50 protein-coding genes (2 of these 50 cut by a window edge) are annotated in these 57,399 nt (G+C 71.9%); 19 read left to right on the plus strand and 31 right to left on the minus strand.

Annotated features, from left to right (window positions below):
* Positions 1-613, plus strand: partial view of a protein kinase gene (locus tag ACFWY5_RS19490; protein WP_379633406.1) — the final stretch only. It extends 1,121 nt beyond the left edge of the window; 613 of the gene's 1,734 nt are visible here — the last part of the coding sequence; the start codon falls outside the window, past its left edge; its stop codon occupies positions 611-613.
* On the opposite strand, the gene ACFWY5_RS19495 is transcribed toward ACFWY5_RS19490, so the two are convergent.
* From ACFWY5_RS19495 to ACFWY5_RS19515, 5 genes are all read right to left on the minus strand, one after another.
* Entirely contained in the window at positions 600-821 is a 222-nt protein-coding gene (locus ACFWY5_RS19495; RefSeq protein WP_379613426.1) for a helix-turn-helix domain-containing protein, read from the minus strand. The two genes, ACFWY5_RS19490 and ACFWY5_RS19495, sit on opposite strands and share 14 nt — an antisense overlap.
* A 128-nt stretch (positions 822-949) precedes the next feature.
* Complete coding sequence (locus ACFWY5_RS19500; protein WP_379613428.1) at positions 950-1,672, minus strand: GntR family transcriptional regulator; 723 nt, start codon at positions 1,670-1,672, stop codon at positions 950-952.
* 63 nt (positions 1,673-1,735) lie between these two features.
* Positions 1,736-2,710 carry an LLM class flavin-dependent oxidoreductase gene (locus ACFWY5_RS19505; protein WP_379613430.1) on the minus strand — a complete coding sequence of 325 codons (975 nt, stop codon included), beginning with the start codon at positions 2,708-2,710 and terminating at the stop codon, positions 1,736-1,738.
* A gap of 497 nt (positions 2,711-3,207) precedes the next feature.
* Entirely contained in the window at positions 3,208-4,557 is a 1,350-nt protein-coding gene (locus tag ACFWY5_RS19510) for a dihydroorotase family protein (RefSeq protein ID WP_379613432.1), read from the minus strand.
* Positions 4,554-5,486, minus strand: coding sequence for an alpha/beta hydrolase (locus ACFWY5_RS19515; protein WP_379633408.1), 933 nt, complete (start codon positions 5,484-5,486; stop codon positions 4,554-4,556). The genes ACFWY5_RS19510 and ACFWY5_RS19515 overlap by 4 nt, the downstream gene beginning before the upstream one ends.
* Positions 5,487-5,617: 131 nt before the next feature.
* Between ACFWY5_RS19515 and ACFWY5_RS19520 the strand changes: the two genes are divergently transcribed.
* Genes ACFWY5_RS19520 through ACFWY5_RS19560 form a run of 9 tightly spaced genes read left to right on the plus strand, consistent with a single transcriptional unit; the run spans position 5,618 to position 12,999 of the window.
* Positions 5,618-6,385, plus strand: coding sequence for an ABC transporter ATP-binding protein (locus tag ACFWY5_RS19520; RefSeq protein WP_184962610.1), 768 nt, complete (start codon positions 5,618-5,620; stop codon positions 6,383-6,385).
* Positions 6,382-7,206: an ABC transporter permease gene (locus ACFWY5_RS19525; protein ID WP_379613439.1), complete on the plus strand. Its 825-nt coding sequence runs from the start codon at positions 6,382-6,384 to the stop codon at positions 7,204-7,206. Before ACFWY5_RS19520 ends, ACFWY5_RS19525 begins: the two co-directional genes overlap by 4 nt.
* Positions 7,199-7,963: an ABC transporter permease gene (locus ACFWY5_RS19530; protein WP_379633410.1), complete on the plus strand. Its 765-nt coding sequence runs from the start codon at positions 7,199-7,201 to the stop codon at positions 7,961-7,963. Before ACFWY5_RS19525 ends, ACFWY5_RS19530 begins: the two co-directional genes overlap by 8 nt.
* A complete protein-coding gene (locus ACFWY5_RS19535; RefSeq protein WP_379633412.1) occupies positions 7,960-8,958 on the plus strand; it encodes an ABC transporter substrate-binding protein in 999 nt (332 codons plus the stop codon). The genes ACFWY5_RS19530 and ACFWY5_RS19535 overlap by 4 nt, the downstream gene beginning before the upstream one ends.
* The gene (locus ACFWY5_RS19540; protein ID WP_379633414.1) at positions 8,955-9,989 is read left to right on the plus strand and encodes a zinc-binding dehydrogenase; all 1,035 of its coding nucleotides are present in this window, start codon (positions 8,955-8,957) and stop codon (positions 9,987-9,989) included. Before ACFWY5_RS19535 ends, ACFWY5_RS19540 begins: the two co-directional genes overlap by 4 nt.
* A complete protein-coding gene (locus ACFWY5_RS19545) occupies positions 9,980-11,062 on the plus strand; it encodes a CaiB/BaiF CoA transferase family protein (RefSeq protein ID WP_379613447.1) in 1,083 nt (360 codons plus the stop codon). Before ACFWY5_RS19540 ends, ACFWY5_RS19545 begins: the two co-directional genes overlap by 10 nt.
* Positions 11,059-11,886 carry an amidohydrolase family protein gene (locus ACFWY5_RS19550; protein WP_379613449.1) on the plus strand — a complete coding sequence of 276 codons (828 nt, stop codon included), beginning with the start codon at positions 11,059-11,061 and terminating at the stop codon, positions 11,884-11,886. Before ACFWY5_RS19545 ends, ACFWY5_RS19550 begins: the two co-directional genes overlap by 4 nt.
* The gene (locus ACFWY5_RS19555) at positions 11,879-12,700 is read left to right on the plus strand and encodes an extradiol ring-cleavage dioxygenase (RefSeq protein WP_379613451.1); all 822 of its coding nucleotides are present in this window, start codon (positions 11,879-11,881) and stop codon (positions 12,698-12,700) included. The genes ACFWY5_RS19550 and ACFWY5_RS19555 overlap by 8 nt, the downstream gene beginning before the upstream one ends.
* On the plus strand, positions 12,697-12,999 hold the full coding sequence (locus ACFWY5_RS19560) for a hypothetical protein (RefSeq protein WP_379613453.1): 303 nt from the start codon (positions 12,697-12,699) through the stop codon (positions 12,997-12,999). Before ACFWY5_RS19555 ends, ACFWY5_RS19560 begins: the two co-directional genes overlap by 4 nt.
* Here the strand turns inward: ACFWY5_RS19560 and ACFWY5_RS19565 are convergent.
* The 20 genes from ACFWY5_RS19565 to ACFWY5_RS19660 form a co-directional block, all read right to left on the minus strand.
* Entirely contained in the window at positions 12,996-13,934 is a 939-nt protein-coding gene (locus tag ACFWY5_RS19565) for a winged helix DNA-binding domain-containing protein (RefSeq protein WP_379633416.1), read from the minus strand. The two genes, ACFWY5_RS19560 and ACFWY5_RS19565, sit on opposite strands and share 4 nt — an antisense overlap.
* 253 nt (positions 13,935-14,187) lie before the next feature.
* Positions 14,188-16,302, minus strand: coding sequence for a DUF3488 and transglutaminase-like domain-containing protein (locus ACFWY5_RS19570; protein WP_379633418.1), 2,115 nt, complete (start codon positions 16,300-16,302; stop codon positions 14,188-14,190).
* A gap of 452 nt (positions 16,303-16,754) precedes the next feature.
* A complete protein-coding gene (locus tag ACFWY5_RS19575; RefSeq protein ID WP_379633420.1) occupies positions 16,755-17,834 on the minus strand; it encodes a DUF58 domain-containing protein in 1,080 nt (359 codons plus the stop codon).
* Between the two features lies 1 nt (position 17,835).
* A complete protein-coding gene (locus ACFWY5_RS19580; protein WP_379633422.1) occupies positions 17,836-18,831 on the minus strand; it encodes an AAA family ATPase in 996 nt (331 codons plus the stop codon).
* 16 nt (positions 18,832-18,847) lie between these two features.
* Positions 18,848-21,019 (minus strand): fibronectin type III domain-containing protein, encoded by a 2,172-nt coding sequence (locus ACFWY5_RS19585; protein WP_379613463.1) that lies wholly within the window; start codon positions 21,017-21,019, stop codon positions 18,848-18,850.
* A 95-nt stretch (positions 21,020-21,114) separates the two neighbouring features.
* Complete coding sequence (locus tag ACFWY5_RS19590; RefSeq protein WP_379633424.1) at positions 21,115-21,642, minus strand: hypothetical protein; 528 nt, start codon at positions 21,640-21,642, stop codon at positions 21,115-21,117.
* Entirely contained in the window at positions 21,639-22,145 is a 507-nt protein-coding gene (locus tag ACFWY5_RS19595; RefSeq protein WP_379613467.1) for a hypothetical protein, read from the minus strand. The genes ACFWY5_RS19590 and ACFWY5_RS19595 overlap by 4 nt, the downstream gene beginning before the upstream one ends.
* Positions 22,142-22,729 carry a hypothetical protein gene (locus ACFWY5_RS19600; protein ID WP_379633426.1) on the minus strand — a complete coding sequence of 196 codons (588 nt, stop codon included), beginning with the start codon at positions 22,727-22,729 and terminating at the stop codon, positions 22,142-22,144. Before ACFWY5_RS19600 ends, ACFWY5_RS19595 begins: the two co-directional genes overlap by 4 nt.
* Positions 22,726-23,319, minus strand: coding sequence for a hypothetical protein (locus ACFWY5_RS19605; protein WP_379633428.1), 594 nt, complete (start codon positions 23,317-23,319; stop codon positions 22,726-22,728). Before ACFWY5_RS19605 ends, ACFWY5_RS19600 begins: the two co-directional genes overlap by 4 nt.
* Positions 23,320-23,332: 13 nt before the next feature.
* Positions 23,333-23,911, minus strand: a complete 579-nt coding sequence (locus tag ACFWY5_RS19610) for a hypothetical protein (RefSeq protein ID WP_379633430.1) — start codon at positions 23,909-23,911, stop codon at positions 23,333-23,335.
* On the minus strand, positions 23,890-25,128 hold the full coding sequence (locus tag ACFWY5_RS19615) for an MlaD family protein (RefSeq protein ID WP_379633432.1): 1,239 nt from the start codon (positions 25,126-25,128) through the stop codon (positions 23,890-23,892). Before ACFWY5_RS19615 ends, ACFWY5_RS19610 begins: the two co-directional genes overlap by 22 nt.
* On the minus strand, positions 25,129-26,403 hold the full coding sequence (locus tag ACFWY5_RS19620) for an MCE family protein (RefSeq protein ID WP_379633434.1): 1,275 nt from the start codon (positions 26,401-26,403) through the stop codon (positions 25,129-25,131).
* Positions 26,403-27,575, minus strand: a complete 1,173-nt coding sequence (locus ACFWY5_RS19625; protein ID WP_379633436.1) for an MCE family protein — start codon at positions 27,573-27,575, stop codon at positions 26,403-26,405. The genes ACFWY5_RS19620 and ACFWY5_RS19625 overlap by 1 nt, the downstream gene beginning before the upstream one ends.
* Positions 27,572-28,633, minus strand: a complete 1,062-nt coding sequence (locus tag ACFWY5_RS19630) for an MCE family protein (protein ID WP_379633438.1) — start codon at positions 28,631-28,633, stop codon at positions 27,572-27,574. The genes ACFWY5_RS19625 and ACFWY5_RS19630 overlap by 4 nt, the downstream gene beginning before the upstream one ends.
* Entirely contained in the window at positions 28,630-29,655 is a 1,026-nt protein-coding gene (locus tag ACFWY5_RS19635) for an MCE family protein (RefSeq protein WP_379613483.1), read from the minus strand. Before ACFWY5_RS19635 ends, ACFWY5_RS19630 begins: the two co-directional genes overlap by 4 nt.
* Complete coding sequence (locus ACFWY5_RS19640; RefSeq protein WP_379633440.1) at positions 29,652-30,968, minus strand: MCE family protein; 1,317 nt, start codon at positions 30,966-30,968, stop codon at positions 29,652-29,654. Before ACFWY5_RS19640 ends, ACFWY5_RS19635 begins: the two co-directional genes overlap by 4 nt.
* A 10-nt stretch (positions 30,969-30,978) precedes the next feature.
* Positions 30,979-31,788, minus strand: a complete 810-nt coding sequence (locus ACFWY5_RS19645) for an MlaE family ABC transporter permease (protein WP_379613487.1) — start codon at positions 31,786-31,788, stop codon at positions 30,979-30,981.
* Positions 31,788-32,558 carry an MlaE family ABC transporter permease gene (locus ACFWY5_RS19650; RefSeq protein ID WP_379613490.1) on the minus strand — a complete coding sequence of 257 codons (771 nt, stop codon included), beginning with the start codon at positions 32,556-32,558 and terminating at the stop codon, positions 31,788-31,790. The genes ACFWY5_RS19645 and ACFWY5_RS19650 overlap by 1 nt, the downstream gene beginning before the upstream one ends.
* 3 nt (positions 32,559-32,561) lie before the next feature.
* Positions 32,562-33,527, minus strand: coding sequence for an ABC transporter ATP-binding protein (locus ACFWY5_RS19655; protein WP_379613492.1), 966 nt, complete (start codon positions 33,525-33,527; stop codon positions 32,562-32,564).
* A 260-nt stretch (positions 33,528-33,787) separates the two neighbouring features.
* Positions 33,788-35,182 (minus strand): hypothetical protein, encoded by a 1,395-nt coding sequence (locus ACFWY5_RS19660; RefSeq protein ID WP_379633442.1) that lies wholly within the window; start codon positions 35,180-35,182, stop codon positions 33,788-33,790.
* 259 nt (positions 35,183-35,441) lie between these two features.
* On the opposite strand from ACFWY5_RS19660, the gene ACFWY5_RS19665 reads away from it, so the two are divergent.
* The 7 genes from ACFWY5_RS19665 to ACFWY5_RS19695 all read left to right on the plus strand — a co-directional run bounded on the left by ACFWY5_RS19665 (position 35,442) and on the right by ACFWY5_RS19695 (position 45,512).
* Positions 35,442-36,197: a hypothetical protein gene (locus ACFWY5_RS19665; RefSeq protein ID WP_379613496.1), complete on the plus strand. Its 756-nt coding sequence runs from the start codon at positions 35,442-35,444 to the stop codon at positions 36,195-36,197.
* Between the two features lie 8 nt (positions 36,198-36,205).
* The gene (locus ACFWY5_RS19670) at positions 36,206-36,964 is read left to right on the plus strand and encodes a hypothetical protein (protein WP_379633444.1); all 759 of its coding nucleotides are present in this window, start codon (positions 36,206-36,208) and stop codon (positions 36,962-36,964) included.
* Between the two features lie 104 nt (positions 36,965-37,068).
* Positions 37,069-38,253 carry a helix-turn-helix domain-containing protein gene (locus ACFWY5_RS19675; RefSeq protein ID WP_379613500.1) on the plus strand — a complete coding sequence of 395 codons (1,185 nt, stop codon included), beginning with the start codon at positions 37,069-37,071 and terminating at the stop codon, positions 38,251-38,253.
* A 95-nt stretch (positions 38,254-38,348) separates the two neighbouring features.
* Positions 38,349-39,548, plus strand: a complete 1,200-nt coding sequence (locus ACFWY5_RS19680) for a hypothetical protein (protein WP_379613503.1) — start codon at positions 38,349-38,351, stop codon at positions 39,546-39,548.
* 167 nt (positions 39,549-39,715) lie between these two features.
* Positions 39,716-40,897: a hypothetical protein gene (locus ACFWY5_RS19685; RefSeq protein WP_379633446.1), complete on the plus strand. Its 1,182-nt coding sequence runs from the start codon at positions 39,716-39,718 to the stop codon at positions 40,895-40,897.
* Positions 40,898-41,114: 217 nt separating this feature from the next.
* A complete protein-coding gene (locus tag ACFWY5_RS19690; protein WP_379633448.1) occupies positions 41,115-44,150 on the plus strand; it encodes a chromosome partitioning protein ParA in 3,036 nt (1,011 codons plus the stop codon).
* A gap of 66 nt (positions 44,151-44,216) precedes the next feature.
* Entirely contained in the window at positions 44,217-45,512 is a 1,296-nt protein-coding gene (locus ACFWY5_RS19695) for a threonine/serine exporter ThrE family protein (protein ID WP_379633450.1), read from the plus strand.
* Between the two features lie 440 nt (positions 45,513-45,952).
* On the opposite strand, the gene ACFWY5_RS19700 is transcribed toward ACFWY5_RS19695, so the two are convergent.
* On the minus strand, positions 45,953-47,320 hold the full coding sequence (locus ACFWY5_RS19700; protein WP_379633452.1) for a citrate synthase: 1,368 nt from the start codon (positions 47,318-47,320) through the stop codon (positions 45,953-45,955).
* Positions 47,321-47,391: 71 nt separating this feature from the next.
* Here ACFWY5_RS19700 and ACFWY5_RS19705 point away from each other — a divergent pair, with 71 nt between their 5' ends.
* Positions 47,392-48,612, plus strand: coding sequence for a LeuA family protein (locus ACFWY5_RS19705; RefSeq protein ID WP_379633454.1), 1,221 nt, complete (start codon positions 47,392-47,394; stop codon positions 48,610-48,612).
* Positions 48,613-48,615: 3 nt separating this feature from the next.
* Here the strand turns inward: ACFWY5_RS19705 and ACFWY5_RS19710 are convergent, their stop codons facing one another.
* The 3 genes from ACFWY5_RS19710 to ACFWY5_RS19720 all read right to left on the minus strand — a co-directional run bounded on the left by ACFWY5_RS19710 (position 48,616) and on the right by ACFWY5_RS19720 (position 52,332).
* Positions 48,616-49,935: an NAD(P)/FAD-dependent oxidoreductase gene (locus tag ACFWY5_RS19710; RefSeq protein ID WP_379613514.1), complete on the minus strand. Its 1,320-nt coding sequence runs from the start codon at positions 49,933-49,935 to the stop codon at positions 48,616-48,618.
* Positions 49,936-50,024: 89 nt separating this feature from the next.
* Positions 50,025-50,897: a 5'/3'-nucleotidase SurE gene (gene surE, locus ACFWY5_RS19715; RefSeq protein WP_379613516.1), complete on the minus strand. Its 873-nt coding sequence runs from the start codon at positions 50,895-50,897 to the stop codon at positions 50,025-50,027.
* Positions 50,898-51,060: 163 nt separating this feature from the next.
* Positions 51,061-52,332 carry an MFS transporter gene (locus tag ACFWY5_RS19720; protein ID WP_379613518.1) on the minus strand — a complete coding sequence of 424 codons (1,272 nt, stop codon included), beginning with the start codon at positions 52,330-52,332 and terminating at the stop codon, positions 51,061-51,063.
* 33 nt (positions 52,333-52,365) lie between these two features.
* Here ACFWY5_RS19720 and ACFWY5_RS19725 point away from each other — a divergent pair, with 33 nt between their 5' ends.
* Positions 52,366-52,488, plus strand: a complete 123-nt coding sequence (locus ACFWY5_RS19725; protein ID WP_379633456.1) for a hypothetical protein — start codon at positions 52,366-52,368, stop codon at positions 52,486-52,488.
* Here ACFWY5_RS19725 and ACFWY5_RS19730 read toward each other — a convergent pair.
* Both ACFWY5_RS19730 and ACFWY5_RS19735 read right to left on the minus strand, forming a co-directional pair.
* Entirely contained in the window at positions 52,478-56,689 is a 4,212-nt protein-coding gene (locus ACFWY5_RS19730) for an AAA family ATPase (RefSeq protein ID WP_379633458.1), read from the minus strand. The genes ACFWY5_RS19725 and ACFWY5_RS19730 overlap by 11 nt on opposite strands.
* Positions 56,690-57,399 carry the 3' portion of an exonuclease SbcCD subunit D gene (locus ACFWY5_RS19735; RefSeq protein ID WP_379633460.1) on the minus strand. 400 nt of this gene lie beyond the right edge of the window, so the window shows 710 of its 1,110 coding nt (coding positions 401-1,110); the start codon falls outside the window, past its right edge; the stop codon is at positions 56,690-56,692. It abuts the gene before it with no gap.

Below are 57,399 nucleotides of genomic sequence, written 5' to 3' on the forward strand. Positions count from 1 at the left end.
TGAGAGCAGTGTGCCCCTTGCCCCGCAGGTTCCCTTGGCGCAGCCGCCTGGGGGAGGGGGTCCGGCGGCGCCCGGCGGGCGACGCAGGAAGGACGGCGGCTCCCCGGGGCGCGGCAAGATCGTGATCGGGGTGGCCGTGGTGGCGGTGGCCCTGGCCGGTACCGGGGTGGCCGTCTACCTGTCGCAGCGCCCGTCCGGCACGGTGCCCACGGCCGGCCGTACGCAGCTGAAACAGCCGAGCACTCCCACCGTCGACCGCGAGTCCATCGACGCGCTCCGGCCGCGCGGGCTCAAGGTGAGCCGGGATCTGGGCGTGTCGGTCACGCTGACCTGGCGCCTGCCCGGCGGCGCGCGCGAGTACCCGATCGTGGTCCAGCGCGAACCCTCCGACGACGAGCCCCTCATCCCGCTGCCCGCCGGCACGACCTCCACCCGCGTGACCGGCCTCACCAAGGGCGTCGGCTACTGCTTCCTGGTCGGCGTACCCCTGCAGATCTCGCAGAAGACCAGCGTCGCCTGGTCCAAGCCGACGTGCATCCGAGGCGCCCTGCCGGGCGGCCCCCAGCCCAACGACGCCGCCGCCCCCAACGCCGCCGCGTCTACCTCGCAGTGAGCCGCCGTCCCAGCGTTCCCAGCCGGTAACCCTCTCCCGGCTCGGCCTCCACCAGGCCTTCGTGGCACATCGTGGTGCACAGCGCGTGCACCGTGCTGCGCGGGATTCCGGTACGGCCGGCGAGTTCGCGCACCGACAACGGGCGCTGGGTGCCGGCCAGCGTGCGCAGGACACACGCGGCCTTCGAGACCGACTGAACGTGGGACATGGCCCACCCTGCCCACCACCGCCCGCCCCGATCAACCCCGGGTCCCGCGACACGGAACCTGAGGCGTCGCCCCCGGATCGCTCCAGGGCATGGGCAGCGGAGCCCCACGGCCTTTTGCCGCACTGGTCTCATTTGGCCTGGCGGCGGCGGGGTTTGGTGGGGGCCGCGGTCTCCGCCTCCTCCGACAGCACCTCGATGATGCGGCGGGAGACGATCTCCAGGTGCTCGTGCAGGTGGGCGACGGCGGCGTCGACGTCGCCGCGGGCGGCCAGGGTGGCGAGGTGGCGGTGACCGCCCTGGTCGTGGCCGACGCGCAGGCCGAGGAGGTAGCGGCCGACGGAGTTGCGCAGGTCCTCGATGATGCCGACGGCGACGGGGTTCTCGCCCGCGTCGTACAGCTCCCGGTAGAAGGCGGCCCGTTCCTCGGCCAGCGAGCTGCTGACGTGGGGCTCGTCGAGGGCGGTGCCGAGCTCGCGCAGCCGGGCCGCCCTGGCGGAGGTCATCCTGGCGATGGACTTGCGCAGGGCGTGCGACTCCAGCAGGACGCGCAGCTCGTAGATCTCGCGGACCTGCTCGACGGTGAGCGTACGCACCACGGCGCCGCGGTGCGGGTGGAAGGAGACCAGCCCCTCGGACTCCAGTTGCATGAGCGCGGTGCGCACCGGGATGCGCGAGACGCCGAGGCGCTCGGCGAGCTCCTCCTGGCGCAGATGCTCGCCGGGTGCCAGCACGCCGGTGATGATGCACTCGCGGATGACGTCGTAGGCCATCTGTCCGACCGTTTTGTATCCAGCGGACATACGGCCGACGACATCGTCGAACGAGGGCTTGGTCGCGGTCTCCACGCTCACGCCTCTCCCGGGGATCCGGTTATCGGATCCAATCCAAGCACAGGTGTCCCGCCATGCGGGACACTACCGGAGTCTGGGCAGTACCTCGGCCCCGAGCAGGTCGATCACCTCGAACCAGCGCGGGAAGGAGAAGCGGAAGTCGAAGACGAGGTGCTCCACCCCGGCCGCCTCGAACTTCTTCACCTCGTCCACGATCTCCCCCGGATCGCCGACGATGAGCTGGCCTTCGAGGTCCTCGACCGTCTCGAACCGGCCCGATGGCGGCCTGACCGCGAACTTGGCCTTGTTCGCCCAGGCCAGCAGGCCCGGGACGTTGACGTCGCGCAGCGCCTCCTCCCTGGTCGCGGCGACGGAGGTGGGCGGGATGACGGCCACGGTCGGGAGCTTCCTGCCGTTCTCCTCGCAGATCTCACGCATGCTCTCGACGCGGCGGCGGATCGTGGCCAGCGAGATGCGGCCGGGCATCCAGCCGTCGGCCCACTCGGCGGCCAGGCGGGCGCTGCGGGGGGTGGCGCCGCAGTACCAGAAGGGGACGGGGCCGCCGACGGGCTTGGGTTCGATGCTGACGCCGGTGAAGGTGAAGTTGTCGTCGGAGTAGCTGACATCGTTCTCGACGGCGACCTTGCGCAGGATCTCGGCGTTGGAGCGGACCAGCGAGACGCGGTCCCTGTCGCCCCAGCCGATCGCGTCGAACTCGTGCTGGAAGGTGCCCGCCCCGAACCCCAGGATGAGCCGGTCGCCGACGAGCTGCGTCATGGTGCCGAGCTGCAGCGCGGTGGTCAGCGGGTGGCGGAAGGGGATCAGCGAGCCGGTGCCGAGCTGGATGCGCGAGGTCACCGCCCCGATGGCGGTCAACGTGGTGAGCGCGTCGTAGAACTCCCGGTTGGGCGACTCCATCTCACCGTGCGGCTCGAAGACCAGGTGGTCACGCACCCAGACGGAGTCGAACCCCAGTTCCTCGGCCCGCTGCGAGCCACGGAGCAACCGGTCGCGGGAGGCGAACTCACCAAAGTGGGGAAGCAAGAGGCCGAATTTCACGACAAATCTCCTTAAATCCATGAGGTACGGCTACCGCCCCACCCGCCCTCCCCAACCCCTCAAACCCCTGAACCCTGCGGGACCTCGGCCCCTCAAGCCCTTCGGCCCTCAAGCCCTTCGGCCCTCAGGCCCTCGGCGTCACAAGGCCCTGGGCCCTCAACCCCCTGGGCCCTGAGACTCGGGGTTCTCAGGTCTCCGGGTGCCCCGAGCCTTCCGGCCGGAAAGCCGGAGCCACGATCTCGGCTTCTCGGTCCCGGTCCCGGTCCCGGTCCCGGGCTTCCGGAATGAGAGGAGGAGGTCGAGGGCGTGGCGGTGGAGGCAGGGCGGGTGGTGAAGGTGAGACGGGAGGCGGAGGTTGGGAGGCGGAGGCGGGGTGGAGTCGGGTTGGAGGTGGAGTCGGGTCGGAGGTGGAGTCGGGTTGGAGGTTGGCGAGTGGAGGTTGGGGGGGTGGAGGTTGGGGTTGGGAGGCGGGGTGAGGGGTGGAGGCTGGGGGTGGGTCAGGCTTGTTGGCCGTGGCCTGGGTGGCCGACGACTTGGCCGTCGCCGTACACCTCGACTCCGCGGACGAACGTGCGGTCGATGCGGACCCCGCACGTCACCCCCGCATAGGGTGTCCAGCCGACCCTGGACAGGACGTCCGCGTCGGTGATGGTCCACGGCGCGTCAGGGTCGGCGATCACGATGTCGGCGTCGCGGCCGGGGAGCAGGGCGCCCTTCGTGGGGAGGCCGAACTTGCGGGCGGGGGTCTCGGCGGCCATTTCGACGACGCGTTCCAAGGTGATCTGACCCGAGAGGGCGGCGTTCAGGAGGAGGGGGTAGAAGTACTGGATGCCGGGGGTTCCGGTGTGGGAGCTCCACATGCGGGTCCAGCCGATCTCCTTCTCCTCGCGCGTGTGCGGCGCGTGGTCGGAGGCGGCGATGTCGATGGTGCCGTCGCGCATGCCGTCCCAGACCGCCTCGCGGGCGTCGTCGGGCACCCAGTACGAGAGCGCATAAGGCCCTAGCCGCTCGACGTGCTCCCACCGGGCCAGGAACGGCATCCAGTGGTTGACCTCGCACGTCACGTCCACGCCCCGGGCCTTGGCCCGGCGGACGGCGTCGACGGAGCGCCGGGTCTGCATGTGGGCCAGGTGGACGGGGCAGCCGCTGGCCTCGGCCAGGCGGAGGACGACGTCGATGGCGGTGTCCCAGATGACGCCTTCGCGTTCGGCATAGGCCTGGGCGTAGGCCTGCGGGGTGTTCTCGCCGCGCTCCAGGTAACGGCCCTCGATGTAGTCCATGAGCGCCTGGTCGTGCGGGTGGACGATGAAGCGTTTGCCGGTGGCGGCGATGGTGTCCATCATGCGCAGCAGGTCGCCGTGGTCGTGCATGCCGGTTCCGGCGGGGTGCGGGTAGGTGCGGCCGGTGTCGACGACCATGTACACCTTGTAGGCCCTGATGCCCATCTCGGCCATCTTGGGGACCTGGTCGGTCAGGGTGGCGGCGGGGTTGTGGTTGTAGTCCACGATCGAGGTCGCCGCGTATCGGGACAGGACGTCCCGCAGGGTCTCGGCGGTGGTGGTGGGCGGGTCGAGGTTGGGCATCCCGAAGATCGTCGTCACACCTCCGGCCGCGGCCTGGCGGGTGGTGGTGAGGATGTCCTCCTTGTGGGTGAAGCCGGGTTCGCGGGTGTGGACGTGCACGTCGACCATCCCGGGCAGGACGAGCTTGCCGGTGGCGTCGACCACCTGGTCTCCGGTCTCCACCTCCCGGGAGACCAGTCCGGCGATCTTGCCGCCGGACACGAGCACGTCGGCGTCGAGGCGGCCGGCGGGGGTGACGACCGTTCCTCCGGCGATCCTCATCATGCGGGCGCCTCGATCCGCGCGTCGCCCTCGGGGGTGGAGACCACCAGGTGGGCGGGGCCGAGGTGGCGGTCGAACCAGGCGACGACCCTCGGGGTCACCTCGGTCCAGTAGCGGTCGTAGGCGGCGTAGTGGGTGGTGTGCCGCTGCATGATCAGCTCGCGGGGGCCGCGGGCGGCGGCGTACACCTGCTCGGCGTGGTCGGTGGGGGTGGTGGCGTCGTTCTCGATGCCGATGACCAGCAGCGGGGTGTGCACCGTGGCCGCCGCGGGCCGGTAGGCGAGGATCTCCTCCACCGCGGGGGCGAACGCCACCTGGGTCGGGATGCGCTCGTCCACGTCGGCCTTGACGGTCGTGGCCCGCCGTTCCTTGGTCGGGACCATGATCTCCTCGCGGGGATGGACGAGGCGGCCCTTGCCGGTGCGTACGCGGTCGAGGCGGTCGGACTCGACGTCGGCCAGGAACTCCAGCCACTCGTACTCGCTGCGCATCCGGTGCAGCCAGTCGGCCCCGTCGGCGACGGGCAGCTGGCTGACCGCGGCCCGGACCCGCCGGTCGGCGGCGGCCAGCAGCACGGCGTTGCCGCCGCCCGTGCCGCCGCTGCCGAAGACGCCGATGCCGTCGGGCACGACGTCGTCGCGCCCGCTCAGGTACGTGACGGCGGAGCGCAGGTCCTGCAACTGCCGGACCGGCGACAGAATCGACCGGTCGCCCTCGGAGCCGCCGAAGCCCCGGTAGTCGAAGACCAGCACGGCGAAGCCCGCCGCGGTCAGTGCCTCGTGATAGCGGACGTAGAGTTTCGCGTCCTTGAGCCCCAGCCAGCCGGGGCCCTGGACGATGGCGCGGTACGGCCCCGCCCCCTCGTCGGGGGTACGCCACAGGGCGCTGATCCGGTCGCCTTCGCTGTACCAGCTCACTTCTTCTGTGCGCATGCCCACAGCCTGGATTTCGTATCCAATCTTGTCAACACTCTCTCGAAAACGTCCGATAGGAGGGGGTTGACCGTGATTTAAGGCCATGAATAATGTAGCCATCTCGTTCCCCTGGGAGTACGGAGCCGTTTATGGCGACCGATCCGATCATCCAGATCCGCGACCTGTCCGTCCGGTACCACGTCGCCAGGACGGGCAACCGGCTGATCGCCGTGCAGGACGTCGACCTCGACGTCATGGAAGGCGAGTTCCTGACCGTCCTCGGGCCCAGCGGCTGCGGCAAGACCACGGTCCTCAACTGCGTGGCGGGCCTGCTCACCCCGACGACCGGCACGATCCTGGCCGGCGGCCGCCCGGTCACCGCGCCGGGCCCCGACCGGGCCGTGGTCTTCCAGGACTACGCCCTGCTGCCCTGGCGTACCGTCGCCGACAATGTCCGATTCGGGCTGGAGATGCAGCCCCGGCTGAAGGAGGGCGCCGCCGACCGGATCGCCGAGGCCATCCGCCTCGTGGGCCTGTCCGGATTCGAGAACTCCTACCCGCGCGAACTGTCCGGCGGCATGCAGCAGCGCGCCGGGCTGGCCAGGTCGCTGGTCGCCGATCCGCGCATCCTGCTCATGGACGAACCGCTCGGCGCGGTCGACGCGCTGACCCGCGAGGTCATGCGGGCCGAGCTGAAGCGCATCATCGACGCCACCGGCAAGACCGTCGTCTTCATCACCCACAGCATCGACGAGGCCGTCCAGCTCGGGGACCGGATCGCGGTGTTCAGCTCGCACCCGGGCACCATCAAGGAGATCGTCTCCGTGACGCCGGGCAACCGCGACGGGCTGCGCGACCAGTTGTGGAAGTCGCTGGAGTCCGACGCCGTGGCCGCGGCCCGCGGGGCCGCGGAATGACCGCGCGCACCGCCCCCGCCAAACCCCTGCGCGCCCGCCCATCCGGTACGGCCCGCCGCCCCTGGAAGTACCGCACCCCGCTCATCGCCCTGGCCGACCTGGTGGTCTTCGTGGCGCTCTGGCACGTGGCCGTGGTCGAGCTCGAACTGGTCAACCGCGTCTTCTTCCCCTCCCCCGGCGACGTGGCCGGCGCGCTGGCCTCGCTCACGTCCAGCGGCGAACTGGCCGGTCACCTCGGCACCAGCGCCAGAAGCTGGCTGATTGGATACAGTCTCGGCGCGGCCGCCGGAGTGGTCACCGGACTCGTGACCGGGAGCCTGCCGTGGGCCAACCGGCTGCTCATGCCGCTGCTCTGGTCCCTGTGGGCGACGCCGCTCATCGCGCTCCAGCCCACGCTCACCGCCTGGCTCGACTACGGCGACGGGCCGATCGTCGTCCTGGTCTTCCTCAGCACGATGATCCCGGTGGCGCTCAACACCGCGACCGGCGCGGCGCAGACCAGCCCGTCGCTGATCAGGGCGGCCCGGGTGTTCGGCGCGGGCCGGATGGCGGTCTACCTGAAGATCCGGCTGCCGTGGGCGGTGCCGTACGTGATCGGGGGTCTTCGGCTGGCGGTGCCCACGTCGATGATCGGCCTGCTGGTCGGCGAGATGGTGGGCTCACCCAGCGGCGTCGGGTCGATCATCGTCAACGCCACCGCGCGGTTCAGGACCGGCGAGGCGTTCGCCGCCATCGGCGTCTACGTCGTGCTGTCGGTGGTGCTGGTACGGCTGCTCGACCTGGCCGAACGCCGGGCCGGCGGGTGGAGGAACCATGCGTGACCTCAAGAGGTGGGCGGTCGCCCTGGAGGTGGCGGCGCTGTTCGCGCTGTGGGAGCTGGCGATCAGCGGGCTCAAGCTGGCCAGCCCGTCGTTCGTGCCGCCGCCCAGCGCGATCTGGACGGCGTTCACCGGGATGCTGGCCGACGGCACGCTGCCGGAGCACGCCTGGTTCAGCACGCAGAACGCGGTGGCCGGGTTCCTGCTCGCGGTGGTCGTCGGCGTGCCGTGCGGGCTGGCGCTCGGGTCGTCGCGGCTGGTCAGCGACGTGGCCGGGCCGCCGTTCTGGACGGCCTACGCGATGCCGAGGATCGCCTTCCAGCCGCTTCTCGTGCTGTGGCTCGGGTTCGGGGCGGCGCCCAAGATCCTCATCATCTTTCTCATGGCGGTCTTCCCGATCGCGATCAACACCATGGACGGCATCAGGGGCGTGGATCCCTCGCTGGTGCGGGCGGCCCGGGTGTACGGCTGCGGCCGTATCCAGGTGTTCCTCAAGGTGCAGCTCTGGGCGGCGCTCCCGCTGATCCTCACCGGGATCCGCATGGGCGTGGCCAGGGCCATGGTCGGCATCGTGGTCGGCGAGTTCATCGGGGGCAGCCAGGGGCTCGGTTACCTGATCTTCCGCAGGTCGGCCGACTTCGACCTGGCATCCGCGCTGGCGCTCACGCTTCTGCTGGTCGTCATCGCCAACGTGTTGATGGCGCTGGTGAGTCTCGCTCGCCGGATCGCCGCTCCCTGGTATGCCGAAGGAGTGTCATGAAACGTCTGATCGTGCCGCTGGCCGTCCTCCTGATCGCCGGATGTGGCGGCAACGCGCCACAGACGCCCGCGCCCGCCGCGACCGGACCCATCGGCGCGCCGGAGAAGACCACCCTGAAGATCGGCATGCGGCTGCCGAACCTGGACACCAACGCCCCCGTCGAGATCGCCCTCGACAAGGGCTTCTACAAGGAGGAGGGGCTGGCGGTCGAGCGGGTGGAGGTGCAGTCGATCAGGGAGGGCCTGGTCGGCGGGAGCCTCGACTTCGGCGCCGAGGCCTCGCCCGACGTGGTCGCGGCGGCGACGGCGGGCACCGGGCTGCGGATCGTGGCCGGGTACCGCAACCGCGAGCCGTTCGTCGTGGTGGTACAGCCGCAGATCGCCAAGCCGCAGGACCTCGCGGGCAAGCCGGTGCTGCTGGGCGCCAACCCCGGCACGATCGAGTACGACGTGCGGGTACAGCTGCTCAAGGAGGCCGGTTTCGACCTGACGGGCGTGGCGGTGAAGCCGGTGAACCTGCCGGGCGGCTCGAACGCCTGGGTGGAACAGTTCAAGCAGGGCAAGCTGGCGATGACCGTGATCTTCCCCCGGCACAAGAAGCTGGTGCAGGGCCGCTTGGTGCTGGACGTGATGAAGGAGTGGCCCAACGACAGCCTGACCGCGCTCAAGGACTTCGTGGACCGCAACCCGAACAGTACGGCCCGCTTCATCCGGGCGACGATCAAGGGCATCAAGGTCTACAAGGACCCCGCGCAGCAGGCGTACGTGCAGAAGCTGATGCGCGCCAAGGGCTTCACCGTGACGCCGCTGGACGAGGAGCCCGAGGTCTACGCCAACGGCCCGCTGCTCTACGACGACGACATGGGGCTGAACCCGAAGGGCTTCGAGGAGTTGCTCGCCGTGCTGAAGCTGCCGCCGGCGCCGTTCGCGTCGTTCACCCATCTCGGCCAGCTCACCCGCGCGCAGGACGCGCTCGGCGTGGCCAAGCGCCCATGAGGGCGGCACGCTGGGACGGCTCGCGGCTGCGCGTCGCCGACGTACCGGTGCCGGAGCCGGGGCCGGGCGAGGTGCTGATCGAGGTGCGCGCGGTCGGGGTGAACCAGCTCGAACGCCAGGTCATGGCGGGCGCGCCGCTCGGCCCCGGCGTGCTGCTCCCCCGCACGATCGGGCTCGACCCGGCGGGCGTCGTCGTCGCCTGCGGGCCGGGCGTGCCCGACCGCGTGGGGGCGCGCGTGGCGGTCAAGCCGAACGTCCCGTGCGGCCGATGCGGCGCGTGTACGGCCGGCCGCGAGGCCGACTGCCCGGCCCAGACGGTCGTCGGCATCCACCGTGACGGCGGCGCCGCTTCTTACGTGGCGGTTCCCTCCCGCGTGGCGTTCGACGTGGGGCCGCTGCCGTTCCCGAGGGCCGCGGCGGCGGTGCACAGCGTGCCCATCGCGCTGCACATGATCCGCCGATCAGGCCGGGGCGTCCCGCGGAAGGTGCTGGTGACCGGGGCCACCGGGGCGCTCGGCTGCGCCGCGGTGCAGGTGGCGGCCGCGCTGGGCGCCGAGGTGACCGCGGGCGCCCTGGAGGGCGAGCCGATCGGCGACCTGCCCGGCCTGGGCGCGAGCGAGGTGGTCACCTACTCGCGCGAGGGCGCCGGCGAGGCGCTGGAGAAGGCGCTCGACGGCAGGTCGCCCGCCCTGGTGCTGGACGCGACGGGCAGCGGCGAGCTGATCTCGGCGGCGCTGCGGTGCGTGGCGTGGGTGGGCGCGGTGGTCGTGGCCGCGGCGCTGCCGGACTCGGCCGTCGCGATCGACACCCGCGCCTTCTACACCCGCCGGGTCACCCTGTACGGCTGCGCCGCCGCGGACTACGCCGACGTCCGCGACGGCCTGGACCTGGTGGCCCGCGGCCTGGTCAGACCGCCGGTGGCGGCGGAGCTGCCGCTGGAGGAGGTCGGCGCGGCCTTCGCCATGGCGGGCCGGCGCGACCATCTCGGCAAGGTGATGCTCGTGACTAAGGAGGAGCTGACATGCCCCTGAGCGGGCTGCGCGTGATCGAGGCGGGCCAGTACATCTCCGCGCCGTACGCGGGGAAGCTGCTGGCCGACCTCGGCGCGGAGGTGACGAAGGTGGAGCCGCCGGGCGGCGATCCGATGCGACGCTGGCAGGGTGGCGGCGGCCGGCCGTACAGTCCGCAGTTCGCCGCCTACAACCGGGGCAAGCGCTCGGTGACGCTCGATCTGAAGGACCCGGACGGGCTGGCGGCGCTGCTGGAGCTGGTCTCCGGCGCGGACGTGCTGATCGAGAACTTCCGGCCCGGGGTGGCCGACCGGCTGGGCTTCGGCTGGCCGGTCATGAAGGTGCGGGAGCCGCGGCTGGTGTACTGCTCGATCACCGGGTTCGGGCCGAGCGGGCCGTACGCGAAGCGCCCGGCGTACGACACGATCATCTCGGCGATCGGCGGCATGTACGGACATCTGGTGCCGCTGGACGATCCGCGCCCGGCCGGGCCGGCGTTCTCGGATCTTCTGTCGGGCATGTCGGCGGTCCAGGGCATCCTGGCGGCGCTGCACGCGCGCTCGGCCTCCGGCGAGGGCCGGCGCGTGGAAGTGTCGATGCTCGGGGCGCTGACCGACTTCCTGACCGAGCCGATCGCCACCTACCTGGAGACGGGCACGGTCGCCGGGCCTTCGACCAGGGCGGCGCGGGCGCAGGCCTACGGGTGCGTGAGCTCGGAGGGACTGCCGTTCGTGATCCATCTGTCGGTGCCGGAGAAGTTCTGGCTCGGGCTGCTGAAGGTCCTGGAGCGTCCCGATCTGGCGGAGGATCCCCGCTTCGCCACCCGTGAGCTGCGCTTTCGCCACTACGCGGAGCTGGAGGAGACGTTGCGGGCCGAGACGGCCAAGCGGCCGCGCGATGAGTGGTTCGAGCGCCTGACCGCCGCCGACATCCCGCACGGGCCGCTGAACACCGTCGCCGACCTGGTCCAGGACCCGCAGGCGCTGCACCTGGGCCTGATCGACGACGAGACCACCCGGCCGGGCACCCGCTTCTCCACGCACGAGCGGCGGCTGCCGCGTCCCGCCACCAGACCCGCACCGGAGCTGCAGTGAAAGCCATCGACGTGCACACCCACCCGCAGACCGAGGAGTTCCTGGCCGCGATGGGACACCGCCGCAGCCAGATGGGCGCCCACTTCGGCAAGGAGCGCACCCCGATCTCGTTCGCCGCCCAGGCCGACCTCTACCGCGAGCGCGACATGATGGCCGTGATCGTCAACTCGGCCGGGCTGCCGGAGCTCAACGACGCGCTCGGCCGGGCGCAGCGCGAGCACGCCGACACCTTCATCGCGTTCTGCGGCATCGACCCCTGGTCGCCGGACGCGGCGCGGGAGATCCGGCGCTGCCACGACGAGTACGGCATCAGGGGCGTCGGCGAGCTCAACCCCGGCCGCCAGCGCTTCTTCCCCAACGACGAGCGCTTCTATCCGATCTGGGAGGTCTGCGCGGAGCTGGGGCTGCCGGTCATGTTCCACGGGGGGTTCCTCGGCGCGGGCGCCGGCACCCGCGGCGGCATGGGCTACAAGCTGGAGTACACCCGGCCGATCCCCTACCTGGACGACGTGGCCGCCGACTTCCCCGAGCTGACGGTGATCGCCGCGCACCCCGGCTGGCCGTGGCATCTGGACAACCTGGCCGCCTGCTGGCACAAGGCCAACTACTACCTCGACCTGTCGGGCTGGGCGCCGCGCTACTGGCCGGCCGAGGTGGTCCACTACGCCGACAGCGTGATCACGAAGCGCGTGCTGTTCGGCACCGACTGGCCGGTGCTGGGCCCCGAGCGCTGGGCGGCGGAGTTCGAGTCGCTCGACTTCAAGCCCGCCTCGCGGCAGCGGATCATGCTGGACAACGCGAGGGAGCTGTTCGGCCTTGGCTGAGATCGTCGGCGTCTACGGCACCACGCACAACCCGCTGCTGTGGCGGGCGCGGGGCGACGACCTGGCCGCCACGCGCGCGGGTTTCGAGCGGTTGCGGGTACGGCTGGCCGCCGCGAAGCCGGATGCCGTGGTCGTGGTGGCGACCGACCACCTGACGCAGTGGTTCTACGACACGATGCCCGCCTTCCTGGTGGGCAAGGCGCCTGTCGTTCCGGCGACGTTCTGGAACGAGGAGCGGGAGTTCGGCCTGCCGTACCGGGAACTGGTGGGTGACGCGGAGCTGGGGCGGGAGCTGCTGGGCGGCGGGATCGAGCGCGGGGTGGACTTCGCCGCCTCCGACGCCTTCCGCGCCGACCACAGCGTGCTGCTGCCGCTGCTGTACCTGACGCCGGAGCTGGAGGTGCCCGTGGTGCCGGTGTTCACCAACTGCATGGCGCCGCCGCTGCCGTCCGCTGCCCGGTTCTTCCGGGTGGGCGAGGTGCTGCGGCAGGCGCTTGAGGACTCGCCGGTCGACCGGCGGGTGGCGGTGATCGCCAGCGGGCACCTGGCCACGGAGGTGGGCGGGCCCCGGCACTTCGCGGGCTCGCCGTCGCGGGCCTTCGATGAGAGGGCGGTGGAGTGGGTGGCCTCGGGCGACGTGGACGGGGCGCTGGGCGAGCTGACGTACGAGCGGCTGACCGAGGCGGGGAACGTGTCGCACCAGTTCCTGAACTTCCTGGTCGCGATGGGGGTGGCCGGAGGGAAGCCCGCGTTGTCCGCCGAAGGGGCGCTTTCGCGGTTCGCCACCTCGCCGTTCTTCGAGTGGGCGCCATGAGCCGGTACGGGGTCAACGCGTTCATGCGCGAGGTCAACATGTCGCCTGACTGTTTGGCGGCGTATGTCGGTGACCCGGTGGCGTACGCGCGGGAGTGGGCAGGCGGCCCGCTGACCGGCGAGGAGCGTAACGCGCTGGCCCGCCGGGACTACGGCGAGCTTTATGGGATGGGCGCGCATCCCTACTTGTTGTGGAGCTTCACGGAAGCGGTCTGGGTGCCGGAAATTTCACGACCTGAGCTGGTTGAGCGGTTTCGGCGGGCGGCCGCCGCACACGGTTATCCCGATATTTCAACCTAAGCCAGGAACCGACGGACATCCGCGATCTCGTCGTCCAGCGGCGGCAACTCGTCAAACGGCTCGACCGCGACGGCGCTGCCCTTTCGCGTCCAGGTCCCGCGAACCCGGCCGTCCACCAGCACGGACGGGCGCAGGATGCCGCCACCGGGGAAGACCTTGCGGGCGTGCTCCGGCGCCAGGATCGGATCGCGGGACTTCCACCCCATCAGAAGCTCATCGAACGCCGGAAGCAGCCTGACCACCCGTCCGGCCGTCTCCTCCCGGGCTGGAGCCGAAGTCGCCTTCCACCCCAGACGGGCCTCCCCCACCGCCACCCCCGCCCAGGCGGCCAGATCCTCTGGCTCGGCGGGGATGTGCGAGCGCCGATACCGGACAGCCAGCTCGGCCAGCGCCTTGTCCCGATCAGGCTCGAACACGATCGGCCCGCCCAGCCAGTCGGCAGCATGAACATACGTCGGCTTCCCACCACGCAACGGCCCAAGCACCGCGAGCCCATGCGAAGCGGCCAGCCCCACAAGATGAACGATGCCCTGCCCGCGCGCACGCCCACCCAGCCGCGTTTCCAGCTCGGCCTTGGTCAGCGGCCCCTGCCCGTAGAGCGCGCCCTCGATCAGCGGCAGCAGGTCGTCACCCCGCACGCCCTCCTGCGACAGCCGCAGCAGCGACCCCGTCCGGCGGCTGGTCAGCGCGAGCAGCCAGGCCAGGTCGTCATGATGGATGTAGTGGAGCGTCCCGCGCGGCCCCCACGCCCGCACGATCTCACGCCGCTCCACGGCCGCGTCGATCTCGGCCGGGGTGACGGTGGCGGACCGCGCCCGCAGAGCCAGCTGAGCAGCCCCCACATCCTGCGCCTGTACGGCCAGCAGATGCCGCACCACCTCCCCGGCCCCGCGCCCGTCCGGCCGGTGAATCAGCTGCGCCTCAACACTTCGCACCCCGAAATCCTCCCAGACCCCCACACCCCACCACCCCTCGCCCACCGCCCACCCGGCCCCGCCGCGGGGGACCAAGCCCACGGAGCGCCATCCCGATGGGGCCAACCCTGGAAGCCTCCCGGAGGCAGCACCACCCCCGGGCAGCACCACCCCCGGGGCACGACGCCCAGGCAGCACCACCCCCGGGGAGCACGACGCCCGGGGAAGGTACCCACCCAGGGGCGCGTGACTCCCGGGGGTGACCGGGGAGGGGTCAGCGGAAGAGGAGGCGGCGGCGGAGGCGGTGTTTGAGGGGGGTGCTGCGACGGACCTCGGCGCGGACGGCGTCGCTGCGGCGCCATGCCTCGTCGGCGGCCTGGTCGGCGATGGCGGCGCTGTCGGTGCTGCCAGTGCTGCCAGTGCTGCCAGTGCTGCCAGTGCTGCCGGTGGGGGCGTAGCGGACGAAGTTGGAAATCTCGGCGAGAGGCCGAAGATGGTGGGAGATGGCCTCGGGATGACGGGCGACCACCTCCTCGGCCGTCAGCGCCTTGTCATCCTTGAGGCCCAGGTCGTCGCATGACTGGACCCAGGCGCCGAGTACCCGGCCCTCGGCTCCGGCCGCCGTACGCCTGCGATGCCGCCGCCACCACGGCAGCGCCATCGCCACCACCGCGTAGATCACGAGGACGCCCGCCCCGGCCGCCGGGATGATCACCCACAGCGGCGGCCCCTCGCCGGTCCTGCGCGACCCGCCCGTGGACGACTTGGCCGACGGTTTGGGCTTGTTCACCCCGCCCTGCGTGAACTCGCCCTCCAGCCGCTCACTCTCCTCGATCGCCGACGACACCACGTCGTGGTCGTCCTTGGAGCCGCTCTTGCCGGGCGTCGGGTAGAAGGGCAGCCACCCCAGCCCCTCGAACTTGACCTCCGCCCAAGCCACGACATCTCCGGACATGACCTGGTAGACGCCATTCGACTGCTGCCCCGGCCGGAACCCCACCACGACCCGCGTCGGCAGCCCCAGCGTCCGTGCCATCAGCGCGAACGTCGAGGCGAACTGCTCCGACGTCCCCCGATGCGTGGTCTCCAGGAAGAACTCCAGCCCCTTCAGCGAGTGCCCCGGCGGCGCCGTCGGGTCGTTGCTGGCGGTGGTCCGCAGGTACTTCTGCAGCCGGTACGCCTGCTTGATCGGCGCGTCCGCCCCCTTCGTCGCCTGCTGCGCCAGCTTCCGGAACTCCGCCTCCTGCGGCGCGTCAGGGAAGGCGGTCAGCGCCGGATCGTTCACCGGCACCGCCCCGACCAGGTCTTCCTTCGACGGCCTGGGCACCCGCGAGCTCACCTGATACGTGAACCCCTTGTCAGGCTTGGGCGAGACCAGCAGCGCTCCGCTGCTCGGGTCCACGCCCAGGCCGGGCACGCCGGTGACCTCGGCGGGACGCTCGGCCGCGGGCAGCCAACCGCCGGGCAGGCCGTCGATCGTGACGCTCTGCCGTACCGTGTCGACCGTGCCCGTCCACTCACCGGCGGGCACCCGCCCGCCGGTCGGCTGGAAGCGCGCGCCCGACGTCCAGCGCACGCCGTCATAACGATCCAGTACGGCCAGCCGCCAGTTGGCCGGTCGGTCGGCCTTGACGGTGAACAGCGGGCGGTCGGGAAACTGCAACCACGCGGACACGCGGTCGAGCGGGCTGACGCTGTCGACGCGGATGGGGGGCGGCAGTTCGGCGTTCCGCCGGGGGTTGTACGGCTCCGCCGCCACGGGCAGCAGTTGCCCCGCGACCAGCGCCGCGCCCGCCAGCAGCGCCGCCGCGGGCAGCCCCGCCAGCAACCAGCGCGCGGGACGTTCGTCGCGCACCATGGCCAGCGCGGCCGTGAGCACGACCAGCGCGGCGGCCACGGGCAGGTTCGAGCCGTCGCCGTCCACGCCGAGCAGCAGGGCCAGCCCGAACGCCGCCATCGCGGGCAACGCGGCGGCGATCCGGGCCGCGCTCCGCACCACGGTCTCGGCGCCGACCATCGCGGCCACCCAGACGGCCGCGTGGACCAGGATGAGCAGGCGTGGTTCCGGCTGGGCGGGCAGGAGGGTGGTGAGCAGGGCCTGCCAGGAGTTGGCCAGGTCCTTGACCATCCCGGGCGCGACGCCCTTGTAGAGCGGGACGGTGGCCGCGAACCACAGGACCACGTTGAGCGCCAGCCCCAGCCAGAGCGGCCGGTTCCGGGTGAGCAACGCCACCAGCGGCGGCACGAGGGCAGCGGGGGCCAGGGCCAGGAGCAGAGGCTGAGCGGGAAAGACCCGATGGAACCCCCAGCCCGCCACCCCGGCCAGCCCCGCGACCAGCAGCAGCGCCACGACCAGCCGCCACCCCAGCGCCCGGCCACCTGCCGCCACACCCCGCTCCCCGGCTACACCATGCTCCCCCGCCACACCCCGCTCCCCGACTACGCCACGTGCCCCCGCCACGGCACCGGCACGCCGCCGCCCCCGCCGCCCGCCACCCTCCGGCGAACCGCCCTCTGACGAGCCGACCGGGAACCCAGCCTCCTGGCCGGGCCCGGGTGAACCCGAAGTCTGGCCATAGCCGGGTGAAGCCGAGGACTGGCCAGGACCGGGCGAGCCCGCAGGCCCTGCGGGGCCGGGCGAACCCGGGTAATGGCCGGACGGGTCCGCGGGCCGACCGGGGCCGGGCACACCCGCGGGCTGGCCGGGGCCGGGCGAACCCGGGTGTTGGCCGGACAGATCCGGGTGCCGGCCGAAGCCGGGCAGGCCCGAAGGCTGGCCGGGGCCGGGCATAGCTGGGTGTTGGCCGGAGACGGGCGCACCCGGGGAGCGCGGGGTGGGGGTCATCGGGCGCTCCAGGCCAGGGAAAGGGCGTTGAGGTCGGACATCGGGACCAGCGTGACGCCGGGTGTGGCCGGATGGCCGTGGCCCAGGTACACGCAGATCACGCGGTCGAAGCGGCGCCGTACCCCGGCGCACCGCCCCACCTCGGCCGGGTCGGCGGTGACGACCACGAGCGAACCCCCGCCCCGCGCCAGCCGGACGGCCTCGGTGACGCCCGAGGTTCCGGGGGCGACCAGGGCGAGCCGGTCCAGCAGCATCTCGGCGTCGGATTTGGTCTCGGCCAGCGGGCCGTCGCCGGTCAGCACCCGTACGGGGAAGCCGGCGCGGGCGGCGGCCACGGCGGCGGAGGCGGCGGCGTCGACGGCGGGCTCGGTCAGGTCGCGGGTGTCCAGGACGACGGTCGTGGTGGGCAGGCTGGCGTCGATGAGCTGGCGGACCATCAGCGTCCCGGTGCGCGCGCTGGACTTCCAGTGGACGTGGCGCAGGTCGTCGCCGACCACGTACTCGCGCAGGGTGTGGAAGGTGGCGGTGCCGCTGGGGGCGTTGTCGCTGGTGGGGCCCTCCAGGTGGTGGGCGCGTCCGGACGGGGGCACGGGCAGTGCCACGGTGCGCGGGCGGACCAGGAGGGTGGCGGCGGCGCCGTACTCGCGGACTCTGCGGGTGAGCCCGAGCGGGTCGGCGCGCACGAGCCGCAACGGACCGACGGGGATCTCGCCGCGCACGGAGGTCGGCAGCGGGTAGGAGACCATGCGCGCGCCCTGACGGGGCAGGCGCGGCAGGTCGACGGTGTGCTCGGCGGCGCCGATGCGGTCGTGCGCGCGCAGGCCGGACAGCGCCCAGCGGCCGAGGTTGCGCACGTTGAGCACGGCCACGGCGGCGTCACCGCGCGGCACCTTCAGCGGCGTCACCTCGCGGCTGACCTCCAGCCGCGGCTTGGGCGCGGTCCAGGCCAGCGCGACGCCGAGCGCGAGCAGCCCGCCGGTGGCCAGCACGACGGGCTCGGTGTAGCCGAGCAGGAATCCGGCCGCATACAGCACCAGGGACCCGCCCAGCGTCCCCCATCCGAGCGGTGTCAGCATCTCAGACCGCCTGGGGCACCGGCATCCCGGTGAGGATCTCGCCGAGCACCTGTCCCGCCGTCAGTTCGCGCAGCTCCGCGTCGGGCGTGCGGATCAGACGATGCGCCAGCACCGGTACGGCCAGCGCCTTCACATCCTCGGGCACCACGAAGTGCCGCCCGGCGGCGGCGGCCTTGACCCGGGCGGCGCGCAGCAGCGCGAGACTGCCTCGCGGGCTCGCCCCGAGCCGGAGCGCCGGATGGTTCCGGGTGGCGCCGCACAGCGCCACGATGTAGTCGTAGACCGGATCGGCCACGTGGATGCGGGTCGCGAAGTCGATCATCCCGGCCACGTCGGCGGCGCGGGCGACGACCGGCAGCCGTTCGACCTGGGGCCCGGACGGCCCGCCCTTGAGCACCTCGACCTCGGAGGCGTGGTCGGGGTAGCCGACGGAGATCTGCATGAGGAAGCGGTCGAGCTGCGCCTCGGGCAGCGGGTAGGTGCCGTCCATGTCGACGGGGTTCTGCGTGGCGACCACGAGAAAGGGCCGCGGCACCTGGTGCGGCTCGGAGTCGACGGTGACCCGCCGCTCCTCCATGACCTCCAGCAGCGCCGACTGCGTCTTGGGCGAGGCCCGGTTGATCTCGTCGGCGAGCACGATGTTGGCGAAGACCGGCCCCTTGTGGAACTCGAACTTCTGGTACGCCTGGTTGAAGATCGACACGCCGGTGATGTCACTGGGCAGCAGGTCGGGCGTGAACTGGATGCGCCGCCACTCGGCGTCCACGCTGGCCGCGATCGAGCGGGCCAGCGTGGTCTTGCCGGTGCCCGGCACGTCCTCGATGAGCAGGTGCCCCTCGGCGAACAGGCAGATCAGCGCCAGCTCGATCGCCTCGCGCTTGCCCCTGATGACATGCTCGATGTTGCCCGCGAGCAGCTGGAAGCGCTGGGCGAACTGTCCCGCGAGCTGTTGCTGCTGGTACGGCTGCGCGGTCTCTTCCACGTTGTAGTGGCTCACAGCTGAGTCCCCCTTCTCAGTCCGTGCATTCGAACAACGGCGCCGCCGGGAAGGCGCCACGCGGTGACTCCATCAGCGTCACGCTGAGGTAGGCCACACCGCCGTTCCACTCGATCCGGTTCCAGACGTCGCTGGTTTCCTTGGTCTCGTCCTCCGTGACGGAGGCCCCCTTGACCTGGCAGATCACCGTGATGCTGATGTACTGGCCCTTCGGGATCGTCCCGGCTTCCCCGCTCTTCGACGGCCCCGGCCGGACGAGCGTGTTGGTCTGGTTGTTGTTGGCGTTCCTGTAGGCGTGACGCGGATAGGCCAGGTCGGCGGTGGCACTGGCCACCTCCTGGCTCTCCCCCGCCGCGTTCTTGGCCTTCAGCTTGAACTCGTACTTCTTGTTGTTGTCCAGCCCGTCCACGTTGAACGAGGTGCCGCTGATGGAGCTGTCCGACTTGGCCCCGGACAGCTCGTACGTGGTGCCTTCCCCGGCGTTCGACGGCGCGCTCCAGCTCAGGTCGGCGCCGCGGTTCTTGGCCTTGGCGGCGAAGTTCGACGGTGCGCCGGGCGCCACGCAGGGCTTCACCCCGGCGCTCGGCGCGGACGGCACCTCCCCGCCCTTCCAGTGGGCCACGATCGTGAAGGAGTACTCCTTGGCGCAGTCCCCGCCGCTGAACTCGAACTGGAACGGCCCGTTCGCGTCCACCGACTGCGGCGACACGCGCCCGTCGCCGCCGTTGACCTGCACGGTGTAGCGGTCGGGCTTGCCACCGGTCGACGGGCTGAAGGTGATGTCGATCTTCCCTGGCCCGGACTTGGCGCTGACCGAGCCGGGCTTGGTCGGCGGGCTCGGCGTGGGCGTCGGGGTGGGCGTGCGGGTCGGCGTCGGTGTCGGAGTCGGCGTGCGGGTCGGGGTGGGCGTCTGCTCGGGCTCCTCGGTGGGCTTCTTCGAGGGCTTGTGCGTCGGCTCCGGCTCCTCGGTCTCCGTGGGCTCCGGGTCGGCCGTCCTGGTCGGGTCGGGCTGGCGGCCGGACGCGGTGGGCTCGGGCTTCGGCGTCTGCTTGGGCTTGGGCGTGTTGGTCGGGCCGGGGACGTCGCTGTCGTCCTTGTCGACCGGGTGCTTGCGGCCCTCGGGGTCGACGACGACGGCCTTGTCGCCGTTCTCGTCGTTGGCCCACAGCAGGCCGTCCTTGACGAACATCTCGATCGGGCCGGGCTGCTCGGCCACCTGGATCGTGGTCGGCCGGCCGCCCGCCGCGCTGTCCCAGACGATGAGGCCGCCGCTGGAGCTGTCGGGGACGTACACCTTGGAGCCGAGCACCTGCGGCACGCCCAGCGCGGTGGGTTCGTCGGACTCGAGCTTGGTCGTCTGGACGGCGTTGGACGCGGTGTCGATCACCACGAGCAGCCCGTCGGGGCCGGGCGCCAGGATCGGCACCAGCGAACCCTCGGTCGCCGGCGGGGTGAGCGCGCCGCCCTTGGCCGACTGGGCGACGCCCTTGGGCAGCAGGATCTCTCCGGCGCCGCCGTCCGAGCCGATCACCACGGCGGTGGAGGCGCGGGTGTTGACGATCACGGGCAGGCCGCCGGCGATCGTGACGGCGAGTTCCTCGCCGGGCTCGCCCGCCTTGACCGCCTGCTCGGCGACGCCTGCCGTGACCGGGACGACCTCGCCCTTGGCGGGTACCGGGACCCACAGCTTGCCGCCGCCGTCGATGCGCGCGGCGCCCAGCGGTCCCTGCAGTTCGAGCGGGGCGCCGAGGGAGTTCAGCGTGGCCGGGTCGATGCGTTGCACCGTTCCCTTGGGGTTGACCGCGTAGGCGGACTTGCCGGTGACCACGAGCTGCATTCCGGCGGCGCCGAAGTCGCGGCTCTGTGCGACGCTGAGCTGGCTCGGCTCGATCCGGCTGACGACGCCGGTGCGGTCGTCGACGAGCAGGACCGTCTGCCCGTCCTGCACGATGCGCAGCGGCCGGCCCGCCTTGTCGTCGAGGTATCCGTCGACCTCTCCGGACAGGCCGTTGACGTGGACGATCTTCCCGCGGACCTTGGTCCAGAGCCAGGCGCCCACGTCGGCCAGCTTCGGATTGGCGCTCGACACGCCCACGCCGAACACCGCCGCCACGACGACGAGGCAACCGGCCACCACTGCGGCGATCACAGCGGTGGCACGGTCGCCCCGGAGAATGCGGACGCGCATGCGTCACTCACCCCGTATGTACGATTACTAAGCGTTTGCCCCCGTCTTACCGGGCATCACGATAGCGTGCAGCCGTACCAGGGCGCATGCCTTGCTCAGAACGTGTCGATGTTCTCGATTTTCCATCTGTCGCCGTCGAGCACCGCGCCCACCGCGAACATCGCCGGAGCGTAGGAGGCCTTGCCCGGCTCCGCCGTCGTGCTGTGCTGATCGGCGAAGATGAGCAGCCGCGCCCGGTCGCCTTCCAGCAGCGTCACGCCGCTGTCGGTGACCGTGGTCGTCAGCACCAGCTTGTCGCGCAGCGCCTGCTCGCGGACCAGGCCGAAGATGCCCTGGTACTGCTCCACGGCCTTGCCGGTCAGCAGGTCGCGGGCCGCCAGCTCGGTCTTGGCGACGTCGGCGTGGTCGTAGGAGAAGACGGTGTTCACCGCATCGATGATCTGGCTCTTGACCTGGCCGGTCCGGGTTTGATCAGTCATGGCCGTGTTCCGGGTCGTGGTCGTGTCGCGGAGGTCGTGCGCTTTCGTCGCGGCCAGCCCGGCCACCCCGCCGAGGAGCACGGTGGCGAGGGCCAGCAGCGCGGGCAACCGGCGGGTGCGGGCGGCGGCCCAGGTCGTGCTCATGGCGTGAGCCGCCGCAGCAGGCCCGCCGCCACCGAGCCGGCGACCAGCCAGACGGCGGCGGCCAGGCCGTGGTTGACCAGCGCCTCCCACCGGGCGTCGGCCAGATCGAACAGGCTCGTCAGGCCCAGCGACAGCGTGCCGGCCAGTGCGTCGACGACCTGGTACCAGGTGTTGGCCGCGTTCGCCTTGAAGATCGAGAACGCGGCGTGCAGGAGCAGCACCACCGCGATCAGCCGGGCGGCCACCTTCACCGCCCAGATGAGCAGTGCCGACACGCGCCGCCAGACCGATGCCGCGACGGACAGCACCGGCCTGGCCCGCGCCGCGAACGAGACCTTCTCCACCGGCGGCATCGGCGGGAACGGCGGCTCCACCGGCCCCGGCTGCGCGGGCACGAGCACGGGCACGGGCTCCACCGGTGGCGTGTACACCAGGCTGTCGCCGGGCTGGGGCTGCGGCTCGGGGTCGCGGATCATGGGGGGCTCCTTGTCGTCGCTGGTCATGAGGTGGTTCCGTCCGGAGCCTGGGTGAGGGCGGCGAGCTTCCAGCCGCCGGAGGTGCGGGTCAGCTCGCCCACGAGGCGGCTCTTCTTGACCACCGGCTCACCCTGGGGCGGGACCACGGTGATCCGTACCGCGGCGATGATCCGCGCGGTCCCCGCGGCCTCGTCGAGCTCGGTGAGCGCCGCCTCCAGGACCTTCGCGCTGGTGGCCGTGCCCGCCTTGGCGATCTCGGCGGTGAACGCCGCACGCCCCCGCACGATCTGCTGGTGCAGCCGCGCCGCCGTGGAGTCCTCCCACAGCGCGAGGTCGCGCTCGACGGTGCGGTGGCTGAGGGTGTTCAGATTCTGTACGGCCTGCGAACCGCTGCGCACCACCTCGTCCCGCAGCCGGGAGTAGCGCAGCCCGTCATCGCCCACGGCGCCGATCCACGCCCACCCCGACCAGGCGGCCCCGACCGCCGCGAGGGCGCAGAGCATCGCCGCCACGCGCGCGACCCACCCCGCCCTCTCCCCCGCCCCGGTCTGCTCCGGGTGGCCGGACTCCAGGTCCGTGGTTTCCTCGGTGACTTCCTGGATGCTCGTCATCGCTTCGCCTTGCTGGAGGTGATCTCGGTGATGCGCCAGCGGTCGTCCCGCAGGCGCGCGCTCACGGTGAGCTGGGCGGCCACGGCCGGTCCAGCGGGCTTGCCGGAGCGGGTGGCCGTCTGGTCCAGGAAGACCAGCAGCCGCGCGGTGTCCCCGGTCAGGGTGACGACCCCGGCGCGTACCACCCGGGTGGTGAGCGTGGCCTGCTGGGTCACCACGTCCCGCCGGATCTGGGTGATCAGCCGCGTGTACTCCTCGGCCGCCCGCCCGTCCAGCGAGTCCCGCGCGGCCAGCTCGGTCGCCTCGATCTCGGCAGGCGAGTACGTGAAGATCCTGGCCAGCGCGTTGCTGACGTCACCGGCCACGCGCGTGGTGCCCGCCTGGTCCAGCAGCGCCCGGTTCCCCGCGGCGACGTCCCGGGCGGGCGCCGCGGCCCGTACCGCCACCCCGGTCACGAGCAGCACGACCGCGACCGCCGCGAGCACGGCGGGCCTGCCCACCCGTAGCCGCCGTCTTTTCTCCGGTACGGCGTGCCGTCCCCGCCGTCCGGCGGCCTCAGGCTCGGCGACCAGGGTCGACTCCGTTTCCACGCGGACCTCCTCGTCACCCGCCCACGGCGGGAATCGCGGTGAACGACTTGAGCTTCCAGCCGCCGTCCGTCCTGGCCAGCCCGGTCTGGAACCGTTTGCGCTCCACCGACGCCCGCCCGCCCCGCCCCGTGAGCTCGATCTCGACGGCGGCGATGATCTGCGCGTCACCGGCTTCGGCGTCGAGGGCGGTGACGGCGGCCTCGATCACGGTGGCGCGGGAGGTGGCGCCGGAACGTTCGACGGCCTGGCGGGTGCTCGCCCGCCCGGCGGCCAGCTCGTCGCGCAGTGCCCCGGTGGTGGCCTCCTGCCAGCGGGCGAGACCGGCGTCCACGGCGGCGGCGTCCATGGTGTTGAGCACGGCGAGCTGCCGCCGTCCTGCCTCCAGCGCCCGGTCCCGCTCGGCCGCGAAGGCGGCGCCCGGGTCGCCGGCCGCCTGCCACGACACCCACCCGGACCATCCGCAGAACGCCGCGGCCAGGACCACCAGCACGACGGCGACCGGCCCCGCCCACCGCCGCACCGGCAACGAGCCCCGGCCAGGCGGCGGGTCGCGGTCGGTCACGGGCGGGGTCAGCGGTCGGGGTCGGGCCACAGGAGCTCCTCCATGTCGTTCTCGGGCCCGTCGGCGGGCGGATCGGGCAGGGTGTCGTGGCGGCCGGGCAGTTCGTCGAGGCTGAACGAGCCGGGCTTGGCCGCCTCGGGCACCCCGCCCTTGGGCGCGTTGGCCGAGCCGCGCACGCCGACTCCGGTGGAGGGCGGCGACAGGCAGCGGGCGCCGGTGTTCAGGGACGTTCCGGGGCTGGTGTCGAGGCCGTTGCGGTAGGGCGTCCTGCCGTAGCCGCTCACGCAGGGCAGCGGGTTGAAGAAGGTGTTGGTCAGGCCGAAGGTGAACGTTCCCGACCTGGCGGCGGTGGTGCCCGCGGCGACGAGTTGCGGGAGCCGTACCAGAAGCTCCTCCATGCCGCGCCGGCGCGTGAGCGTGAGGTCGGACGTCGTGAGGAGGTTGGCGACCAGGACGCTGAAGCCGGGGTCGAGCTCGCGCACGAGCTGGGACAGCTCGCGGGTGGCGCCGGGTGCTTCAGTGATGAGCGTGCGCAGGTCGGCGTCGGAGTCCTTGAGCTGCTTGGCGAGCAGGCGGGCGTTGCGGCCGAAGTCGCGCAGGGCCTGGCCCTCCTCGTTCTGGGTGCGCAGGACGAAGGTGCCGTCAGTGAGCAGGCGCGTGGTGGGGACGAGGTTCTCGTCGGCGGCGGAGACGAAGCTGCTCTGGTAGTCGAGCAGGGCGCGCAGGTTGGGGCCCTGGCCCTGGAACGCCTTGCCCAGCTCGTCGACGAAGGTGCGCAGCGAGTCCAGCGGCACCGAGGCGGCGAGCGCGTTGACGTTGCCGAGGATCTCGGTGACCGGCGCGGGGGTGGCGCCCTTCGCGATGACCGAGCCCGCCCGCAGGAACGGGCCGTCGGCGGTGGAGGGGCGCAGGTCGACGTACTGCTCGCCGACCGCCGACAGGTTGGCGACGACGGCCTGCAGGCGGTCCGGGATGGGCGGGGCGGCGTCGTCGATGCGCAGGTCGGCGACGAGGCCGCGCTCGGTGAGCGTCATCTCGCCGACGCGGCCGACGGTGACGCCGCGGTAGGTGACGTTGGCGTCGGGGAACAGGCCGCCGGTCTCGGCCAGCTCCAGCTTGACCACGTAGTGGCCGGGGCGGCCGAACAGCCTGCCGAGCTTGGCGTACTCGATGCCGATGAAGCCGATCACGACGATCGCGATGGCCAGGAAGATCGCGACCCGGATGCGGGTGGCGCGGGTCAGCATCTACTCCTCCTGTCCGGGGGTGGGGGTCGGTGTCGGCTCGGGGGTCGGCGTCGGGGTGGGCTCGGGCTCGGGTTCCGGCGTGGGGGCCGGTGTCTTCGTCTTCGACGGCGAGGGCGTGGGCGAAGGGGTCTTGGACTTCGCCGGGGACGGCGTGGCCGTGGGCTGCTTGCCCGCCTTCTGCTTGACCATGTCGAACGGCAGTTCCGGCCAGTCGTCCTTCGGGTCGGCGTTGATCGAGATCGTCGGGACGATCGGCTCGACGTCGGGACCGGCGGCCATCGACAGGTAGGCGTTGAGGTAGTCGCCCTTGACCGCGTTCGTGATCTCGTCGGTGAACGGGTAGGTGAGCGCCACCTCCAGCGCCTTCGGCAGGTCGCGTCCGGCGGCGGTCAGGTTGCGCAGGATCGGCTCCAGCGCGCGCAGGTCGGCGACGACGTCGTCCTTGCTGCGGTCCACGACGTCCACGGCCACGCCGGAGAGCTTCTCCAGTTGCGCCAGCATGGTGACCAGCGCGCCCCGCTGCTCCTCCAGCACCTTCAGGCCGGGGCTGAGGTCGTCCAGGACGGTGTTGACGTCTTTCTTGCGCGAGTCGAGCGTCTTGGCGAGCCGGTTGAGGCCGTCGAGGGCGTGGATGATCTCCTGTTTGTGGCGGTTGAGGTTGCCGGTCAGCGTGGAGAGCTTCTTGAGCAGGTCGCGGATCTCGGCCTCGTTGCCGCCGAGCGCCTTGTTCAGCTCGCGGGAGATGGTCCTGATCTGGGCCAGGCCGCCGCCGTTGAGCAGCAGCGACAGCGCCCCGAACACCTCCTCGACCTCGGCGTTCCTGACGGTGCGCGGGAGCGGGATGTGCGCGCCCGCCGCCAGCGTCCCGCCCGTGCCGCCCCGGGCGGGCGCGGCCAGCTGCACGTACTTCTCGCCGAGCAGGCTGGTCTGCTCCAGCCTCGCCTCGGCGTCGGCGGGCAGCTTCACCGCGCCGTTGACCAGCATGGTGACGCGGGCCGTCCAGCTCTCCTTGGGCAGGCTGATCTCGGTGACCCGGCCGACCGCCACGTCGTTGACCCGCACCGCCGCCTGCGGGACCAGGTCCAGCACGGTCTCGAACTCCGCCGTCACCGTGTAGGGCCGCTCGCCCAGCTCGGCGCCGCCGGGCAGCGGCACGTCCCTGATCCCGCCGATCCCGCACCCGGCCAGCGTCCCGGCCACGACCACAACCGCGACCACCCGCCCTCTTCCGGTACGGCCCGCCGTACGTGACCCGGCTTCCCGGTGGATGGCCATCAGCGCTCCCCCTCACCAGGTAGCTCGTCGCCGGGCGTCGGCGTCGGGTCCTTCGTCTTGGCGGTGCCGCTCGGACTCGGCGTCGGGGCGGGCGTCGTCGGGCCGGGCGACTTCGACGGCGACGGCGTCGGGCTCGGCGACTTCTCCGGTGTGGCGCCGGCCGTCGGGGTGGGAGCCGGGTCCACGATCTGCTGGGGGTCGAGCGCCCTGGCCGCCGGTCCGAACATCAGCTCCAGCAGATCCCCCCGCCCCATGACCGTCCGGGTCTCCGGGTCGTAGGCGTTGACCACGTTCGTGGCCGCCAGCGGCAGGTTGTCCAGGGCCTCGGCCAGCGAGCGCCGCTGGTTCACGAGCGTCTGGGTGAGGTCGGCGAGCTTGTCCACGTTCGCGGCCAGGAGAGTGCGGTTCTCCGCGACGAACGTCTTCACCTCGCCCAGCGCCCCGGCCAGCTCGTGCAGGGCGCCGCCGATCTCGTCGCGGTCCGCGGCCAGGAATCCGGTCACGTCGGCCAGCTGTTGTTCGGCCAGCCGTACCTGATCGTCGTTGTTGCGCAGCATGCGGGAGAAGTCGGCGAGGTGCCGCACGGTGGCGAACAGGTCGCCGCTGGAGCCGGCCAGCGTCTTGGATGCCTTGCCGAACTCGGCGACCATGGTGTTGATGTCCCGGCCGTTGCCCTTGAGGTTGGCGGCGCCGACGTCGAGCACGCGGGAGAGCGAGCCCTCCTTGTTGGCGCCGGTCGGGCCGAGTGCCTTGGAGAAGTCGCTGAGCGTTTCGTACAGCTTGTCCAGCTCCATCGGCACCGCCGTGCGGTCGGCGGGCAGGACGGCGCCCGGCGCGAGCTTCGGCCCGCTGGTGTACGCCGGGCTGAGCTGGATGTAGCGCTCGGCCACCAGGGCGGGGGCGACCACGACGGCCGTGGCGGCGGCGGGCACGTCGACGCCGTCGTCCAGCGTCAGCACGGCCCTGACCTGCGTGCCCTCGGGCGTCACCGACGCGATCTCGCCGACCTTGACGCCGAGCACCCGCACGTCGGAGCCGGGATACACGGCGACGGCGGAGTGGAAGTAGGCGGTGATCTGGTCGTCGGGGGCCCGCGGCGGCGCGGCGGCGCCGGTGAGCGCGACGACCAGCGCCGCGGCCAGGGCGAGCGAGCGCCCGCGGTGGCCGGTCATCGGTCGTCTCCGGGAGTGGTGGGGCTACCGGTCGGGGTCGGCGTGGGCTTGTGGGGTCCTCCTGGTTTGGGGGGAAGGCAGCCCTTGTCGGGCACGCCGTCCGGCAGGTAGTGCTTCGGGACGACCCCGCACAGGTAACCGTCCAGCCATCGCCCGTTGCCGATCGTGTTGCCGACCAGTCGCGTGTACGGCCCCGCCAGCGCCAGCGCCCGGTCCAGATCGCGCTGGTTGCGCAGCAGCACGTCGCTCACCCGCGCCAGCGCCCGCAGGGTGGGCGCGAGCTGCTTCCTGTTGTCCCTGACCAGCCCGACGAGCTGGGCCGACAGCTCCCTGGTGCCGGTGAGCAGCGCGTGGATGGCGGCCCTGCGCTTGCGCAGCTCGTCCAGCAGCAGGTTGCCGCTTCTGAGGAGCTCGGCGAAGTTGTCGTTCTGGGCGGCCAGCGTGCCGCTGAGCTTCTTGGTCCCGGCCAGCAGCCGGGCCAGTTCCGCGTCCCTGGAGGAGATCGTCCTCGACAGCGCGGACAGGCCGGTCACGGCCTGCTTGACGTGCGGCGGCGTCCTGGAGAACGTGGCCGAGATCGTGTCCAGGCTCTCGGCGATCCGGTCGGTGTCCAGCCGGGCGACGGTGCGGCCGAGGTCGTCGAAGGCGGCGGTCACGTCGTAGGGGGCCAGCGTGCGGGTGACGGGGATGGCCTGCGCGGGGTTCTGCGCCTCGGGGCCGAGCGGGTCGAGGGCGAGGTACTTGGCGCCCAGCAACGTCCTGATCATGATGGCGGCGGTGGTGCGGTTGCCGACCCACGCGTCCTTGACCCGGAACTCCACCCTCACCCTGCCCCGGTCGAGGGCGACGTCACTGACCTTGCCGACCTTGACCCCGGCCACGCGTACCTCGTCACCCCGGGTGAGGCCGGCGGCCTCGGTGAAGTAGGCGGTGTAGTCGGTGCCGCCGCCGATGATCGGCAGGGCGTCGGCCCGGTAGGCGGCGGTGCCGATGCCGCCGATGAGCAGCAGACCGGCCAGGCCGACCAGGATGGGGTTGCGCTCGCGCAGCCGCTTCACTGCTTGCACCTGCCTTGGGTGTTCGGGATGCCCGTGGGCGCCGGCCGGCCGTCGGTGTAGGTGACCCCGCTGATCAGGGCCTCGCACAGGTAGAGGTTGAACCAGGAGCCATAGGAGGCGGCGCGGGTGATGACCTCGGCCTTGTCCGGCAGCCGTTGCAGGAATCGCTCCACGAGCGGAGCGTCGGCGTTCAGGTTGCCCGCCAGCCTGCCGAGCTGGTCGATGTCGCGGCGCAGCGGCTCGCGGCTGTCGGCCAGCAGGCCCGCGGTGCTCGTGGTGAGCTCGCCGAGCGCGCCGATCGCCTGCCCGATGGGCCTGCGGTCGGCGGCCAGGCCGCTCATGAGCCTGCGCAGGGTGACCACGAGCGTGGTCAGCTCCTTGTCGCGGGCGTTGACGGTGGCCACGACGGTGTCGAGGTTCTTGATCACCTCGCCGATGAGGTCGTCCTTGGCGGCCAGGGAACTGGTCAGCTCGCCGATCGTGCGCAGCAGGCCCTCGACCGTGGCGCCCTCGCCCTGGAGCACCTGGATGAGCTCGCCGGCGAGCTTGTTGACGTCGTCGGGCGACAGTGCCCGCATGAGCGGCTGGAAGCCGCGGAACAGCTCGGTCAGGTTGATGGCCGGGGTGGTGCGATCCAGCGGGATCGTGGCGCCGGCGGACAGGGTGCCGCCCGCCGTACCCTCGCCCTGGGCCATGTCGATGTAGCGCTGGCCGACGAGGTTGAGGTACTTGATCGTCGCGGTGGCGGAGGCGGGCAGGCGACGGTCGCGTTCGACGGAGAACTCGACCTCGGCCACCCGCCGGTCCACGATGGCGATCGCCTCCACCTGGCCGACGCGTACGCCCGCGATGCGGATGCTGTCGCCGGTGTTGAGCCCGGCCACGTCGGTGAAGCGCGCCCGGTACGTGGTCCGCTCGCCCAGGTCGCTGTTGGCCACGCTGATGGCCAGGGCGAGCGTGGCCAGGACCGTGACGACCACGAAGGCGATCGACTTGATCAGCGGCGCGGTGACTTCCCTCATCGGATCCTCACCTCGGCGCCCCGGTAGAGCGGTCCGGCCAGCACGCTGCTCCAGTCGGGCAGGGTGCTCGGGTCGTCGCCGTACTCCAGGGCGAGCAGTTCGTTGACGAGGCGGCTCTCGGCTCCGGAGTTGGGCGGGCCGTAGGAGCCGCCGAAGGCTTCTGCGGGGCTGGTGGGCGACGGTGTCTCCGACGGTTGGGGCGTGCCTGAGGGCGTGCCCGAGGGCGTGCTCGAAGGGGTTGGCGTCGCCGAAGGCGGGCTTGTGGGGCGGGCGCCGTCGCCGGTGTAGGGGATGGTGTAGCAGCGCGGGCCCCCGGTCGCGCTGTAGACCGGGCGGTCCTTGCCCGGCAGGTAGCGGCCCTTGCTCTGTACCGCGATCACCTTCACGTGCAGGCCGGGTTTCTTGGTGCCCTTGCCGAGCACCTTGTCCATGAGCGGGACGAAGTCGGCGAGCATCTCCAGCGTGCACGGGAACTCCGGCGAGTAGCGCGCCAGCAGCTCCAGCGTCGGGCGGCTGTGGGCGGCCAGCCGGATGAGGTTGGCCGAGTTCGCCCGCAGGAACGTGGTGAGGTCCTGGGAGGCGGCGGTCACGCCGGCGTACAGCTCGCTGAGGTTCTCACGCTGGTCGGCGATGGTCTTGCTGGTGGTGGTGAAGTCGGCCAGCGCCCGCAGGATGTCGGGCGCGGCCTCGCTGTAGAGGTGGCTGAACTCGATCAGCTCGCGGACGTTGGCGTTCAGCTCGGGCAGGTGCGGGTTGAGCCTGGTGAGGTAGCGGTCGAGCTGGACCAGCGTCCGGCCGAGCTGCTCGCCCTTGCCCTCCAGGGCCTGGGCCATGGCGTTGAGCGTCGCCGACAGCTTGGCCGGCTTGACCGCGGTCAGCAGCCGCAGCAGGTTGTTCAGCACCACCTGCAGCTCGATGGCGTTGGCGGTGCGGTCCTCGGCGATCACCGCGCCGTCGGCGAGGCGGCGTACCGACGGCTTCGCGGGCGGGATCAGCGCGACGTACCGGGCCCCGAAGACGGTGGTGGGCAGCATCTGGGCGCGCACGTCGGCCGGGATGAGCCGCAGGTGCTCCGGTTCGATGGCCAGCGTCAGCCGGGCGCCGTCGCCGTCGGCGGCGATGGTCCTGACCTCGCCGACCACGACCCCGCGCACCTTGACGTCGGCCAGCGGGTGCATCTGGTGGCCGACCGCGCTTGCGCGCAGCGTGACGAGGGCGACCTCGGCGAACCGCTTGGTGTAGACGGCCACCGACAGCCACACCAGCAGCACCGGGACCATGAGGAACGCCACCCCTGCCAGCCGTCTTCTCATCCCGCGCTCCTCATCCGGTGATCTTCACGGTCGTGGTGGCGCCCCAGATGGCCAGGCTGAGGAAGAAGTCGGTGACGCTGATCAGCACGATCGAGGCCCGTACGGCCCGGCCGACCGCCACGCCCACCCCGGCGGGCCCGCCGGCGGCGCGGTAGCCGTAATAGCAGTGGGCCAGGATCACCATGACGCTGAAGATCAGCACCTTGAGGAAGGAGAGCAGGACGTCCGTCGGCGACAGGAACACGCCGAAGTAGTGGTCGTAGGTGCCTTCCGACTGCTGGTTGACCCAGATGGTGACCATGCGCGAGGACAGGTAGGAGCTGATCAGGCCGATGCCGTACAGGGGGATGATCGCGACGGTTCCGGCCACGATCCTGGTGGAGACCAGGTACGGCAGGCTCGGGATGCCCATCCCCTCCAGGGCGTCGACCTCCTCGTTGATGCGCATGGCGCCGAGTTGCGCGGTGAAGCCGGCGCCGATCGTGGCCGACAGGGCCAGGCCGGAGACGATGGGCGCGATCTCGCGGGTGTTGAAGTAGGCGGAGACGAAGCCGGTGAAGGAGGCGGTGCCGATCTGGTCGAGGGCGGCGTACCCCTGCAGACCGACGACGACGCCGGTGAACAGGGTCATGGCGACCATCACGCCGATGGTGCCGCCGATGACGGCCAGGCCGCCGCTGCCGAAGGCGACCTCGGCCAGCAGGCGCAGGATCTCCCTGAAGTAGCGGGTGAGCGCGGCCGGGATCCAGAGCAGCGCCCGGACGTAGACGCCGAGCTGGTCGCCGAGTTCGTCCAGCCAGGTGAGGACTCTGGTGTGCATCAGCCCACCTTCGAGGGGACGACCTGCAGGTAGATCGCCGTGAGCACGAGGTTCACGAAGAACAGCAGGAGGAAGGTGATGACGACGGACTGGTTGACCGCGTCGCCGACGCCCTTGGGCCCGCCGGCCGGGTTGAGCCCCCGGTAGGCGGCCACGACGCCGGCGATGAAGCCGAAGAGCAGCGCCTTGAACTCGCTGATGTACAGGTCGGGCAGCTGGGCCAGCGCGGAGAAGCTGGCCAGGTAGGCGCCGGGCGTACCGCCCTGCATGACGACGTTGAAGTAGTAGCCGCCCGCGACGCCGACGACCGAGACGAGGCCGTTGAGCAGCACCGCGACGCCCATGGCCGCCAGCACCCTGGGCACCACCAGCCGCTGGACGGGGTTGACGCTCATGACCTCCATGGCGGCCATCTCGTCGCGGATCGTGCGGGCGCCGAGGTCGGCGCAGATGGCCGAGCCGGCCGCGCCGGACACCAGCAGCGCCACGATCATCGGGCTGATCTGCTGGAGCATGCCGAGCACGCTGGCGGCTCCGGTGAACGACTGGGCGCCGATCTGCTGGGCCAGCGAGCCGACCTGCAGGGAGATGACCGCGCCGATCGGGATCGACACCAGCGCGGCGGGCAGGATCGTGACGCTGGTGATGAACCAGAACTGCTGGATGAACTCCGCGAACTGGAACGGCCGCCGGAACATCAGCCCCAGCACGGACCCGCCCAGGGCGAACATCCTGCCCGTCTGGCGTAAGCCGCCGGTGATCGAGGCCATCGTCTACTCCTTCACACCGGGCAGGTGCCGGGAGACGATCGCGTCCCTGGCGGCGGGGGCGAGTTCGGGCAGCATGCGCATGACCCGGTCCATGCGCCGCCAGACGGCCTGGCGCGGGGGCAGCCCCGGCGTGGGGGCGAGCTGCTCGGGGATCGTCTTCCCGCCGCCGTACGGCACGGCGCTCTCCATGGCCCGCAGGGCGGCGTCCTTCTCCTCCGACATGCCGATGGGCCCGCGGACGTCTCCTTTGAGAAACTGCCGGACGACCTCGTCGTCGCTGGTCAGCAGGACCTCGCGGGGGCCGAAGGTGACCAGTTCGCGGCGGTAGAGCATGCCCAGGTTGTCCGGGACGGTCGAGGCGATGTCGATGTTGTGGGTGACGATCAGCATCGTGGTGTCGAACTGGGCGTTGAGGTCGATGAGCACCTGCGACAGGAACGCGGTGCGGACCGGGTCGAGGCCCGAGTCGGGCTCGTCGCACAGGATGATCTCGGGCTCCAGCACCAGCGCCCTGGCCAGGCCAGCGCGCTTGCGCATACCGCCGGAGATCTCGCCGGGCAGCTTCTTCCCGTCGCCGGCCAGGCCCACCATCTCCATGCTGTCCAGGACGATCCCGCGGATCTGCGCCTCGCTCTTCCTGGTGTGCTCGCGCAGCGGGAAGGCGATGTTGTCGTAGAGGTTCATGGAGCCGAACAGGGCGCCGTCCTGGAACATCAGGCCGAAGAGCTTGCGGGTCTCGTAGACCTGGCGGTCCGGGGAGTTGATCATGTCGACGCCGTTGACCACGACCTTCCCCCTTTCCGGCTTGATCAGGCCGATCAGGGATTTGAGAAACACCGTTTTACCGGTGCCTGAAGGACCGAGCATGACGCTGATTTCCCCGGCGGGGAGAATCAGCGAGACGTCTTCCCAAATGGTCTGCGCGCCGAAGGACTTCGACAGTCCCTGGACCACCACTTCGATTCCCATTACCTCGCCTGATCGGTCGCGGCATTGCGTGCGGGCAAGCTACTCATCGCGACGATCGAGAGGCAAGTGACTAAAGACACGATTCCGCATCGGTCAGGTCGTCTGTCAACGCCTGATTGTTTTTGATTCGCCTTTTGTCATCGGGTGCGGGTTTTCCTGGAGAACCTGATCCGCGTTTTGCCGCACCGCGCGCACGCCTGCGTCACCACCAGGCCGATCCGTTCGATCTCGACCCAGTGGCGATGGAGGTGCATGGGGGTTCAGCCCTTCCGCGAGCCCGCCTTCTTACCGTTGATGGTTACCTCGGGCGGGCACTGGGCGGAAGGGGCGCCGGCCGTTCCGCACAGGGCGCCCTGGTTGACCTGGATCTCGTTGGCCTTGCCGGAGACCGAGGCGGTCAGCAGGCGGCTGATGTCCTCGCCGACGCCGCAGCCGGCGAACGGCGGGATCTCCACCAGCCCGCGCAGCACGCCGCCGACCAGGAGGTTGTCCTGGTAGGGCGGGTCGTACATCTCGCCGCCCCTGAGTTTGAGATCGATCGGCCTGGCCGTCCCGCACCTCGGGCCGACGTCGATGGGCCGGCCGTTCACGCTGGCCTTGAGCACACGCATGGTGACGCGCGCGTTGACCGCCACCGCCAGGTCGTCTGAGCCGTCGGAGGTGGAGGAGTCGATGAGGTGCACGTTGGCCACGCCCACCTGGGTGAGCTCCACCGTCGTGGTGGTCGGCACGAAGCCGAAGGTCAGGACGGTGCCGGTGGCGCGGACCGGCTGGTTCTCGCCGACGTAGTCCTGGCGCTGCCACGGCACCGTGCCCGGCGGCGGGTCCCTCGGCACGAACCATCGGAAGCCGCTGAGGCTCTTCACCGCCGACAGCGACTCGACCGAGACGCCGGCGTCGAGCTTCTTGATGTTGGAGAAGCCCTTGAGCTTGGCGCAGCCCATGGCGGGCGGGATGGGCCCCGGCACCGCGGTCGGCGGCACCTCTGGCACCTCGAAGTCGGGGTTGAGCACGGTGGCGGCCGGGTTCGGCGGGCAGTCCTCGCCGGTCTTCGGGCCGCGGAAGACCACCTTGGCCTGCACGGTCTCGGTCTCCGGCGTACAGGTCGCGGTCTTGGCGCCGCCGGCGGGCGGGGTCAGGATCATGGTCAGCGCCGAGGCGGTGAACGTCGCGACGCCGGGGACGGCCGCCTTGAACGCGTCGCCGCGCTGGCCGGCGGTCCAGGTGGCGGCGGTCAGCCGTACCTCGCCGGAGGCGGCGACCGGGCTCTTCGCCGGGCTGCGCACCTGCCGCCAGGCGAGCACGCGCGGCTCCGGGCTCTCGCCCTCGTCCGCCTCGAAAGCCGCGCCGACCTTGGGGGTGATGGTGGCGCTCAGCGAGTCCACCGGCTGGTCGGAGAGGTCGGCGAGGATCGAGCGGGGCATGACGATCTTCATGCTGAGGCGTCCGGGGCGCACGTCCACGCCCACGGCCTCGGGGCTCTTCATCGTGACCGTCAGGCGGATCCTGATCCGGTGGTTCGTGGCCGAGTCGCCGACCTTGCACCCGTACACGGTGTCCGACACGGGGCCCCGCGTCCCGGTGGCGGCGCTTCCCCCGGACCCGAACATGGTCGCGAGAATTCCGGCGGCGATCCACGGCGCGGCTGAGCGCATGGCAGTCCCTTCAGCGGTGTCCGCGGCACGGTAGGGCACAACGCATTCGCTTTTCAAGCCTTTGTCATCGGCTGACAAACGGGCCGGGCGGCTTTGTCAGCGGATGAGCACACACCGCTTGGCAGCCGGTGACTAATTCACCGCGCATTGTTTGTCACTGGCTGAGCAATACATATTTCAGGGATTCGAATTGTTGACGCCAGAACTCTCTTCTGTTTCTGTGACGTTCGTCACCACTCACCTTTCATGGAGGCACACGATGAAATCCATCGCACGGGTGTCAGCGCCATTAGCCGCCGCTGCCGTCGCGCTGATTCTGCTGCCCGGCACGGCGGTGGCGGCCGAGTCCACCCCCGTCATCCGCGCCGGTACGGCCACCGCGGCCGCGTACTCCGGGAAGATCCAGGCCCTGAGCTTCGGCGAGGTGTACTTCTCCGGCAACGCCCCCTTCATCGGCCTCGTGGACACCACGTGCCAGTACGCCCAGTTGCGCGGCGGCGTCAACTCCGACGGCACCGGCGGCTACGTCAACTACGTCCAGATCGACAACAACGGCTCCGGCGGCGCCTGCCCGAACAACCAGGGCGGCACCACCACCATCACCACCGTGAACACCAACGGCAGCGGCACGATCTACTACGACGACGATCACCTCAACAACCGCGACACCTTCCTCAAGCTGCCCGGCAACCAGCCCGGCGTGAAGATCAAGGCCGTGATCGAGATGCCGGCCGTCACCACCGAGCCGCAGACCTGCTACTACGGCCTCACCGCCGACACGCCCACCCTGGAGATCGACCTCTACAACCCGGACAACCCCAACCGTCCCGACCCGTCGCTGGCCCAGGCCCAGGGCAGCGCACAGGGGCAGCAGTTCTACCTGATGCCGACCGAGACCAACGACGTGTACTGCCCCGAGGCCGCCGCGGCCTTCGCCAACGTGGTGGTCAAGGGCGAGTCCGTGCCCAACTCCGGCACCTACGACCAGAAGCTTTACGCGACCAAGGCCCCGTGAGGAATCCCGTGAAGGTCGCCAAAGCCGCCCTGGCCGCGCTGCTCATGTTGGGGACGCCCGCCGCGATGGCCGCCCCCGCCCAGGCCGAGGACATCCCCGCGTTCGACTTCGCCGACTGCCCCGACCTGCCCGACCGCGCCGACCCGCGGTTCTGGACGTGCAACGTGATCATCGTCAACGGCGGGAAGTTCGTGCTCGGCAAGTTCGACCAGGTCATCAACAAGCCGATGAAGATCACCTACGCCACGGGCCTCGACCCCGACACCCGCAAGCAGGTCACCGTCTTCGGCCGGCTGCGCGCCGAGCGCATGACGGTCAGGAAGGGCATCTTCGGGGACCCCATCCTGACCGCCGTCTACGCCGAACCCCAGTACGCGGGCTCGTTCGACGTCGTGCCCGGCCCGATATGGAAGATGGCGCTGAAGGTCCGCATCATCAACCCGGTCCTCGGCCACAACTGCCGGCTCGGCTCCGACAGGAACCCCCTCCGGCTGAACCTCATCCTCGGCACGACCAGCCCGCCACCGCCCAACACGCCCATCTCCGGCGTGAAGCCGGTCCTGGTGTCCACGAACCCGCCGATCCAGAAGGCCACGATCGTGGACAACGCCTTCGCGGTGCCCGGCGCGGAGAGCTGCGGACTCGGCCTGGGCCTGCTGAACGCGGTCGTGAACTCCCAGGCTGGGACCCCTGCCGCCGCCGGTCGCAACACCGCGATCTTCCAGCAGTACGGATCCTTCAAGAAGTACACCGACATCGTGCCCTGACCGGTTCGATGATCAAGGAAGTGCCTGGTCTCTTGTCGGAGGCCGGGCTCTTCCCTATGTTCGTTGTGTCACATGTCACAAGGCGGATGAGGGAGGTGTGACTGTTGACGCAAACCGTTGAACAGGGTGACTTACCCGGCCCCATCCCGCCGCACTTCGCCGAGATCATGTGGCCGGAGGTGCCCAGCATCGTGGACGAGGTCCTCCTGGCGATCGGCGAGTCGATCCCCGAGTTCGCCCACCGCACCACCGGAAAGCACGGCCAGCTGCTGAGACGCGGCGTCGACTGCATCCTCACCTCGTTCATCCAGCGGGTCGCCGACCCCAGTGCCTCCTTCGAGGCCCGCGACGCCGTCTGCCGCCAGCTCGGCCGCTTCGAAGCCCGCGAGGGCCGCAGCCTCGACAGCCTCCAGGCCGCCTACCGGCTCGGCCTGCGCCTGGTCTGGCGGCGCAGCGTCGAGGTCGGCAACCGGCACGGCGTCGACCCCTCGCTCGTGGCCACGATGGGCGACTCGATCATCGCCTTCATCGGCGACCTCGCCGAGCAGTCCGTACGCGGCCACCAGGAAGAGCTGGCCCGGGCCAGCAAGGACCTGCGTGAACGCCGGGCCAGGCTGCTGCGCCACATACTCGACGGGGGCGGGGCCGTACCCGAGCGTGCCGCCCGCGCCGCCTGGACGCCCGCCGAGCAGATCACGCTGGTCGCGCTGCGGGCCGGCGCCACCGACCCCGGCGGCCCGCTCGAACCCGGCGTCCTGGCCGACTGGGCCAGCGCCGAGCCCTGCCTGCTGTATCCGGGCGAGATCGCCGGCGAGCGGCTGCGGCGCCTGGAATCCCTGCTGAGCGGCATGTCCGCCGTCATCTCCGTCACCGTGCCGCTGGCCGCCGCGCCCTCGGCCATGCGGTGGGCGCGGCGCGTCTTCGCCCTGGCCGACGAGGGGATCATCGCGGGCGCGCCGCTGCTGCGCTGCGAGGACCACCTGGTCACGCTGTGGCTGCTGGCCGACCACGAGCTCACCGAGCAGATAGCGCGCCGCGAGTTCACGGCGCTCGGCTCGTTCACGACCGGACGGCGCGAACGGCTGCTGGAGACGCTCGGCGTGTGGCTGGCCACCCGCGGCACCGCGGCCGACATCGGCGAGCAGCTCAAGGTACATCCGCAGACCGTGCGCTACCGGATGCGGCAGCTGGAGAGCGCACTCGGCGACGCCCTGACCGAGCCGGACCGGCGCTTCGCCATCGACCTGGTCCTGCGGGCGCGCGCCGCGAAAGGCTCGTTCGGCATCTGACGCGTGGCGTCGCGCGGGCTTCGGCTTCGGTGTCTTCGGTACGGCGCGCCGCGTCCGGTGCCAGAGTGTCGGTGCGAAGCCGTACCTTAGTTCGCGTGCCTGAGCAGCCCCTGACCCTCGACGCCGCGCTCTCCGAGGAGGCGGTGCTGTCGACCTACCGCCGGATGTTCGCCGCGCTGGCCCGCGACAGCGGGGCCGTGGTCGACGACCCGGCCCTGGTCGACATCGCCGAGACGCTGTTCGGCGCGTTCGCCGAGGCGGGCGAGGAGTGGCTGACGCACGAGCAGATGCGCCATGTGTGCCGCGCCTATCCGGCCGATCAGTTCGACAACCGGCTGCGGGTGCTCAAGGGGCTGGGCGCCGTCCGCGAGGTCTTCCCCAAACCCAACCAGCTGCGCTATCGGGCCTCGTTCACCAGCGTGGTCGGGCTGATGTTCATCCGCCGCATGATGGACGACGGCGGCCAGTCCGAGATGCACCGCCTGCTGGCACTCGAAGACCTCAACGTCGCCGACCCGCGCACCACCATGGAGGAGGCCAGGCAGAGCGCCGCCAACCTCGCGCGCGCCTTCCGCCTGTGGGCCCTGGAGCTGATCACCCTCACCACCGGCACCATCGAGGAACTGCGCGAGCAGGCGCCCAAACTCTGGGGCACCGAGGAGATCGCCCGCCGCGCGCAGAGCCTGCACGGCACCATCCTCACCCGCTGGCCCGATCTCGACCGCACCTGCACCGACCTGCGCGCCGCCATCTACTCCTACAGCGACGCCAGCCGCCGCGCCGCCGGGCGCCTGGCCGACTCCGCCGGCACCACCCGCAACCTGACGCTGCTGCCCACCGAAACGTGGCGCACGTTCTCCCAGACCGCCTCCCGCGAACGCCTGGCCGCCGTCCTCGACGGGTTCGTCTTCGACGCGCCCGCGCCGTGGCACGACCCGGCCGCGATCGCCCGCGCCGTCGACGAGGCCCCGCGCCCGGTGCCCGCCCAGCCCACTCCACCACGCTCCGACCTGCCCGACCCCGGCCCCGCCGACTCCCTCGACGGCCCGGCCGACGCCGTCGTCCAACGGCTGACGGAGGTCGCCGAGTCCCTCCTGGCCGGGGCCGCCCGCGTCCGCCTGGCCGACGCGGTCGGCGCCGACTGGTCCTCGGTACGCCGCCTGCTGGCCGACCTCACCAGCATCGACCTGCGCCCCGAGCTGCCCTACCGCCTGACCTGGTCCGACGAGCTCTCGGTCGACCCGGACCGCGAACCCGCCTGGCTCTCGCACGGCTTCCTGGAGCGCACCCCATGACAACAGACAGCGTCACACCTTCGACCGGAGCAGGGCCCGTGAGCGCCAACCCGCAGGCCAAGGCGGGGCAGGCGAGCGAGGCACCGCAGCCGGAGGCAGCGCCCACGAGCGGCGCACGGCAAGCGGCGGCAGGGCGCGTGAGTGGCGGGTCCGCGGCGGTGGCGCATGTGCGGGCTCGCTCTGGCGGGCCGCTGCGGCTCGGGGCCGGGGCTCCGGCGCCGGTGGGCATGGTGCGGCTGACGCACCACGACACCACCGGGCTGGCGGTGCCCGTCTGGCCGGACGGGGCGACGCCGTCCCTGCTGGAGGAGCATCAGGTGGCGCCGATGCCGGTCGAGCGGGCCGGTGAGGCGCGCCGCGTGCTGGCGGCCTGCCTGAAGTGCTGCTGGAACGACCTGGCCGCCGACCCGTGGCCGGGCGTCGCGGCCCCGGCCGAGCAGGTGCTCGACACCTACCGGGCGCTGATCGGACGTTCCGACGACCTGATGCGCAACTGGGCCGTCGGCGCGCTGCGCCGCCTGCACGACTCCTCGTGGATCGTCCTTTCCGATGGCGTGGTACGTCTGGGACCCCGCTGCGCCCTCTGGCCGGTCGAATCGTTCGCCCAGCTCAAGGAACTCGTCCGCAGGCTGCCCGAGCCGGAGCGCGATGAGCTGACCGTGGTCGCCGACGAGGACCTGGTGGCCGGAACGCCCGCCGCCGAGCCGGGCGGGGTGGTCGAGGGCGGGGAGGCCGAGTTCGACGACCTGCTGTCCAGCTATGACGAACGACGCAGAGCCGAGCTGGTCGGCGCCTACATGGTGCTGGAGCATGCGGCGGAACCGGTCCAGGAGGCCAGGTTCGCCGCGTTGCGCGACCCCGCCATGCGGCACACGCTGGGCGAGATGCTGGGGCGGCGCGGCCGTACCCTCATCCAGCAGCACGAGCGCTGGACCTCCGGCTACGACGACACGACGGCGGCCGAGGCGGCGCGGGCCGAGGGCGGGCTGGGCGAGAGCGAGCGGGCGGTGCTGACGCTGGTGCTGGTGCACTCGGTGGCGATCCCGCGCGCGGAGGGGGCACTGCCCGAGGACACGTGGCTGTCGCCGTTCCCGACGCCGGTGGACGAGCTGCGCCGCCACACCCAGCTCCCGATCGGCGAGCTGGAGTCGGCGCTGCGCGCGTTGCGGCACGCCGGGCTGCTGGGGCAGGTGAAGGCCGGTGAGGAGGCGGGCGGGTACGTGCCGGGCCCCCAGTTCCACCGGCTCACGCCGTCGGCCAGGCGGCGGCTGCAGGAGGAGCTGATCCTGGCGGCCGGGCCGCACACGCCGCTGGCGGGAGCCGTACGGGCAAGAAGGTCCGCGTCATGACCGCGAACGCGCATCGCCCCGCAAACGCGCGCCACCACCCGGGCGAACCCCGCCACACGGACGCGCGCCGCCACGCGGACGCGCGTCGCCAAGCGGATGCGCGTCGCCGCGCGGGTAGGCAGCGCCGTGTGAGCGGGCATCGCCACGTGGGTTGGGGTGTGGGTGGGTTGGGTTGGGTTGGCTTTTGGATGAATCTCGGGGGTTGAGGGTGTCGCAGGTGGAGAACGTCGTCGGGGACCGGGTCCTGATCGCTGTGCAGGCGGTCAACATCTCCCGGCTTTCGACGCACCCCGTGCCGACCGTGCCGGGGACGCTGATCGTGGTGGCGGGGGCCGGGCCGAAGGATTCCAACGGGGCGGGCAAGTCTTCGTTCATCGCCTCGATCACGGCGTTGCTCGGCGATGAGCAGTGGCGGTTCGCCTCGGGGGCGAAGGCGGTGTCGGAGCTGCTGTTCAATGCCGAGCTGGCCAGCGGGGCGGGCGGCAAGCAGTGGGCCAGCGCCGACCACGGCTACATCGTCGGCGTCTTCGGCCCGCCCGGGGCCGACGCCGATCTCGCCGCGCTCGACCCCGGCGCGCCTGCCGCCGACGACGACGAGGGCGTCTCGGGTGAGCTGATCTCGGCGGAGATGGAGACCGGGGAACTGTTCCAGGTGCCGACCGGGGGCGCGGTGACGGTGTGGCTGCGGGTCAACCAGGAGGCGCCGCACCTGGAGGTCCGCTGGCGGGAAGGGGTGCACCTGGCCGCGGCCGCGTCCGAGGCGGAGCGGGTGGCCAGGGCCGACGACATGTGGAACGCGCTGCCGAAGTCGGCCGGACGCCGCGACGTGGTGGCCCGCGACCTCACCAAGGTCCTTTACGGCGACCGGGTGCGCTGTGTGTCGTTCCTGTCGACGTCGGTGCGGAGCAAGGTCGCGACGAACCTGCTGTCGCAGCCGCTCAACGAGATCACCCCCGAGCGCGTCTTCGAGGCGATCGCCGCCCTCACCGGCCTGGACACCGAGCTGGAACAGGAGCGCGAGGCCCGGCGCGACGAGCACGCCAAGCGGGTGCGCGCGGCCCAGGCGGGCGAACGGCTGGCCGAGTTCGAGGCCGAGTCGAAGGCGTTGCTGACCACGTTCGACCGCAGGGACCAGGCCCGGGTACGGCTCGCCGAGGCGCTGCGCTGCTGGCGGGGCCGCCAGGCCAGGAAGCTGGCCGACGCCGCGGCCAAGGACGAACTGCTGGCGGCGGAGTCGGCCCGGCACCAGGAGGCGGCCGAGAAGGCCATAACAGCCATCTCGATGGTCAAGGCGGAGATCGCGACGCTCAAGGACGACACGCTCGACAGGAAGGTGGGCGAGGCGCGCAAGGAGCTGGCCGCGCTGCAGGCCAGGGCGGCCAAGCTCGACGCCGACCGGGCGGTCGCCGCCAACTCCGCCGACGAGCTGCGCGGTCAGATCCCGGCGCTGGAGGAGACGCGGCGCTTCGCCGACGGCAGGGACGTTCCGGCCGCCGAGCGGGAGGTGGGCGAGGCCAGACTGCGGCTGAACGAGGCGCTGAAGGGCCTGGGCGTCGCCGACCGCGAGGTGGCCTCCGCCCAGGCGGCGCTGGACGACGCCGAAGGCGGCCCGGCGGCGGCCCAGCTCAACGCCCTGTCGGCCGCCGGTCTCGACGCCACCGGCCTGCTCGACGCCCTAGACGTCGCCGAGCAGGCGCGCGACCACGCCCACGACCCGGGGCCTGAGGGGCTGGTTCTGGCCGGTTTGCGCGGGTGGCCGAACGAGCACGCGGTGATCGTGGACGCCGACCGGCTGGAGGCCGCGGCTGCCGCGCTGGCGGGGCTGCCGGGGTCGGTGCTGGTCTCCTCGGCCGGGGTGAGCGTGGTCGGCGCCTTCGACGGGGTCGCCACCGGGCGCGAGGCGCGGATCAAGGCCGCCGAGCATCGGCTCAACCGGGCCAAGGACACGCAGGAGTCGGCGACGCAGGCCGTACACGATGCCGAGGGGTCGGTGGCGCAGGCGCAGCGGCGACTCGAAGGCGCCAGGGCGGCGGTGCGGCTGGCCGAGATCGAGGCGCGGCTGGCCGAACGGCGCGCCAAGCTGGCCGAACTCACGGCTGCGGTCGAGGAGGTCACGCCGAAGGTGGCCGAGACCGAGCGGCTGGCCGGATCGCTCGACTTCCGCGCGCGCACCCGCGACATGGAGATCGAGCGGATGGAGGGGCGCAGGCAGCGGCACGAGGGCGAGCGCGACCAGGCGAACGAGCAGGACCGGCGGGTGGCCGCCGACCGCGAGGCGCTGAAACTCGGCGCGCTGGCCGCCGACTGGGGCGGCACCGCCGACGGCGCGCGCGAGTGGATCGAGGCGCTGCCGGAGGAGGAGCGCCCGCGCGGCGCCGACGAGTGGTGGCGGATGGCCGAGCGCCACTTCGACCAGGCGCAGCGGGACACGTTCCCGGAGGAGGACGCCGAGGTCCCGGAGGAGCTGGCCTTCCTGCTGGCCGAACGGGCGGGCAGCACGGCGCGCGAGCAGGCGACGTTCGCCGCAGTGTGCGGCGCGCTGGCCTCCTACCTGCGCGGGCAGGAGGAGTACGAGAAGCACCAGCGCCGCCAGATCGAGGCGCAGGTCGACTCCCGGCAGCGCGACCTGGCCGCGGCCGACAAGGGCGCGGAGGAGGCGGCGCAGTCGACGGCCGTGCACCGGGCGGCGCTGACGGCGGCGATCAAGGCGCGGCTGACGCGGGTGGCGGAGGAGTTCGACAAGCTCGACACCGGCTACGGCGGTTACGGGGCGACGCTGGAGTTCCCGGTGCCGCCGCCGCCCGCCGACCCGGAGCAGCGCTGGCAGTGGCGGGTCACGCCGAAGTGGCGGCGGGGCGACGGGCAGGGGTTCGTGCCGTACAACCGGCGGGCCAACACCGCGCTCATGGACGAGAAGGCGGTCAAGCTGGTGTGCGCGGCGGCGATCGCCTCCTCCGGGGGCGGGCACCTGTGCCTGGTGCTCGACGAGCTCGGCCGCAACCTGGGCAAGGAACACCGGCGGGAGGCGGTGGCGCTGTTCCGGCGGATCGGCGAGACGTACGGGATCACGGTGATCGGCGCGCTTCAGGATGACATGGAGCCTTATGCGATCGACGCGTGCGGGCAGTACATCAAGCTGCGGCGGTCGTCGGACGCCATGCCCTACAACGAACCGCCGGTGATCATCGGGCACGACCAGCACGCGGAACGCGTGCGCGCGCTCGCCTCCTACGTGGAGCGGCCCGCCTCATAAAGATCCGGCGGCCCCACGGTGTGGCGGCGGGGCGGTGGCGTGGCGGGCGGCTAGCGTCCGAGTCCGATGACGTACACCGCCTCCGATGCCGACGGGCATCGGGCCATGGCCCTGGCGCTCCGCGTCGGCGAGCTGCTGCTCGGCAGCGGCGAGGCGACCGAGAACGTCGGCGGCGCCATGCGCAGGATCCTGGAGTCCTACGGCCTGCGCAACGTGGAGGCCGACGTCAACCTGTCGGCGATCACGTTGTCGCACGTGCCCGAGGACGGCCGCGCCGCCGCCACGGCCGAGCGCAGGGTACGCCGCCGCCAGCCCGACTACGACCGGCTCATCGCCGTCCACGTGCTGGTCGGCGAGATCACGTCCGAGGGGTTGTCGCTGGCCGAGACGGAGAGACGGCTGCGGGAGATCACCCGGCGGGTCAAGGTGTACCCGGAATGGGCGGTGGTCTGCTCGCTCGCGCTGATCTCGGCGTCGGCGGCGGTGCTGATCGGCGGCGGGCCGATCGTCGCGGCGGCGGCGTTCGCGGCCACGATCCTCGGCGACCGGGCGGGCGCGTGGCTGGGGCGGCGCGGGGTGGCGGAGTTCTTCCAGCTCGCGGTCGCGGCCAGCTTCGGCGCGTTCATCGCGGTGCTGCTGATCTGGGGCGAGGTGCCGGTGCAGTCGTCGGCCGTCGTCGTCGGCGCGGTGATCGCGCTGCTGCCGGGGCGGCCGCTGGTGGCGTGCGTGCAGGACGGCATCGCCGGCGAGTACGTCACGGCGACCGCCCGGCTCACCGAGGTCGTGTTCATCGTGGCGGCGGTGATCTCGGGCATCAGCTCGGTGCTGGCGTTCGCGCTGCAACTCGGGGTGCCGATCAGCGTGGACAACGTCCCGACGGCGCCGCTGTCGCTGGACACGCCGCAGTTGCTGGGGGCGTTCGGGGTGAGCCTGACGTTCGCGGTCGCGCTGCTCGTGCCGCCGCGGTACCTGGTGCAGGGGGCGTTGGGCGGGTTGCTGATCTGGGTGACGTTCGTGTTCCTGACGTGGCGGGGACTGTCCGCGGTGGTGGCCACGACGGTGGCGGCGGCGGTGATCGGACTGCTGGGGACGGCGTTCGCGCGCCGGGTGAAGGTGCCGTCGATGGTGTTCGTGATCCCGGCCATCGGGCCGTTGCTGCCGGGGTCGGTGCTGTACAAGGGGATGCTGGAGATGAGCCTGGGCGAGCTGTCGCGGGGGACGCTGCACCTGATCGAGGCGCTGTCGATCGCGCTGGGGATCGGCGCGGGCGTCATCATGGGCGCGGAGATCCTCCGCGCCTTCCGCGGCCGCGACCTGGCCCGCCGCATCCGCCCCGCCTCCCGCCGCACCCGGGGATATTGATCGCGATTCATCGGCCTTCTCCCGCCTTCACCCCCACGCCCGCACAAACCACTCGCCGCACCACTATCGGGTCCGCGCGTCCGGCTCTCACCGCACGTGCGACCACCACCATCCGTTACGGCAAGCCGCCCCCACGCCGCCCGCCGACGTCGGCGGGCGCCGATCGTCGGGCGCTTCTCACGTCGGACAACACCCCACCGTCACGACGCCCCCTTGGCCGGACCCCTGGTGTGACATGCCCCGGATCGGCGCGCTGCTCTGATCGCCCGGAGCTTTCCGCGAACCCGGGCGGTTTCCCTCGGGGCGCTGCATGGGCCCGATCGGCACGCGTTCCAAAGGTTGCGGCGAGTTCCCCTACCGGCCCCTATCGGCGCGTTCGGGAAGTTTCCGCGCCATCACGTCAGGCGGGATCAGCGCGTTTTGTGTGGTTGGCCGGGTCTTCAGGTGGGTCGGGTTGGGGGATTGGGGGGTGGGCCGGTGTAGGAGGCTCGGAGGCGGAGGAGGGTGCCCTTGCCGTACTCCTCCATCGCGTGGGCCAGCCAGCCCGCCGTTCTCGCGATCGCGAACACCGCCTCCCCCGCCCCGGGGACCATGCCCGCCACCGCCGCCAGCGTGGCCAAGGCCATGTCGATGTTGTGTTCCGGGAGGCGTCGGCGGCGGGTCTCGGACAGGATGGCTCGGGCGGCGGCCACCCGGTCGTGGCCGGGGGCGGCGGATTCCACCAGGTCCAGGAGGGCCGCGCCTCTGGCGTCGCCGTTCTTGTACACGCTGTGGCCGAAGCCGGGGATGCGTTCGCCCCGCCGTACCCGCTCGCCGATCACGCGCGGCGCCAGGCCGGGGTCGGTGACCTCGGCCAGCATGCGCTCGGCCCCGTAGGAGGCGCCGCCGTGGAGCGGGCCGCCCAGAACGCCCAGCCCGGTGAGAACCACCGCGTACGGGTCGGCCTTCGCGGAGGCGGCGACCCGAGCGGCCAGGGTGGAGGCGGCCAGTTCGTGGTCGGCGAGCAGGACCATGGCCGCGCGCAGGGCGTCCACGAGGGCGGGGGCGGGTTCGCGGGCGGTCAGCCGTGGCCACAACCGCTCAGCGATCGTCCCCGTCGTGCCCTCCCCTACCAGGGGTAGCGCGTCGACCAGGCCGGAGATGAGGCGGCGTCCGGTGGCCGCCACGGAGGCGGGGTCGAGCTGGTGCCGCAGGCTGTCCGAGGCGCCGAGCACGGTGACGATCACCTGCAGCCGGTCCAGCGGCAGAAGCTCGACCGGCAGACCCCGCTGAGCGGCCACCGCCGCCCGCAACGCCCCCGCCTCTCCTGCCCAAAACCCACCAGGCTCCGCCGCCGCCTCACCCTGCGCAACGCCCCGCCCGGCCGACTCGCTCAGACTCACGACCCGCCCAACCGGGTACGCCCCCGCACCTCGCGAAAGCGCCTCGCCCCCCGGGTCCGCTGCTTCGTGGAGGTCCCGGCCGCCCCGTGAGGCGGACGGGTCGGCGGGCCACGTGCCTGGGGAGTCGGTCCAGAGAAGTTCGGCTACCGATTCGAAGGGGTGGGTGCGGGCCAGGGAAAGGGCGTCGTGGCCTCGGTAGTACGGGCGGTCCAGGCCCAGTGCGGTGATGGAGGACTCGATCACCAGTTCCGGCGGCTGGCCGCGGGGACGGCCGCGGCGGGCCAGTTGCTCGACCTCGGCGGCGTCGAACATGCTGCGCCTGCCGTCATGCCGGCGCTTCAGGACGCCCCTGCTGACATACGCGTAGAGCGTCGCGGGCTTGACGCCGAGGCGGTCGGCCGCTGTGGCGGCGTCTATCCAGTCCATGGCCGAACCCCCTCAATGTTGATGAAAATCAATATTGATCCATGTTGAGGGAGCGTGTCAACGTTGAAGACATGCCAAAGGTTCATTTCCTCGACGTCACCAACCGGGACGGCGTGCAGACCGCGCGCACGGGCCTGTCGAAGTTCGGCAAGACCATGGTCAACTTCTACCTGGGCAAGCTCGGGGTGGCGCAGTCGGAGATCGGGTTCCCCTTTCTGTTCCACGAGGTGCCTTATGTGCGGGCGCAGGTGGCGCTCGCGCAGGCCGGCGCGTTCGGGGGGCTGCGGCTGTCGGGCTGGTGCCGGGGAGTCGCGCAGGACGTGGAGAAGGCGGCGCCGCTCGGGCTGACGCACTACAACCTGTCCATCTCCACCTCGGACTACATGATCCAGAACAAGTTCCAGGGACGCCTCGACCGGGAGGCGATCATCCGGGAGATGACGGCGGCCGTGCGTGCGGCCAAGAGCGCCGGGGCCGAGACCGTCGGGGTCAACGCAGAGGACGGCTCGCGCACCGACGACGGGTTCCTGCTGGAGTTCGCGCTGGCGGCGAAGGAGGCCGGGGCGGATCGGGTGCGGTACTGCGACACGATCGGCGGCGACACCCCCGGCCGGATCCGCGAGCGGTTCGCCCGCCTGGCCGGCGCCACCGGCATGCCCGTCGAGACCCACTGCCACAACGACCTCGGGATGGCCGTGGCCAACTCCGTCTCCGGCGCGCTCGGGGATCTGGAGGCGGGGCAGGACGCGTGGATCAACACGTGCGTGAACGGCATCGGCGAACGTTCGGGAAACGCCGACCTGCTCTCGACGATCCTGGCGTTCCGGCACGGGTTCGGGCTGGAGAAGGCGGAGATCGGCGACGAGCTCGATCTGTCGTGGGCCAGGAGGTTCGGGTTGTGGGCGGCCTACGCCTTCGGGCAGGCGCTGCCGTACAACCAGGTGGGGGTGGGGCGTAACGCGTTCGCGCACGAGAGCGGCATCCACGCGGACGGCGCGCTCAAGGATCACGGCAACTACGAGCTCTACGACGAGGCGTCGCTCGGTCCCTTCCCCGCGGACTGGCACGCGCGGGACGGGCGGGTCGTGCTGACCGGCGAGTACGGCGGCAAGGCCGGGTTCCGGCATGTCATGGAGGGGCTCGGTGCCGAGGTGGCCGAGGAGGACCTGGCGTTCCGGGTGGTGCAGCTCTGCAACGCGATGACGGGCAGGCCGCTCACCGACGACGAACTGCGCCTGATCGCGACCTACCCGCGTGAACTGTCCCTGTTGTTCCCCGGCTACACCGGTTAACGCTCACGCCGCCCGGTCCACCTGGGCCTGGGTGGCCAGGGCCTCGTGGAAGTCCTTCTCCGGGTGCTCAAGACCGCCCAGCTGAACGGCTTCGCGGCGGAAGAACATCGCGAGCGTCCAGTCGGCCAGCACCTTCGCCTTGTGGTTGAAGGTCGGCACCCACGCCAGGTGGTACGCCCGGTGCGCCACCCAGCCGAGGAACCCGGTGAGCCTGAGCCGGTAGACCTGGGCGACGCCCTGGTGGTGGCCGAGTCCGGCGACCGAGCCGAGGTAGGCGTGCTTGTAGGCCTTCAGCTTGCGGCCCCTGACGTAGGCGACGATGTTGCGGCCGAGGAGCTTGGCCTGCCGTACCGCGTGCTGGGCGTTGGGCGCGGTGAAGGCGCCCGGGTTGGTGAGGTCGGGCACCGCCGCGCCGTCGCCGGCCGCGAACGCGTCGGCCAGGCCCTCCACGGCCAGGTACTCCGTGGCGAGGATCCGGCCGGTCCGGTCGACGGGCAGGCCGCTGGTGGCGGCGAGCGGGTTCGGGCGGCCGCCGGCGGCCCAGACGATCGTGCCGGCGTCCAGGGCGGTGCCGTCGCTCATGGTGGCGACGCCGTTCTCCGCCGAGGTGAGCCGCGTGTCGAGGCGCACGTCCACGCCGCGTTCCCGCAGCGCCTTCGCCGTCCAGACGCCGAGGTCCTCGTGGATCTCGGGCAGGATGCGGCCGGTGGCCTCGACCAGCGTCCAGCTGAGCTCCTCGCGCCGGACCTGCGGGTGGTAGCGCAACGCGTCGTCGGCCAGCCCTTGCATCTCGGCCAGCGCCTCCACGCCCGCGAACCCGCCGCCGACCACCACGAACGTCAGCGCCCTGCGGCGCACGCCGGGGTCGTCGGTCGAGGCGGCGGCGGCCAGCTGGGCGAGCACGTGGTTGCGCAGGTGGACGGCCTCGCCGACCGTCTTGAAGCCGACGGCGTGCTCGGCCAGGCCCTTGATCGGCAGCCCTCTGGTGATCGAACCCGTGGCCATGACCACGATGTCGTAGGCGATCTCATAGGGGCGGCCCTGGGCGGGCTGGAAGGTGGCGACACGCTCGTTGTGGTCGACGTTGGTGATCTTGCCGGTCAGCACCCTCATGCGGGGCAGCACCCGGTTGAGCGGCGCCACCACGTGCCTGGGCTCGATCTGGCCACCGGCCGCCTCGGCCAGGAACGGCTGGTAGGTCATGTAGCCGCGAGGGTCGACGATCGTCACTTCCGCCTCGCCGGTACGCACCAGCTTGCGCAACCCCAGAGCGGTGTACAAGCCGACATATCCGCCGCCGACGATCAGGATCTGCTTCCTCATGACGTCCACGTCCTTCTTGAGTGGTTGTTCACCCACATAGACGGGACAGCCCTCGCGGTTGTGACACCTCCTTCCAAGATCTTTTCCCGTTACGGAGTGAGGCCGTCGAGACGGTCGGTCAGACGCGAGGTGACCACGGGACCGGCCTCCCAGGAGGAGGTCAGCGGGGTGACGGTGACGTCGCCGCCCGACAGGAGCGTGCGGTCGGCGTCCGGGACCGGGTCGGGGGCGGTGGCCGCCAGCGGCGCGAGGCGGTAGCAGCGCGGGCACGCGTCGGTCGCGGGCAGGTAGTCGACGGTGATGGGCAGCATCCTGCCCAGGCGGGCCATCTTGACCTCGCCCGTCGGGACCGCCGGGTAGTTGACGTTCAGGGCGGTGTACGCGGGCAGCAGGCGGCCGTTGCGCGCGGTGGTGGCCAGGCGGTTGACGAGCTTGACGCCGAAGGCGATCGAAGCACCCGCGCTGGGGAAGGCCGAGCCGGCGCGGGCCGTACTCAGGGCGACGGAGGGGACGCCCACCTCCAGCGCGGTGATCGCGGCGCCGACGGTGCCGGAGTGGTTGACGGCGGCCGCGACGTTCTCGCCCTGATTGGGGCCGGAGACGACCAGGTCGGGCGGGTCACCGGCGAAGACCGTGCGGATGCCGAAGGAGACGGCGTCGGCGGGACTGCCGGCGATCGCCCACACCCCGGGCGACATCTCGGCCGCCTCCACGGTGGTGCCGAACCTGATGTTGATCGAGGTGCCGACGCCGCTGGAGTCGCCAGCCGGGGCGACGATCGTGACCTCGTGACCGGCGGCGACGAGGGCCTGGCGGAGCTGAAGGGTGAACGGAGCCTGGTAACCGTCGTCGTTCGTGAGCAGGATGCGCAACGACGGCGGCGGCGTGGCGGCGGTCTGTGCCTGAGCAGGGGTGGCCAGGACGGATAACAGGGCCGGTACGAGGAGGATGCGCCTGATCATGGGGGTCTCCGTTCATGGTCGTTCACCGGGGATTCACCTGCTGAGTGACTGCTCCGGATCGGGCCTTCTGAACTGCGAGCCTGCTACGCGGCACGGGGACGGGCACACCCCTAAACGAGCAGGGGTGACCGCGATTGTGCGCGCGAATTCCTGACTGCCGGGTTCACATCGTGTCGCCGGCGGTCTCCGGCAGCGCGGCCAGGCACAGGAGGCTGAGCACGGCCATCGCGCTGACGTAGCCGCCGACCGCCATCGTGCCGAACCCGCCGCCCTGCAGCGCGGTCGCGACGAGCGGAGGTACGGCACCGCCCAGCACCCCGCCGAGGCTGTAGGCGACCGAGGCCCCGCTGTAGCGGTACTCGGTATGGAACAACTCCGGCAGGTACGCCCCCATCGGACCGAAGATGAGCCCCATGATCCCGAGCGCCCCGGCCAGCGAGACACCGGCCGGCAGCACCGACCCGGTCTCCATCAGCGGGAACATCACCAGGCCCCACCCGATCGCGACCGCCGTACCGGCCATGAGCGTACGGCGCCGGCCCAGGCGGTCGGAGACCAGGGCGGACACGACGGTGCCCGCGCCCATGAAGACGACGCCGATCATGGTCAGCGCGAGCATCGTGGTCTTGGGGATGCCGAGGGTGGCGGTGCCGTACGCGAGACAGTAGGTCGTGGCGGTGTAGAAGAGCGTGTACGTCACGGTCATCGCACCGGCGCCGAGCAGCACCCGCCGCCACTGGTGCCGGATGAGCCCCGCGAACGGCACGCGGGCGATCCTGCGCTGGTCCATGGCCTGCCGGAAGACCGGCGTCTCGGCGATCCTGACCCGCACGTACAGCCCGACGAGCACCAGCAGCAGGCTCGCCACGAACGGCAGCCGCCACCCCCAGCTCCCGAACTGCGCGTCCGTGAGCGTCGCGCCCAGGATGAGGAAGAGCCCGTTGGCGGCGATGAACCCGACCGCCGGCCCGAGCTGCGGGAACATCGCATACAGCCCGCGCCTGCCCGGCGGCGCGTGCTCGGTGGCCAGCAGCGCGGCCCCGCCCCACTCCCCGCCCAGCCCGATGCCCTGCGTGAACCTGAGCAGCACCAGCAGCACCGGCGCCGCCACCCCGATCGCCGCGTACCCCGGCAGCAGCCCGATCGCCACCGTGGACAACCCCATGAGCAGGAGCGACACGACCAGCATCGACTTGCGCCCGATCCGGTCACCCCAGTGCCCGAACACCGCCGAGCCCAGCGGCCGCGACAGGAACGCCACCGCGAACGTCGAGAACGCCGCCAGGTTGCCCGCCGTCTCGTCCAGCTCGGGGAAGAAGGCGGCGTTCAGCACCAGGGCGGCGGCGGTGCCGTAGATGTAGAAGTCGTAGAACTCGATCGCCGTGCCGACGAGGCTGGCGACGGCGATCCTGGTCCTGCTGGGGGCATCTGTCACAACATCTCCCCGATTCCTTGACACACTGGGTCGATGACCGCAGACCGCCACCGCCCCGGCTACGTCCGCCGCCGCCTCGGCCGGGCTCTCCTGCTGTACGCCGTCGCCCTCGTGATCGGCGCCGTCGTCGTGGCCGTCTGGTGGTTCACCCGCTGACCCCGGCCACCGACAACGTCGAGCCGGTACGCGTCTTGGTCACCCTGAGCTGCGCCGGAATCCGAGTGCGCAGTTCGGCGACGTGACTGACGATCCCGACCGCGCGGCCGCCGTTCCGCAGGCCGTCCAGGATGTCCAGAACGCCGTCCAGGGTGTCCTCGTCAAGCGTGCCGAACCCCTCGTCCACGAACAGCGTCCCGATCTCGGCGCCGCCCGCCTCCGCGGTCACCACGTCGGCCAGCCCGAGCGCCAGCGCCAGCGAGGTGATGAAGCTCTCGCCGCCGGACAACGTTGCCGGATCCCGGTCGACGCCGGTCCAGCCGTCGGCCACCCGCAGCCCCAGCCCGCCACCCGACCGGCCACGCGCCCCGGCTGTCTTGCGCAGGTCGTGCTGGAGCTGGTAGCGCCCGCCCGACATGTGATCCAGCCGGTCGTTGGCCGCCGCCACGACCTGCCGCAGCCGCTCGCCCAGCACGAACGACGACAGGCTCATGTTCCACTGGTTGTCCCCGGAGGTGCCCGAGGCCAGCGACGCCATCCGCTCGGCCAGCCGATGCGCCGCCGCGGCCGGCTCCCACCGCTCCAGGCACCCGCGCAACTCCCCGCACAGCTCGTCGAGCCGCCGGGCCCTGGCCTGAGCCTGATCCCGCGAGGAGACCAGCGCCGCGTACTCCTCCTCGGCCCGCTCCCGCCCCGCCTCCAGCTCCGCCAGATCAGGCGCCGCCTCGCCGGCCGCCGCGACCAGCGCGGGATCGGCCAGCGTGCTCGTCACCGCCGCGTACTGCGCGTCCAGCTCCCGCAGCAGCTCCGCCTTATGCTCGCGCTCCTCGTCCGGGCGCGCCGCCGCGAGCGCCTCGTCCACATCGGCGAACTCCGCCTCAGCCGCCGCCCGCTCCGCCTCCTGCCGCGCCGCATCCCGTTCCTGCGCCGCCCGCACCGCGCGCGCCGTCGCCTCAAGCGCCTCACGCAGCAGTTCGGCCTCGTCCCCCAGCCGTGACAACCGCGCCGCCAGCGTGGGGTCGTCGCCGCGCGCACCGTCCAGCCGCGCCGCCAGCCGTCCCGCGTCACCGCTCAGCTCTTCTTGCCGGGTACGGCAGGCCGCCACCCGAGCGGTCACCCGCCGCAACCGTTCTTCCAGTTCGGCCCGCTCCCGGTGCAACCGCTCCACCTGCCCGGCCAGCACCGCCTCCCGCCCGGCCGACCGCCGCAACCGATCCACCTCGGCCACGGCCTCCCGCAACATCTCCACCCCGACCACAGGCTCCCCATCGACAGCCACCGAACCCCCGCCACCGGAGACACCCGCACCCGAGGCAACACCCCCCGAGGCAGTGTCACCAGAGGCGGTGTCTCCAGCGGCGGTGCCGTCCGAGACAGCACCCCCAGAGGCGACGCCACCCGCGGCCCATCCGCCCGAACCCTCGGCCTCTGCGACATCGTCGCCTGGTGCGACATCCGCACGGGCGACAACCCTGGGGCTATCCGAGGCCTCGCTCGTGCGAGCGGTATGCCCGGAAACGGTGTTGCCGGGTGTGGTGTCCGTGTCGGGAGTGGGGAGGCGGTTGATGAGGCGGGCGCGTTCGGCGGTCAGCTGGGTGTGGTGGGTGCGCTGGGCGGCGATCGCCTCGCCGACCTCGCGGGCCTGCTCCGCCGCGTGCCGCTGCTGCCCCTCGATCCGCTCGACCTCGGCGGCGAGTCCCGGCTCACGCCCGGCGACCGCACGCAGCCGGTCCACCTCCTGCTCGGCCTCCCGGAGCGCCCGCCGGGCGTCCTCCACGCTCAGCCCACGACCCTGCCCGGCGCCCCCACCAGCCGAGCCGCCGTGGGCCGCCATGACGGCCCGCACGACCGGGACGTCACCGGACATCCCATCGACAGCCGCACCGGCACGCGCGGAACCACCCCCGGAAACCGGTGAGCCTCCGGAACCCGGCGAACCTTCGGAAACCGGCGAGCCTGGAGCGCCGGAGTGTCCCCCGTCGGGCGACTGAGTGTCGAGATGTGGCCCGTCGGAGGGGCGTGGCGGAGCCCAGGGGTGGGGGTGTGCCGGGTGGGCGGCTTCTGTGGCGGTGGCCAGGCGGGTTTCGAGGGTGGCGATGGTGAGTTCGGCGGCCTCCCGGCGGCCCAGCGCGGCCTCGTGGGCGGCCTCGGCGGCGAGCTCGTCGTCCGGGGAGGGAGCCGTGGGGGCCGGGGAGGCGGGGTTCGGATGGTGCGGGGAGCCGCAGACCGCGCACGGCGCGCCCGAGGACAGGTCGCGGGCCAGTTCGGCGGCCATCCCGTCCAGGCGGGCCTGGCGGAGGTCGAGCCAGCGTTCGCGTAGCCGCTGGGCTTCGTCCACCAGGCGCTGGAGGGCTTCGGTGGCGGTGTGGAGTTCGCCGGTCAGGGCGTCGCGGCGGCGGGCGGCCTCCAGGACGGCGCGCGCCGCGTCCCTCGCGGCGATGGCGGCGGGGACGGTGGCGGCCTCCGTGCGTACCCGGGCCAGCGCGTCCTTCGCCTCGGCCAGCTTTCCGGGCAGGTCGGCGGCGGCCGCCGACAGGTCGTTCTGGCGGCGGGTCAGGGTGTCGAGCTGGGCGGCCAGCCGTACCAGCTCACGGTCGGTGTCGAGAATGTCGGACACGGCGGCCCGCACGGCCTCGGCGGCGGGAACCCGCGCGGCGTCCACCCGCGACTGGGCCAGCAGCCCTTCGGCCTGTTCGATCAGGGCGGGCAGCCCGGCGAGGCGGGCGGTGGTGCTCTCGTCGTCGGTGACCAGGGCAGTGAGCTCGTCCTCGACCCGGGCCAGGTCGCGGCGGATCACCGACAGCCTCGCCTCCTCGGTCAGCAGCTCCGACAGGCGCGCCGACTCGTCATGCCGCTCCCGCTCCAGCGCCGCCAACCGGCCGGGCAGCTCAGGATCGTCAACCCCGACCGCCCGTCGTCCCTGCTGCCCATGCCGACCGGGCAACCGCGCCTCAACCGTGCGCCCCTCAACCGCGCGGACCTCTGACGCGCGGGCGTCATCGGAGAGAAGGAGAGGGCGGGCGCGGGCGAGGGCGTCGGCGGCGAGTGTGCGGGTCTTGGCGGCGGCCTCCGCGCGCTGGCGGGCCGCCGTCACCAGCGGGAGCACCCGATCGGCCCGGGTCGCGTCGTCGAGCAGCGCCTGCAGGTCGGCGCGCTCTTCCGCGCGCTCGTCAAGGGTACGGCGGAGCGCGACGGCCGCCGCGTGCCGCCGCTGCCGCTCGGCCAGTGCGGTGGCCATCTCATAGGCGTTCCTGGCCCGGCGCAGCGCCGACTCCGCCCCAGCCTGCCGATCGGCGGACCCGGCTACCACGGCCCGCGCCGCCGCCAGCAGCCCACCCGCCCACGCGAGCGGATCGTCCTCAGCGGTGAGCGGCCCCACAGCCGGGGGCGGCCCTACGGCCGTGGGCGCTTCAACGGCCGTAGGCGGTTCGACGGCCGCGGGCTGCTCGGCCAGTTCGAACAACGCGTCCTGTTCTCCGCCGGGCACCTCGACGGGCGCGCCGGCCGGGAGCAGGAGCGGGGTCAGGTCGTCGCCCGCCGCCTCCTCGATCCGCTGGATGGCGAAGTCGACCTGCTGGCGTAGTTCCTGCTGCTCCCGCCACGCCTGCTTACGCCGCTCGGCCAGCCACGACTCCGCCTGCGTGTAGACCTTGACGGTGAACAGCCGCTCCAGCAGCCGCCGCCGGTCGTCGCCGTCGGAGCGCAGGAAGCGCGCGAAGTCGCCCTGGGGCAGCATGGCCACCTGGCAGAACTGGTCGGCGTTCATGCCGAGCAGCCCGCCGATCAGGTCGCCCGCCTCGTCGGCCCGCGTGGTCAGCCCCGTCCAGGTGGAGCCCGACCGCTCCTGGACGATGACCTTGGCCTTCTCCTCGGTGAACCCCGAGCCGCGCCGCTTGGGCCGCTGCCAGGCCGGCGAGCGTTCGACGCGCAGCAGGCGGCCCCTGAGCGTCGCCTCCAGCGTCACCGACGGGCCGACGTCCGGCGGCGCGTGGTCGCAGCGCAGACTTCTGGCGCTGTCGCGCTGGGCGTTGGCGACCTTGCCGAACAGCGCGAAGCACAACGCGTCGAGGACGGTGGTCTTGCCCGCGCCGGTGGGGCCGTGGACGAGGAAGAGACCGGCTTCGGTCAGCGCGTCGAAGGAGACCGTCTCGGTGCCCGGGAACGATCCGAACGCGGTGAGCGTAAGCAGGTGCGGCCGCATCTAGGCCATCGCCTCCTTGATCCTCGATGCCTCGATGGCCAGCCTGAGCAGGTCTTCCTCGTCGCCGGACGCGGGCTCGCCGCGTACCTCACGGACGAAGTCGAGCGCCACCTCGGCCTCCGCGCGGCCGTTGATGGGGGCGACCGGGGTGGCCTCGGCGGCGCCGGCGGGCTCGAAGGAGAGGGCGAGCGTGTGCGGGAAGCGGGCGCGCAGCCGGTCCATGGCGGACTTGGGGCGGACCGCGTCGGTCAGCACGATCTGGAGCCAGTGGTCCTCGTAGGCGGCGTGGCGGGGCGAGGTCAGCAGGTCTTCGAGCTCGCCCCTGAGCCGGCCGATCGGGCGCGGGACCGGCGCGGGCACGAACTCCGGCTCCTCGCCCAGCGTCACCAGCCAGCTGCCCTTGACCTGGTTGACCTCGGAGAAGGAGTAGGCCAGCGGCGAACCCGAATAGCGCACGGTCTCCGACATGCGCTGGCGGCCGTGCAGGTGGCCGAGGGCGACGTAGTCGAGTCCGGCGAAGGCCGACAGCGGCACGTGCGCCACCCCGCCCACGCTGATGTCGCGCTCGCTGTCGCTGGCCTCTCCCCCGGTGACGAACACGTGGGCCAGGGCCACGGAGCGCGCGTGGCGGGCAGCCGAGGCGCGGATGCGCTCCGTCGCGTGGGCCAGCGCCGCGGTGTGGCTGCGCTCGGCCAGCTCCCAGGGGCCGC

This window comes from Nonomuraea sp. NPDC059007 (genome assembly GCF_042740555.1).
Taxonomy (GTDB): Bacteria; Actinomycetota; Actinomycetes; order Streptosporangiales; family Streptosporangiaceae; genus Nonomuraea.

Excerpts from the sequence above, each read along its gene's own strand:
- ACFWY5_RS19495 (WP_379613426.1), bottom strand. The coding sequence starts at position 821 with ATGTCCCACGTTCAGTCGGTCTCGAAGGCCGCGTGTGTCCTGCGCACG.
- ACFWY5_RS19510 (WP_379613432.1), bottom strand. The coding sequence starts at position 4,557 with ATGATGAGGATCGCCGGAGGAACGGTCGTCACCCCCGCCGGCCGCCTC.
- ACFWY5_RS19515 (WP_379633408.1), bottom strand. The coding sequence starts at position 5,486 with ATGCGCACAGAAGAAGTGAGCTGGTACAGCGAAGGCGACCGGATCAGC.
- ACFWY5_RS19520 (WP_184962610.1), top strand. The coding sequence starts at position 5,618 with ATGGCGACCGATCCGATCATCCAGATCCGCGACCTGTCCGTCCGGTAC.
- ACFWY5_RS19525 (WP_379613439.1), top strand. The coding sequence starts at position 6,382 with ATGACCGCGCGCACCGCCCCCGCCAAACCCCTGCGCGCCCGCCCATCC.
- ACFWY5_RS19530 (WP_379633410.1), top strand. The coding sequence starts at position 7,199 with ATGCGTGACCTCAAGAGGTGGGCGGTCGCCCTGGAGGTGGCGGCGCTG.
- ACFWY5_RS19535 (WP_379633412.1), top strand. The coding sequence starts at position 7,960 with ATGAAACGTCTGATCGTGCCGCTGGCCGTCCTCCTGATCGCCGGATGT.
- ACFWY5_RS19540 (WP_379633414.1), top strand. The coding sequence starts at position 8,955 with ATGAGGGCGGCACGCTGGGACGGCTCGCGGCTGCGCGTCGCCGACGTA.
- ACFWY5_RS19545 (WP_379613447.1), top strand. The coding sequence starts at position 9,980 with ATGCCCCTGAGCGGGCTGCGCGTGATCGAGGCGGGCCAGTACATCTCC.
- ACFWY5_RS19560 (WP_379613453.1), top strand. The coding sequence starts at position 12,697 with ATGAGCCGGTACGGGGTCAACGCGTTCATGCGCGAGGTCAACATGTCG.
- ACFWY5_RS19575 (WP_379633420.1), bottom strand. The coding sequence starts at position 17,834 with ATGCTGACACCGCTCGGATGGGGGACGCTGGGCGGGTCCCTGGTGCTG.
- ACFWY5_RS19585 (WP_379613463.1), bottom strand. The coding sequence starts at position 21,019 with ATGCGCGTCCGCATTCTCCGGGGCGACCGTGCCACCGCTGTGATCGCC.
- ACFWY5_RS19590 (WP_379633424.1), bottom strand. The coding sequence starts at position 21,642 with ATGAGCACGACCTGGGCCGCCGCCCGCACCCGCCGGTTGCCCGCGCTG.
- ACFWY5_RS19595 (WP_379613467.1), bottom strand. The coding sequence starts at position 22,145 with ATGACCAGCGACGACAAGGAGCCCCCCATGATCCGCGACCCCGAGCCG.
- ACFWY5_RS19600 (WP_379633426.1), bottom strand. The coding sequence starts at position 22,729 with ATGACGAGCATCCAGGAAGTCACCGAGGAAACCACGGACCTGGAGTCC.
- ACFWY5_RS19615 (WP_379633432.1), bottom strand. The coding sequence starts at position 25,128 with ATGCTGACCCGCGCCACCCGCATCCGGGTCGCGATCTTCCTGGCCATC.
- ACFWY5_RS19620 (WP_379633434.1), bottom strand. The coding sequence starts at position 26,403 with ATGGCCATCCACCGGGAAGCCGGGTCACGTACGGCGGGCCGTACCGGA.
- ACFWY5_RS19625 (WP_379633436.1), bottom strand. The coding sequence starts at position 27,575 with ATGACCGGCCACCGCGGGCGCTCGCTCGCCCTGGCCGCGGCGCTGGTC.
- ACFWY5_RS19635 (WP_379613483.1), bottom strand. The coding sequence starts at position 29,655 with ATGAGGGAAGTCACCGCGCCGCTGATCAAGTCGATCGCCTTCGTGGTC.
- ACFWY5_RS19640 (WP_379633440.1), bottom strand. The coding sequence starts at position 30,968 with ATGAGAAGACGGCTGGCAGGGGTGGCGTTCCTCATGGTCCCGGTGCTG.
- ACFWY5_RS19645 (WP_379613487.1), bottom strand. The coding sequence starts at position 31,788 with ATGCACACCAGAGTCCTCACCTGGCTGGACGAACTCGGCGACCAGCTC.
- ACFWY5_RS19650 (WP_379613490.1), bottom strand. The coding sequence starts at position 32,558 with ATGGCCTCGATCACCGGCGGCTTACGCCAGACGGGCAGGATGTTCGCC.
- ACFWY5_RS19655 (WP_379613492.1), bottom strand. The coding sequence starts at position 33,527 with ATGGGAATCGAAGTGGTGGTCCAGGGACTGTCGAAGTCCTTCGGCGCG.
- ACFWY5_RS19660 (WP_379633442.1), bottom strand. The coding sequence starts at position 35,182 with ATGCGCTCAGCCGCGCCGTGGATCGCCGCCGGAATTCTCGCGACCATG.
- ACFWY5_RS19665 (WP_379613496.1), top strand. The coding sequence starts at position 35,442 with ATGAAATCCATCGCACGGGTGTCAGCGCCATTAGCCGCCGCTGCCGTC.
- ACFWY5_RS19695 (WP_379633450.1), top strand. The coding sequence starts at position 44,217 with ATGACGTACACCGCCTCCGATGCCGACGGGCATCGGGCCATGGCCCTG.
- ACFWY5_RS19700 (WP_379633452.1), bottom strand. The coding sequence starts at position 47,320 with ATGGACTGGATAGACGCCGCCACAGCGGCCGACCGCCTCGGCGTCAAG.
- ACFWY5_RS19705 (WP_379633454.1), top strand. The coding sequence starts at position 47,392 with ATGCCAAAGGTTCATTTCCTCGACGTCACCAACCGGGACGGCGTGCAG.
- ACFWY5_RS19710 (WP_379613514.1), bottom strand. The coding sequence starts at position 49,935 with ATGAGGAAGCAGATCCTGATCGTCGGCGGCGGATATGTCGGCTTGTAC.
- surE (WP_379613516.1), bottom strand. The coding sequence starts at position 50,897 with ATGATCAGGCGCATCCTCCTCGTACCGGCCCTGTTATCCGTCCTGGCC.
- ACFWY5_RS19725 (WP_379633456.1), top strand. The coding sequence starts at position 52,366 with ATGACCGCAGACCGCCACCGCCCCGGCTACGTCCGCCGCCGCCTCGGC.
- ACFWY5_RS19730 (WP_379633458.1), bottom strand. The coding sequence starts at position 56,689 with ATGCGGCCGCACCTGCTTACGCTCACCGCGTTCGGATCGTTCCCGGGC.